This window comes from Nocardia pseudovaccinii, assembly GCF_050942345.1.
In the GTDB taxonomy this organism is placed as follows: domain Bacteria; phylum Actinomycetota; class Actinomycetes; order Mycobacteriales; family Mycobacteriaceae; genus Nocardia; species Nocardia pseudovaccinii.
Genome location: NZ_CP192074.1, coordinates 1,208,168 through 1,263,332, shown reverse-complemented (window position 1 = coordinate 1,263,332; position 55,165 = coordinate 1,208,168). Strand labels below are relative to the sequence as shown.

The window sequence follows — 55,165 nt, the reverse complement described above, 5'->3', positions numbered from 1 at the left end:
AGACTGTAAATCTGTCGGTGAAAGCCTACGTAGGTTCGAATCCTACACCTGCCACCGAAAACCCCCGCCGATCATCATGATCGGCGGGGGTTTCTCATTTCCGCGGGCATTTACCGCTGTCGAAGTGCGGCCGGGTCGGTCGCATTCAGGGTTGCCACGAGTTCGTCCTCTTCGTATCTGAAATGGGTTTCCAATTCATTGGCGAGACGGTCGAAATTCGGTGCGCACCTGGGCCGCGTCGGCACTGTTCGGCAACTGTTGCAATTCGGCGAGTGCCGCGGCGACCACACCGTGCTCTCGCCGCAACCGCTCGACCACCGGAGCCAATTCGGGATGCTGGCGGACCAGCGCCGGAAAGACACCGTCTCCTCATTGATGTGATGCTCATGTAGAGCACCACAGAGTGGTTGCGCAGATCCTTTGGCAGGCTTGGGATTTCACTCGAGTCGTCGAGCTCTCCGAGTTGTCCGCCGAAGTCGGCTGTGTATCTGTCATGTCCCGCGTCCTTCCGGATCGCCGGGCGGACCGGCGACCGCCGGTATTAGCCTTGCCAGCGAGATTAGATTTTGCTTTGCAAGCGAAATTACTTTGTAGATAAAGGTTATTTGGAGGTGTGCGGGTTGCCGACGGGTGCGCGTGGCATCGAGGTGGACGAGGGCATTCGGAGTCTGCTGCTGCTCATGCCGCGGGTGGTGGGGCGGGCCAAGAAGATGCGCGTTCCCGAAGAGCTGCAATCGTTTTCGCTTGCTCCGCGGCATCTGTCACTGCTGGCGAATCTGGTGTTCGAGGGGCCGATGACAGTGAACGAGCTGGCCGCACGGCTGGAAGTCGCACCGACGACCGTCAGTCTGATGGTGGGCGATCTGAGCCGTCAGGGGGTGCTGGAACGCCGCTCGGATGCGGCGGATCGCCGTCGGACCATCGTCGCCATCGCGGCGGCGCACGAGAAGTCGGTCAATGCCTGGCTCGGTGGCAGTGCGCGGGCCTGGCGGAAGGTGCTCGAGCCGTTGGATGCCGAGCAGCGGCGGATGTTCGTCGACACGCTACGGGCGTACGAACAGGAACTCGCGACCGAACACGATTGAACGCGTCGGGTCCGCCGATCAGTAGTTGCGGGGCCCGCCCGCCATTTCCTCGAGCCGGGCGATGCGCTCGGCCATCGGGGGGTGGGTGGAGAACAGGCGTGCCGCACGCTCACCGGCCCGGAACGGGTTGGCGATCATCAAGTGCGACTGGGCAGTCAGCTGCGGCTCAGGGGGCAGCGGGGCGGCCTGTACGCCACGCTCCAGCTTGCGCAGCGCCGAGGCCAGGGCGAGCGGGTCGCCGGTCAGCTCGGCGCCGGATTGGTCGGCCTGATATTCGCGGGAGCGGGAGACCGCCAATTTGACCAGGGTCGCGGCGATCGGGCCGAGCAGTGCCACCAGGATCACGCCGAGGATATTGGGGCCCTCGCCATTGCGGTTACCGCCGAACATCGAGGCGAAGAAGGCCAGGTTGGCCAGGCCGGAGATGACCGCGGCAAGTGCGCCCGCGATCGAGGAGATCAGGATGTCGCGGTTGTAGACGTGCGATAGCTCGTGGCCCAGTACCGCGCGTAGTTCGCGCTCGTCGAGGATCTGCAGGATGCCGCTGGTACAGCAGACGGCGGCGTGGCGCGGATTGCGTCCGGTCGCGAAGGCGTTGGGGGCGTTGGTCGGGCTGATATAGAGCCGCGGCATCGGCTGACGCGCCGTGGTCGCGAGCTCGCGCACGATGCGATAGATGACCGGGGCCTCCAGCTCACTGACCGGCTGCGCGTGCATCGCCTTGAGCGCGATCTTGTCGCTGTAGAAATAGGCATAGGCATTCATGCCTACGGCGAGCAGGACCGCCAGGAACAGAATCATCGGGCTGCGGAACATCGCCCCGGCGAACACGATCAAGGCCGAGAGGCCGACCATGAGCCCGAACGTCTTCAGCCCATTCGCATACCCGTGCCCGTGCATACGTCTCCTTGCCCACTCCCCCGTCCGTCGAGTGTCTTACGGCAGATCAACGATAGAGATCGGGTGCAAAGTTCCGGATGTGATCCAGTCCGGCGCGCCGGTGCGAACCATCAGCCGACGCGTTCGATGGTGTAGCGGACCAGGCGCTCGAGTGCGTCGTTGGCCGGGCCCGACGGCAGCGCGGAGAGTTCGGCGTGCGCGATATCGGCATAGCTTTGCAGCTTCTCCTTGGCCAGCACCATGCCGCGGGAGTGGGCGAGCAGGGACAGCGCCTCCTCGACCTCGTCGTCGGTCTGCAGCGGGTGGGCCAGCAGTTTGCGCAGGCGGTCGCCATCGGCGCCCTCGTCGCGCAGCGCGTACAGCACCGGCAGGGTGTGCACGCCCTCGCGCAGGTCGGTGCCCGGCGTTTTACCGGATTGTTCGGCAGCCGAGGAGATGTCGATGATGTCGTCGGAGATCTGAAAGGCGGTGCCGACCGCATCGCCGAGCCGGGCCAGCCGCTCGACGTGTTCGGCATCGGCGCCGGAGAAGGTGCCGCCGAAGCGTCCGGCGGCGGCGATCAGCGAGCCGGTCTTCTCCCAGACCACGCGCAGGTAATGCTCGACCGGATCCTGGGATTCGCGGGCGCCCATGGTTTCCCGCATCTGGCCGGTGACCAGTTCGGCGAAGGTTTCGGCGATGATCCGCACGGCATCGGGGCCCAAAGTCGAGGTGAGCCGTGACGCGTGCGCGAAGAGATAGTCGCCGGCCAGGATGGCGATGCTGTTGCCCCAGCGCGAATTCACGCTCGGTGCGCCGCGGCGCATCGGGGCCTCGTCCATCACGTCGTCGTGGTAGAGGGTCGCCAGGTGCACCAGTTCGACCACGGTGCCCGCCGTGATCAGCGCCGGATCGGTGGGACGCGGACCGAGCTGGCCGGTGAGAATGGTGAACAGCGGGCGGAATCGCTTGCCCCCGGCCTTGGCCAGATGCAGCGCCGCCTCCTGTAGGAACAGTTCGCCGTCGGACAGTTCATCGATCAGGAGTTTTTCGACATCGATGAGGCCATTGCGCACGGTCTCCGCGAGCTCGGTATCACCGAGATCGACTCCGGCCACCACCGTGCTCTCATCACTCACAGCCGATGTGCTCATCTCTTCTCCCAGCGATGCGTCCGACCCCACGGTAGAGAACCTAGCGTGTCCCCGCCGCGCGGCCCATGAACACCGTCACTATGCGGTGTATCAGACACTTTTCCATATCGTTTACCGACCTCATCGATCGCATGGTCTGCGCCACGGGCAGGCTCCATCGACACGAACCGAATGCTCCTGCGAGTATTGAGCGCATGGGTTCACCGGATGTCACCCCCGCGGGCGGGGACGGGGAGACGCAGAGCGCGATTCCCACACAGACCGAAGTGCTCGTGGTCGGTGCCGGGCCGGCCGGATCGGCCGCCGCCGCCTGGGCCGCGCGGGCCGGTCGCGATGTCCTGCTCATCGATTCCGCAGTCTTCCCACGTGACAAGACCTGCGGCGATGGACTCACCCCGCGTGCGACCGCCGAATTGGAGCACCTCGGACTCGGCGACTGGCTGCGCGCGCACACCGTGAATCACGGCCTGCGGCTGACGGGTTTCGGTCGCGCGGCGCTGCTGCCGTGGCCAGGCGGTTCCTTCCCAACGTATGGAAGTGCCATTCCCCGAACCGAACTCGACGACAAGCTGCGTGAGACAGCTGTGAAGTCCGGGGCCAGGACGCTTGATGGCACGAAAGTGATCGATGTCATCCGCGAGGGTGTCCGCGTCACCGGTGTGACGGTGAAGACGGCGGAGGGCACCCGTTCGATCGGATGCAGGACGCTCGTCGTAGCCGACGGTGTCCGCTCCCCGATCGGCAAACTGCTCGGCCGAACCTGGCATCGGCAGTACGCCTATGGCACCGCGGCCCGCGCCTACATCAAATCCGCGCGCAGCGACGACCAGTGGATCACTTCGCATCTGGAGCTGCGCAATGCCGACGGCGACTTGGTGCCCGGCTACGGCTGGGTGTTCCCGCTGGGCAATGGCGAGGTGAACATCGGCGTCGGCTCGCTGGCCACCGAGCAGCGGCCCTCGCATATCGCGCTGAAACCGCTGCTGGAGCACTACACCTCGTTGCGCCGCGAGGAGTGGCAGTTCGAGGGCTCGCTGCGGGCGGTCGCGTCCGCACTGCTTCCGATGGGCGGGGCGGTGTCGAATGTCGCGGGGCGCAATTGGGTGCTGATCGGCGATGCCGCGGGCTGTGTGAATCCGCTCAACGGCGAGGGCATCGATTACGGACTGGAGGGCGGGCACATGCTCGCCGAGCTGCTGGACGAACCGGATCTCACGAAGGTGTGGCCGGAGCTCTTGCGTACCCGCTACGGTCGGACGTTCTCGGTGGCGCGGCGGATCGCCGGTCTGGCGACCCACCCCAGGATGGTGCCGATAGGCGGGCCGCCGGTGATGCGGTCGAAGTATCTGCAGCGCACCGCGGTTCGGGTGATGGGCAATCTGGTCACCGACGAGGATCTGGATCTGACGGCCAGGGCCTGGCGGGCCGCGGGCCGGGCGTCCTACCGCTTCGACGAACTCGCACCCTTCACCTGAGATGACCGGATTACCCGCGCTCTACCTCCTTCCGCATCTGCGGCGGGCGCGGGATCTCGCGGACCGCAACTATGCCGAGCCGTTGAATCTGGACGAATTGGCCGCCGCCGCAGGGGTTTCGAAATATCACTTCCTGCGCGCGTTCGCGGCCGTATACGGCGTGACGCCCGCGGCGTATCTGGCGGAGCGGCGGATCGAGCGGGCACAGGACTATCTGCGGGCCACCAACCTCACCGTGACCGAGGTCTGCATGCTGGTCGGGTACAGCAGTCTCGGGTCGTTCAGCAGTAAGTTCCGGCAGTTGGTCGGGGTGACACCGTCGGAGTATCAGGCCAAATTCGCGGATGGCGCGCCGCGGATTCCCGGCTGTTACGTGTTCATGCACGGGCTGTCGGATCGCAAGCCGCGGGACTGAGTGCTCAGCGGTTCGCACAACTCAGCAATTTCGGAGAAGCGTCCGGGTCGACGCGCTTCCTAGCCTCTGTGCATGACTATTACCAATGTCTCGCTGGTCACCGTGTACGTCACCGACCAGGACGCGGCCAAGCAGTGGTACACCGAAAAGCTGGGGTTCGTCGAGACCAGCGATGTGACCATGGGCGATAACGGATTCCGCTGGGTCAGCGTGGCACATCCCGATCATCCCGAACTCGAAATCACCCTGATGATTCCCGGACCGCCGCTGGACGACAATCTCGCCGACGCCATCCGCCGGGCCCTGGCCAATGGCACCAACGGCGCGCTCGGCCTGAAGACCGACGACTGCCAGAAGACCTTCGAGGAATTGACCGCCAAGGGCGTGGAGTTCATCCAGCCGCCCGCCGAGCGGCCCTATGGCACCGAGGCGATCATCCGGGACAACTCCGGCAACTGGCTGGTGCTGGTGGAACCCAAGGAATTCAGCCCGGAGGATTTCGCCTAGCCGAAGAGCCGGGCACGCCCCGGCTTTCGCCGGGGCGTTCGGAACAGGTCAGGCGCTCGCCTGCGCGGCGACCCACTTCTCGATATGTTTGCGCTCGCTCACGAGCACCCGATGATGCAGCTGCTCGGCCAGCGGTTCGATGGCACCGCCGACCAGCGGCACCTTGACCCGCACGGTGCCGACGACCTCGATCTCGGACCCCTCGACGGTCGGGCGCAGTTCATAGGTGCCCGACATTTCACTGCTGATGCCGCCGGTGGCGCCCTCGAAGGTGCCCTTGGCGATTTCGCCGTCCAAAGCCTGCCAGTTGTCGGTGCGCGAGAGCACCAGTTCGCTCTTGAGTACCTTGCTCACGATGCCGGGAACCTTGTCATCGCTTGCCTTTTCGGTCATATGTATGCGGATGGTGTCCGTGCCCTGCGGATGCGAGAGATCGAGTGTGGCGGTCTGCGCATCGGCGAACCGGGACTGCCAGACGTCATCGGTGGTGAGTGCCCGGTGAAGATCTTCGACCGGGACGGCGTAGGGCACGGTGAAGCTGAATTTTCGGGGCATGGCCGCAAACGGTATCGGAGGCGGCAAGTAGCCTGTTGTGGTGTCGGAAACCAGCCAGTCTGAAAGGCGTTCGAACCGCCTGCGGCGGGCCAGGATCGGGGTACTGACGGCGGCCGTCTTCCTCAGCGCCCTCGTCGTGCTGCTGGTGCTGGCCGCCTGGCGCAACGACTATCTGATCAGCTCCGACAAGGGTGTGACCTCCGCCGAGGTGCTCTCGGCCGGGCGGCTGCGTTCGGCGGTCATCTATGTCACACCGGACGGAAAGACGCACAATCCCAAGGTCGGGGTGCTGTACCCGACCAACCTGACCGCCGGTGAGCGGATCAACGTGGAGTACAGCCGCAAGGACCCGGATCTGGTCCGGGTGGCCGGACGTGACGTGCGGGTCGCGATTCAGCCCGCGCTGTCGGTGATCCTGGTGGTGTGGGCGGTCGCGCTACCCACGATGTGGCTGCTGCTGCGGGCGCAGCGCCGTACGCCTGGCCCGGTGAACGGATCTCGCGCGGCGGCCGGCGCCGCCTGAGGCGAGCGGCCCCGACAGTTCGCCGGATCTTTGCGTATCGGTCATTTCGACGTGACGGCGTGGCGCGTTGCGCGGGTCAACCTGGGATGGTGCGAGTAGCCATCGTTTCGGAGTCGTTCCTGCCGAATATGAACGGCGTCGTCAATTCCGTGCTCCGGGTGCTGGACCACCTGGACCAGCACGGGCACGAGGCGCTGGTGATCGCGCCGGATACGCCACACGGGCTGCCCGCCGCGCCACGGGTGTACAAAAGATTCCCGGTGCATCTGGTACCAGCGGTGATGGTGCCGAAGGTCAGCTCGCTGCCGGTGGGCCTGCCGCAGCCCGGGATCACCGCCGCGATCGACGAATTCGATGCCGATGTGGTGCATCTGGCCTCGCCCTTCCTGCTCGGCGCGGGTGGTCTCGGTGCGGCGATGCGGTTGGACCTGCCGACGGTCGCGATCTACCAGACCGATGTGGCCGGATTCGCGAAGAGTTATGGGCTCGGACTGGCCAGTCGAGCTGCCTGGGCCTGGACGCGACGGATTCACGAGGGCGCGACACGGACGCTGGCACCGTCTCGCGCGGCGGCCGAGGATCTGGGGCGGCACGGTATTCCGCGGGTGCACCGCTGGGGCCGCGGTGTCGATATCGGCCGGTTCACGCCGTCGGCGAAGCTGCCGGAGCTGCGAGCCTCCTGGCTGCGCGGGCAGGACAAGCTGCTGGTGGGGTTTGTCGGGCGGCTGGCTCCGGAGAAGCATGTGGAACGGCTGGCGGTGCTGGCGGGCGATCCGGCGATCCAGCTGGTGATCGTCGGGGACGGGCCGGAGCGGGCCCGGTTGGCGCGGATGATGCCTACCGCGATCTTCACCGGGGAACTCGGTGGTGCCGAGCTGGCGCAGGCCTACGCGAGCCTGGATGTGATGGTGCACGCGGGTGAACACGAGACGTTCTGTCAGGGCGTGCAAGAAGCCCTGGCCGCCGGGGTTCCGGTGATCGGGCCGGACGCGGGTGGACCGCGCGATCTGATCGCGCACTGCCGCAACGGCTACCTGCTGCCGGTGGATCGCTTCGCCGAGCTGTTACCCAGTGCGGTTGCGGCGCTTCGTGATCCGCTACTGCGGGCGCGATTCGCCGCGGCCGCTCGCAAGTCGGTGCTGCACCGGACCTGGCCCGCCATCTGCACCGAACTGATGGGCCACTACGCCGACGTCACGGGGATCCGGACCCAGTTGCCGCACACCGCGTAAATCGTTTGTGAGTTTCACGACCTCCGAAAGCCGATTACGGGGTGTGACCATGGAAAAGACCGGCGCATCCGATGGTGATGCGGATTGTCTGGGCCAGCTCGGCGCGGGAGTCTCGCCCGGCATGTGTTACGCGCGGTAGGTTCGGGGGCGTGGCGAAAACAGAGCAGCGGGAACCGGTTCGGGCTTCGCTGGATAAGCAGCCGCACGAGGTCGCGTCGATGTTCGACGGGGTCGCGAAGCGGTACGACCTGACCAACACCGTCATCTCCTTGGGACAGGACCGATATTGGCGCTGGGCGGTGCGCAAGGCAGTGGCGCCACGGCCGGGTGAGCGCGTGCTCGACCTCGCCGCGGGCACCGGTATTTCGACGCTGGACCTGGCGAAATCCGGTGCCTGGTGCCTGGCGGCCGACTTCTCCCAGGGCATGCTCGCCGCCGGCAAATTCCGCAATGTGCCGATGGTGGCCGCCGATGCGACCGCACTGCCCTTCGCCGACGATTCGTTCGACGCGGTGACCATCTCCTACGGTCTGCGCAATATCTCCGAGACCGATACAGCGCTGCGCGAGATGCTGCGGGTCACCAAACCGGGCGGGCGGATGGTGATCTGCGAGTTCTCCACGCCGATCGTGCCGATCTTCAGCACCATCTATCTCGAGTACCTGATGAAGGCGCTGCCGAAGGTCGCGGTGGCGGTGAGCAGTAATCCGGATGCCTACGTCTACCTCGCCGAATCCATCCGGGCCTGGCCGAATCAGCGGCAGTTGGCGCTGCGGATCGCCGATGCGGGCTGGTCGTCGGTGAAATGGCGCAATCTGACCGGCGGGATCGTCGCACTGCACCGCGCTTACAAATTGGGCTGACCGCCGAATTGAACTGAGCTCCTGGTCGCGGCATATTTTCGTGGCGTACGCCACACCTCACGGGGGAAATTTGCCGTGGTGAGGTTAATTGTCATCTGTCGATAACGTTGGGTAAATCGGCCGCAATCGGCGGTGCGCATGATCGGTGGCATGACCGATGCAGGCACCGATCGCGCGAGCACCGCCAGAACGGTGTGCTCGTACTGCGGCGTCGGCTGCGGCATCGTCGTCGAGACCCGCGCGGGTGCGAACGGTGCGCCGGTCATCGCCAAGGTCCGCGGTGACAAACTGCATCCGACGAATGCGGGCCGGCTGTGCACCAAGGGCGCGACCCACCAGGAGTTGATGGCGGCGCCGGGGCGGATGGAGACCGCATACCGTCGGCCCGAGCGCGGTCAGGTGCCCGTACCGGTGCCTGTCGACGAGGCAGTGCACGAGGTGGCCACCCAGCTGCGGGCGATCCTGGACGAATACGGACCGGACGCCATCGCGCTGTACGTCTCCGGGCAGATGTCGCTCGAGGCGCAGTACCTGGCGACCAAGTTGGCCAAGGGGTATCTGCGGACCAAGCACATCGAGGCCAATTCCCGGCTGTGCATGGCCAGCGCCGGAACCGGCTACAAGCAGTCGCTCGGCGCGGACGGGCCGCCCGGCTCCTACGACGACTTCGAACACGCCGATCTGTTCTTCGTGACCGGCGCGAATATGGCCGACTGCCATCCGATCCTCTATCTGCGCATGATCGACCGGGTCAAGGCGGGGGCCAAGCTGATCGTGGTGGATCCGCGGCGCACCGATACCGCGGCGCGGGCCGATCTGTTCCTGCAGATCGCACCGGGTACCGATCTCGCCCTGCTGAACGGGCTACTGCACCTGCTCGTCGAAAACGGTGATATCGACTCGGACTTCATCGCCGAGCACACCGAGGGCTGGGCGGCGATGCCCGAATTCCTCGCCGACTACCCGCCGAACCAGGTCGCCGCGATCACCGGGCTCGCCGAGGACGATATCCGGACAGCAGCGCGCTGGATCGGCGAAGCCAGTGCATGGATGTCGCTGTGGACCATGGGACTCAACCAATCCACCCACGGCACCTGGAATACCAACGCGCTCTGCAACCTGCACCTGGCCACCGGGGCTATTTGTCGTCCCGGCAGCGGGCCGTTCTCGCTGACCGGTCAGCCGAATGCCATGGGCGGGCGCGAAATGGGCTATATGGGTCCGGGTTTGCCCGGGCAGCGCAGCCTGCTCTCCCCCACCGACCGCAGCTTCGTGGAGACCGCGTGGGGCGTCGAGCCGGGCACGCTGCGCACCGAGTCCGGACCGGGAACGATCGAGATGTTCCGCGAGCTGTCCGAGGGGCAGATCAAGGCGGCCTGGATCATCTGCACCAATCCCGTTGCCACCGTCGCCAATCGGAAGACCGTGATCGGCGGGCTGGAGGCGGCCGAGCTGGTCATCGTGCAGGACGCCTACACCGATACGGCCACCAACTCCTACGCCGACATACTGCTGCCCGCGACGCTCTGGGCCGAAGCCGATGCGGTGATGGTGAATTCGGAGCGCAATGTCACGTTGCTGCAGCGCTCGGTGGATCCGATCGGCGATGCCCGTCCGGACTGGCTGCTGATCGCGCAGGTCGCCACCGCGATGGGCTTCGCGGGCTTCGAATACTCCTCCAGTGCCGAGGTTTTCGACGAGATCAAGCAGTTCGCCAATCCGGCCACCGGATACGACCTGCGTGGCATGAGCTATGAGCGGTTGCGCGAGGGGCCGATGCAGTGGCCGTGCGCCGCGCCCGACAGCGCGCGCAACCCGATCCGCTACCGCAATGACGGTGTCAGCCAGGAACTTTTCGTCGACGATGCCGGGCGCCAGCCCCGGTTGGCCTTCGCGACGCCGAGTCGTCGCGCGGTGTTCTGGCCGCGCCCGCATCTGGCGCCGGCGGAGATGCCCGACGACGACTACCCGTTCATGCTCAATACCGGCCGGCTGCAGCATCAGTGGCACACCATGACCAAGACCGGCAAGATCGACAAGCTGACCAAACTGACCGGCCAGCCGTTCGTCGAGGTGCATCCCGAGGATGCCGAGCGGCTCGGGGTCGAGGCGGGTGACCAGCTCGAAATCGCCTCCCGACGCGGTCGAGCGGTGCTGCCGGTGCAGATCAGCGACCGGGTGCGGCCCGGTGATTGCTTCGCGCCGTTCCATTGGAATGACGAGCAGGGCGAATATCTGACGATCAATGCCGTGACCAATGACGCGGTGGACCCGGACTCGTTGCAGCCCGAATTCAAGGCGTGCGCGGTGTCGTTGCGGCGCGTCGCGGTGATGCCGAAAGCGGCCGAAAGCCCTTCGGTGGGAGTGCCGGAAACCGCCGCGAACCGTGGTTCGCACCCGCTGGCGGTGATGCTGGGGCTCGACGCGGGCACAGCGCCGACGCTCAGCGAGACCGAACGTATCTATCTCGCCGGATATCTCTCGGCACTGCAATCCCTTCCGGTGACCGGTCAGCCGGTGCTGCCCGAATCCGCGCCGCTGGCCAAGAACAGTCGGCTGTGGATCGACGGACTGTTGGCCGGTATGTATTCGCGAAGCGCGGCAACAGAATCCGCGGCCACCGACGATATTCCCGACGAACCGACCCGGCCGATCACCGTGCTGTGGGCCTCACAGACCGGAACCGCGGAAGAGTTCGCGGCGACGACGGCCGCTCGCTTGGCCGAATCCGGTTTCGCGCCGCGGCTGCTCGATATGGACTCGTGCGAACTCCACGAACTCACCGGGGATGTACTGGTGATCAGCAGCACCTTCGGCGACGGCGGACCGCCGGATAACGGCACCGACTTCTGGGAACGCCTGGACGACAGTGTGATCCGATTGACCGGCATGCGGTTCGCGGTGTTCGCACTCGGCGACTCCTCCTATGACGACTTCTGCGGCCACGGTCGCAAACTGGACGCGAAACTGACCGAACGCGGGGCCACCCGTCTGCTCGCACGTGTCGACAGCGAACCCGATTACGAGGAAGCGGCGGCGCGCTGGCTCGACGAGGTGCTCGCCGTACTGGACGGTGGTACTGGCGAGACGAGTCCTTCCGGTCCCGGCGGAACTCGGATGCCCGAGCGGTCCTCCGGGGCCACGATGGTGCTGCCGCGCACCGCACCGCCGCTCGGCCGAAACCAGAGCCCGGGCCCCGCACCGTTCACCCGCAACGCGCCGGTGACCGCACCGCTGGTGCGCAATGAACCACTGTCGCATGCCGGATCGCCGAAAGAAGTGCGCCAGTTCGGCTTCGATCTACGCGGGCTGAAAGCGAACTACGAGGTCGGCGATTCGCTCGGGGTCTGTCCGACGAACGCCGATTCGATGGTGGCGGAATGGCTCCTTGCGACCGGGCTGGACGGCCGTCGGATCATCGAATTCGACGACCAGGAGTTGTCGCTGGCCCAGGCGCTGCGGACCCGTTACGACATCACGAAGGTCAGCCACGATCTGCTCACCTTCATCGCCGAACGCAATCCCAACAACCGCCTGGCGAAACTGCTGCGCCGCGACAATCGCAATGAACTCGACAACTACCTGTGGGACCGGCAGGCGGTCGATGTGCTGCGCGAGTTCCCGGTGCGCGCCGATCTCGTCGAATGGCTCGGCACGCTGAAAAAGCTGCAGCCGCGCCAGTATTCGATTTCGTCGAGTCCGCTGGTCAGTCCCGACGAGGTGCAGCTCACCGTGGGTGTTGTCCGGTACGGCGACCCCGCCGCCATCGGATCCGCCGCACGGCGCGGTGGGGTGTGCTCGACCTTCCTCGCCGACCGCGCCGACGCCGCCGAATCCGCGGTGCCGATCTTTCTGCAGCGCGCCCCGCACTTCCGGCCGCCGCTCGATCCGACCGCACCGATGATCATGGTCGGCCCCGGCACCGGCATCGCGCCCTTCCGCGGCTTCCTGCAGGAACGCCGTGCCCTCGGCTGCAGCGGCCGCAACTGGTTGTTCTTCGGCGATCAGCATGCCGCCCAGAACTTCTACTACCGAGCGGAATTGGAGGATATGTTCCGCTCGGGCTTCCTCACCCGACTCGATCTGGCCTTCTCCCGCGACCAGCGCGAGCGGATCTACGTGCAGCACCGGATGATCGAGCACGGCGCCGAGCTGTGGTCCTGGCTGCGCGACGGCGCGCACTTCTATGTGTGCGGTGATGCGGCACGCATGGCCAAGGATGTCGACGACACCCTGCTGACCATTGCCAGGATCCACGGCAAGCTCGACGAGGACGGGGCGCTGGCGTTCCGGAAGCAGTTGGTTGCCGAGAAGCGCTACGTTCGCGACGTGTACTGAGCCGATCCCCTCACACCGCAGGAGCACTCAGGCGCGCAAAGTCCGGCAGCCGGTAGTACGGGTAGTAGGGGTACGCCGGGGTAGTCGCGCCGGCCTTGTCGAGGCGCGCGATCTGCTCGGCATCGAGCTCCCAGCCGACTGCGCCGAGGTTCTGGCGCAGCTGCTCGGCATTGCGCGCGCCGACGATGACGGTCGACACCGTCGGACGGCGCAGCAGCCAGTTGAGGGCGATCTGTGGGACGGTCTTACCGGTCTCCGCGGCGAGTTCGTCGAGGACGTCGACCACGTCGTAGAGCTTGTCGTCATCGACCGGCGGACCTGCCTCGGCGGTCTGATGCAGACGGCTGCCCTCCGGAAGTGGTTGGCCGCGGCGGATTCTCCCGGTCAGCCGACCCCAGCCGAGCGGGCTCCACACCACCGCGCCGACACCCTGGTCCAGGCCGAGCGGCATGAGCTCCCATTCGTAGTCGCGACCGACGAGTGAGTAGTAGACCTGATGGGCGACATACCGGGTCAGGCCGTGCCGGTCCGCCGCGGCAAGGGATTTCATCAGCTGCCAGCCCGCGAAGTTGGAGGCGCCGAGGTAGCGGATCTTGCCCGCGCGCACCAGATCGTCCAGTGCCGCAAGGACTTCCTCGACCGGAGTGTGCGCGTCGAAGGCGTGCAGTTGGAACAGGTCGATGTGGTCCGTGCCGAGCCTGCGCAGCGCCCCCTCGACCGCCTTGATCAGGCGCGAACGGCCGGAACCCGCGTCGTGCGGACCGGGACCGGTCGGCAGGCTCGCCTTGGTCGACAGCAGCAGCTGGTCACGCCTGCCCTCGATAGCCGCACCGAGTACCTCCTCGGAGGCGCCATCGGAATAGACATCGGCGGTATCGAACATCGTGACGCCCGCATCCAGGCTGATATCGACCAGTCGGCGCGCCTGCTCCGCATCGGTATCGCCCCACGCGCTGAACAGTTCGCCCCGCCCACCGAAGGTGCCCGCGCCGAAACTCAGCGCCGGGACGAGCAGACCTGATGCGCCGAGCCGCCGGTACTCCATGATGACTCCTAAAGGGTCTATAGTTCCGTTAATGCTCTGAACATACACCTGTCGGGTTACAAATGAAACTGGAGTTCCTTTATGGAGGCTGACACTGCGACCCCCGGCTCGGTTCGCCCTGGTGGACGCACCGCGCGCGTTCGCGAGGCCGTGCTGCAGGCGGCGGGTGATCTACTCGCCGAGCGCGGTTTCGCGCACCTGGATCTGACCGAGGTCGCTGCGCGCGCCGAGGTCGGCAAGACCACGGCCTACCGCCGCTGGCGCAACTCCACCGGACTCGTCGCCGACCTGCTCGTGGATATGGCCGAACAATCGCTGCCGCGCGCGGATACCGGGTCCCTACTCGGCGATCTCACCGCCAACGCCCAGCTGGTCGCCGAAACCCTCACGGACCCTCGACAAGGCAAGCTCTTCCAGGCCGTCATCGCCGCTGCCACCTGCGACGAAACCGCCGCAGCCGCCCTACGCCGCTTCTACGACATCCGCCTGACCGAATGGACCCCCTGCATCGACGACGCCATCGCCCGCGGCGAAATCCCCGAAAACACCGACGCCCGCGCCGTCCTGACCGCCGTCTCGGCCCCCCTCTACTACCGCCTCCTCGCCAGCGGCGACCCGATCGACGACGCAGCCGCCCGCACCGCCGCCGCGGCCGCCACCCGAGCCGCCTCAGCAGGCATCTTCACGAAGCCATGAACAAGATCAGGTGGAACTGGTGGCGGGCCCTTCGGGCGATACCGCCACAGATTCCACCTGATCTTGATCGAGGCAAGGTGTTGCGAGTTATTCGGTGGAGGGGCGGGGTGGTTGTGGCCCGGGGGGGGCGAGGTGATCAGCGGGGCCAGGAGGGGGCGCGGCCGGTGAGTCCGACGATGCGGTCCAGGGGCGGGGCGGTGTCGGGGAGTTGGACGACAGGGCCGAACATGCCCGGAGTGCCTTCGGGTGGTGTGTCCCTGAGGAATTCGAGCAGGACGGTCAGGTGCACCGGGTCGACTGTCAGTTGCTGATCGGTAGCGCGGGCGAGATCCCAACTGTGGACAACGATTTCGTCCAGCGCGATCGTGGCCATGACGACCGCCGGGGCGGATACCCCGCCCGCTTCGGTTTCGCCGTCCCAGGCCGCCGGATCACGCCAGGCCTCGACGAGTGCCTTCAGTTGGGCCGGAATGCGAGAACGCCAGTCGGCGGGCAGGGCGCCGTCCGGGCCGATGGCGGGCGCGACCGAACGGCCGACCGCTTCCTTGGTCGCGGCCTGGCGGAAGGCCTCGGTGAGTCCGATGACGTGGACGAACAGGTCGCGCACGCTGGTATCGGTGCAGGGTGTCGGCGCGCTCAGCTGATCGTCGGTGATGGCGCCGACCACCGCCTCCAGGGCGGCAGCGGCCGGTTCGAGATCGAAATTCGGGTGCATCGGGTCCTCCTCGGCAACGGACATCACCGATTGAGACGGCACGCGCCAACAGAATTCATCGGTGCCACGATCCGAGCCGCCGCCGACCGCGTCGGGATCGATCCGATGCCGTGCGAGGCCTGCCCGCCGCCGTTCATCGCAACCAAGTCGTAGCGGCGAAAAGTGCTGGAAAAGCGGAGAATTGGTAGATGAAGGGCGATCGGGTGGAGATCGTCGTCGACTTCGGCGACGGGTCTCGCAGTTATGAAGTGGTCGCGACGCGGGCCGGACGCAAGGTCGAGGTGCGCATCGCGCGTGGCGTGGTCGAGGTCAGCGAAGTAACGCGAACGGGCGTCGCGGTGCGGACGGCGCGGTTCATGGCGGGGCGCACACTGGCGCTCGTCGAATTCCCGGCGAATGGTTCGGATCCGGTCGACGGCGAGTAGCAGGTGGGTTGCCGCGCGGCCGGACTAGGAGCATTCTCAACAGTGTTGGACTGGTTGTCCGCCTGCGCTGTGATTCCCGCAGCACCTGGAGTTCGCTCGGCAGAGCATCGGGTACCCAGCCGAAAAGCACGCGCGGAGAGGAACGAACGATGACCGATCCAAGCACGTCCCGCACCGTCGACGCGGTTTCGGAAGCCGACTACGTCGAGCAGAACGTCCCCGCCTACCCCGAGATCGTCGATGACACCGACGACAGCTCCGACCGCGAGCTCGCGGCAGCGGTCGATCGAGATGCCTTCGACGCCAATCCGGCCGATGTCGTGGAACAGTCGATCCCGGTGCCGCTCGACGACGATCGCGATTCCGAGCCGGAGTACTGATCGGCCCGTCGGCTTACGGCGCGATCTTGGCCCGCACCGTCGCGTGCAACTCCCGCAGACTGGAACGCTCGGTCGCGACTTCGAGCACCCGCAACCCGTGCGCGTGCCCGGCCAACTCGACCGCCAACTGCTCGGTATCGACCTGCTTGTGCGGAATCCGGTAGGCGGCACACAGCGCGGCCAAATCCATTCCGTGCGGCGTACCGAAAACGCGCTCGAAAACACCGGCGTACTGCGGATCACCCTGTTCCAGGAGTTCGAAGATGCCGCCGCCGTCGTCGTTGGCGACCACGATGGTCAGATCGGCGGGGCGGGGTTCGCCGCGGCCGATGAGCAGGCCGGAGGCGTCGTGCAGGAAGGTGAGGTCACCGATCAGCGCGATGGTGCGCCCGGTGTGGTGCAGCGCCGCGCCGACGGCCGTGGAAACGGTGCCGTCGATACCGGCCACGCCACGATTGGACAGCACTCGGACACCCGGCCGCGGCGGCGAGACCAGGGCCGCGTCACGCACCGGATTGGATGCCCCGAGCAGCAGCTGATCGCCCTCGCGCAACGCGTCCATGACCACTGCGGCGACGTGCAGCCCGGTCGGTTTCGGGTGGCTGGCCAGTTCGGCGCGAACGACTTGAACGGCCTTAGCATCGAGTTCGCGGCAGTACGCGAGCCAGTCCGCACTCGGCGCACCCGTGGTAACCGCCCGGGTTCCGGTGCCGACCACATTGCCGGACACATCGGGCCAGCGCGGGCCGGTGGTGAGCGCGTAGACGGTCACGGCCGGATCCGCGAGCACTTTCGCGACCTGGCGATGCAGCGTCGGCCGCCCGGTGATGATCGCCTGCCGCGGCTTCAGCAGCGGCAGGGCCAGCGGATGCAGGGCCGGACCGTGCATCGGGGCAGTGGGTTCGGCCACTGTCGGCAGCTCGGCCAGTTCCGGCCGCAAGCCCGCGCCGTGGCCGGAGATGACGACCGTATCGGGCGTCAGGTCGAGATCGAGCGGCACATCGAGCGTCGCATAGCGGGTGCACGTCCACGCCTCGCCGCCAGGGCGGCCCTGAGGTGCCCACTCGTCCGGCATGTGATCCGGCACCAGCGGCTCGCGCAGCGGAATATCGAAATGCACCGGCCCGGCATTGCCGGAACGGGTGCCACGGGCCGCCGCGAGTACCCGGCAGACGGCCGAACGCCACTGGCTGTTCTGCTGGCCGTAGGGCACGCCGCCATCGGCGTCCGACTCCTCCTCGGCGAGTCCGAGGCTGATCGAGGCACGGACCTGGCTACCGAACAGCCCGAACTGTTCGACGGTCTGATTGGCGCCGGAACCGAGCATCTCGTAGGGCCGGTTGGCGCTCAGCACCACCAGCGGTACACGGGCGTAGTTCGCCTCCAGCACGGCGGGGCCGAGATTGGCGACGGCGGTCCCCGAGGTCATCACCACCGGCACCGGCAGTCGACTGGCGATGGCGAGTCCGATGGCCAGGAAGCCCGCGGTTCGCTCGTCGATGCGCATGTGCAGGCGGAGCCGGCCTGCCGCATCGGCCGCCTGCAGCGCGAATGCCAGGGGCGCGTTTCTCGACCCCGGGCACAGAACGACGTCTCGCACACCCCCGCGCGCGAGCTCGTCAACGACCACTTGCGCCTGTGCTGTAGACGGATTCACATCTCCAGCCTCTCAGACAGTTGCTTCGACGTCTTCGTCACCCTGCTCACAATGGCACCTCGCCAGCGCTCGGCACCATTGTGCCCCGAGGGCGCTGTGCCGTTGGTTCGCTCGCTGCGCTCCCTCACGCTGTCGGGGGTTGGCGGAAAATTCGCCCCGCGTCCACCACCGGACGCGGGGCGCTCAGCGCCCGTGGTCGGCCGAATCGCCGTGCGCGACAATGAGCGTCGCCGACGCACCCACCACGGAGCGAGTTCCATGCGCGAACGCAGTGAGCCACAAAAAACACAGCCGCCCACGCGGTCATGCCGGAGCCGAGCGCTAGCGAGGCGCAGGCACCAGCGAACGCAGTGAGCGACAAAAAACACAGCCGCCCACGCGGTCATGCCGGAGCCGAGCGCTAGCGAGGCGCAGGCATGAGCGCGATACGCGGCGCCGTAGCGCCGCAATCCAACTCAGGCGTGCCGCTGCACGAGGTCGCCCAGCCGCGGCAGGGCCTCGATGACGTTCTTCTTGGCCGAGGAACGCATCGACGAGTAGACCTTCTTCAGCGCCGGACGCGTCGAGGCGTCGGCACGCGCGTCGGTCACCGCGAGCAATGCCTCGGCGACCTCGTCCGACTTGGCGACCAGCAGGTCGGCGAACTGGCCGGACCCCGTCGCCGAGTATTCCTGCCAGAACGGCTCCAGCTGCGAGACGAGCTTGGGCGCCAAGGACTCCAGCGCGTCCGGGACGATGGACGGGCTGATCTTCTTGACCGCCGCGTAGCCACCCTTGACGGCCAGGCCCGACGCACCACCCTTGTCCGACACCTCGGCGTCCAGAACCTCCTTGGCATCGGCAAGGAAGGCCGTGCGCTTTGCGTCGTCGAGCAGGGATTCAGACAGTGCTGCAACCACTTTCAGGTTCCTCCGGGATCGATGTCGATGAACGAGCGCACGTCACTATACGCACTGGTGCGCAGAGTCACACGGCACTCATCGGGCTACGGCTGCCACGGCAGCAATTGGACCATCAATCCTTCACAATCCGCGAGGACATTGCCCTGCTCATCGACCAGTTCCGCGGTTATGTACGTTTTGCGCCCTTCGATGCGATCGACGCGCCCCCGCACGGTCAGCGGTGTCTGCAACGGAGTGATTTTGCGGTAGTTCACATGGAGATACGCGGTGCGGCTGATCGGCCGTCCGGCGTAATGCACGATCATGCCGAGCAGATCGTCGAAGAGCAGTGGGAGCACGCCGCCGTGTGCCGCGCCGTTGCCGCCGAGATGGAAGCGACGGAATTCACCGGTCATCACGATGCCGTCGGGTCCGGCCTCGATCACCTGCCACGGCAGCAGCAAAAGGCTGCCGCGCCCGGGCAATTCGACCGCCCGGCCCGCCGGGCCCTGGAGCTCGGGTGCGCGATACGGCTCGAGCAGATCGATGAGTTCGCGGGTCCGGTCGAGTGCCTCGCCGTAGATCTCGTCGGGGGCGTCCACGGAGACCACCAGATCCTGCAGCGTGCGCATGGCCTCGACGAACGGGCCGAAGTCGGCGCCGACTCGCGCGCGGGAGACCTTGGGGAAGCCGCCGTGCTTCTCGTACCGGGATTCGTCCACCGCGCTGTTGTCGATGCGCGGACCGGACCGCCCGGCAACGCGCTCTGGAACCCGTTTCACTGCCTCGCTCATACCTGCACGGTATCGCGTTGTTATACACCGTCAAGTCGTACCGTCCAGTAATGGAATCGGCACCATAGAAGTTCGCATGGAAGTCGCTGGCATCCGAAACATCGGTGGGGGCAATAATCACTGGGGTGACGTTCAATCCGAAGCTGTGGCGGCCCGTTCCTGGGTTCGAGAACCTGACCGACATCACCTATCACCGGCATATCGAGCAGGGCACCGTCCGGGTGGCCTTCGATCGGCCGGAGGTGCGCAATGCGTTCCGCCCGCATACGGTCGACGAGCTCTATCGCGCGCTCGATCACGCCAGGATGACCCCGGACGTCGGCGCGGTGCTGCTCACCGGCAACGGTCCCAGCCCCAAGGACGGCGGCTGGGCCTTCTGCTCGGGCGGCGACCAGCGCATTCGCGGCCGCAGCGGCTACCAGTACGCGGACGGCGATACGGCGGACACCGTCGACCAGGCGCGCGCGGGCCGCCTGCACATCCTCGAGGTACAGCGGCTGATCCGGTTCATGCCGAAGGTGGTCATCGCGCTGGTCAACGGCTGGGCCGCGGGCGGCGGGCACAGTCTGCACGTGGTCTGCGATCTGACCCTGGCCAGCCGCGAGCACGCCAGGTTCAAGCAGACCGACGCCGACGTCGGCAGCTTCGACGGCGGTTACGGCAGCGCCTATCTCGCGAAAATGGTCGGCCAGAAATTCGCGCGGGAAATCTTCTTCCTCGGCCGCCCCTACACCGCCGAGGAAATGCATCAGATGGGTGCGGTGAACAAGGTCGTCGATCACGCCGAACTGGAAAATGTCGCACTGGAGTGGACCGCCGATATCAACGGCAAATCCCCACAGGCCCAGCGCATGTTGAAGTACGCGTTCAATCTGCTCGACGACGGTCTGGTCGGTCAGCAGCTCTTCGCGGGCGAGGCCACCCGGATGGCGTACATGACCGATGAGGCGGTCGAAGGCCGCGACGCCTTCCTGGAAAAGCGCAAGCCGGACTGGACCCCCTACCCCTGGTACTTCTGACATGGACATCCTCAGCAGCCGGGTCATCCTGCGGCCCGCCGACTACCAGGCAACCCTCGCGTTCTACCGCGACGGACTCGGCTTGGCCATCGCGCGCGAGTATCCGGGCGGCACGGTTTTCTTCGCTGGACAGTCGCTGGTCGAGGTGGCCGCGCACGGCGGATCGGGCAAATCGACCACCTTCGAAGGCGCGCTCTGGCTGCAGGTTCGCGACATTTCGGACGCGGCGGCGGAGCTTGCGCTGAAGGGGATCCGCATCGAGCGCAAGCCGGTGCGCGAGCCGTGGGGACTGATCGAAATGTGGGTGCGCGATCCGGACGGCGTGCCGATCGTTCTGGTCGAAGTTCCCGCCGAGCATCCGATCCGGCGGGATTCGCGCTGGTCACCGGACTGATCACACCGGCAGCGGCGGCGCGGCCGGTCCGGCTCGAGTTGCCAATGCCGACCCCGGCGAGGACGATAACCACGGATGACCGCCCGACCGCCGACGTCCGGGTGAGCACCGACTGAGTACCGTCCTCCGAGTGAATCGCAGTCTCGATGTCCGGCGTACCCGACTTCTTCTCCCCTGACGCGGCCGAACCCCCAGCGCGCCGCCCCAGCAAACCGACCCCTGCCGCGTGCGGTCGTGTCGACATGACACGATCAGACTCGTGAGGGAGCGCAGCGAGCGAACCATGAACACAGCGCGCCTGCGCATGACGGCGCCGAGCACCAGCGAGGTGCGGTCGCGCACGACGGGGGCGAAATCATGAGCCGCACCCTGCGGACGCTGCCGATGCCGACCGGATCCGGGCTCGGCGATGTCATGCCGCATCTACGAGAAGTGTTGGAGGGCAACGGCCCGGCGTGGTTGCCGATACCGACCAGCGACCGCCGGGAGGCCCGGCGGCTGAGCGATGCACTCTCGCCCGGCGAACTGATCGATGACGAGGCGGCACTGGTCGTGACCACCTCCGGCACCACCGGTGTGCCGAAGGGCGCCATGCTCAGCTCCGCCGCGCTGCGGGCCAGCGGGACCGCGACACACGATCGACTCGGTGGTCCCGGCACCTGGCTGCTTGCGCTGCCGACCCATCACATCGCGGGCATTCAGGTGCTGCTGCGCAGCATTCTGGCCGGTACCGAACCCAGCGTGCTCGACGTTTCCGGCGGCTTCCTCCCCGAGGCGCTGGCCGGCGCGATTTCCGGTATGCGCGGTGAGCGCCGCTACACCGCGCTGGTGCCGACCCAGCTCATCAAGGCGCTGGAGGCGCCCACCGCGGCGGCAGCACTTGCCAAGTTGGACGGCGTGCTCGTCGGCGGGGCGGCCACTCCTGCGCCGGTCTACGAACGCGCGAAAGCGGCCGGTATCAACGTCGTTCGCACCTACGGCATGAGCGAAACCTGCGGCGGCTGTGTGTACGACGGAGTTCCGCTCGACGGCACCGAGATTCGCATCGAGGACGGTCGCGTGCTGCTCGGCGGCGCGATGATCGCCATCGGCTATCGCGGCCACCCCGACCATCCCGCGTTCGCCGAACCCGGCTGGTTCCGCACCGAAGACGCGGGCACCTACGAGAACGGCGCGCTCAGGATCAGCGGACGGCTCGACGAGGCCATCATGACCGGCGGACTGCTCGTCATCCCGCAGGTCGTCGAGGCCGTGCTGATCACCCATCCGGGCATCAGCGAGTGCGTGGTGCTCGGTCTGCCCGACGATCGGCTCGGCCAGCGGGTCGCGGTCGCGGTGGTCCCCGCTCCCGGCGCCACCCCGACCCTCGAGGAGCTGCGTGATCACGTCGTGCGCGAACTCGATTCCATCGCCGCACCGCGCGAGCTGGCGCTGCTGGACGAGCTTCCGCTGCGTGGCCCCGGCAAACCCGACCGCGTAAAACTTCGCGAACGCTTGTCCGCCTCCCCGCGTATTTAGGCGCCAGACCCAGGTGCCACCACAGCTGCGTCGGCGACCGGCGATGACGTCGTTACCGAGTTAGCCCATACCCGACGAGTTACCCATGTTCTCCCGAAATCAGTTGTTACGTTTGCCGCGTTGACCTAGCGGTGCATGAGCACGCGATCGTGGTGCAAGGTCGCGCGACATCGTGATGCAAGGGCCGTGCAAGACGGCGGCCCCAAAGTCTTGTGCATGACTTCTTACACACCCACTTCAGCGCTCGCCGTCGAGGCGGACAGCCTGGTCAAGGTGTTCGGGGAACAGCGCGCCGTCGACGGTGTGAGCCTGGCGGTTCCGCAGGGCTCGGTCTACGGCGTGCTCGGCCCGAACGGCGCGGGCAAAACCACGACCATCCGCATGTTGGCCACCCTGTTGCGCCCCGACGGCGGCAGCGCCCGCATCTTCGGCCATGACGTCGTCGCGGAGCCGACGGCGGTTCGGTCCCTGGTCGGCGTCACGGGGCAGTACGCCTCGGTCGACGAGGACCTGACGGCCACCGAAAATCTGATCATCTTCTCCCGCCTGCTCGGCCTCAGCAAGATCGATGCCAGGCGCAAGTCGGTCGAACTACTGGAGGAGTTCGACCTCACCGAGGCGGCGAACAAGCCGCTGAAGAACTTCTCCGGCGGTATGCGACGCCGTCTCGATCTGGCCGCCAGCCTGATCGCGACACCGCCGCTGCTGTTCCTGGACGAGCCGACGACCGGCCTCGATCCGCGCACCCGCGCCCAGATGTGGGAGACCATCCGCCGCCTGGTCCGCGAGGGCGCGACCGTCCTGCTCACCACGCAGTACCTGGACGAGGCCGATCAGCTCGCGGACCGGATCGCCGTCATCGACCACGGCAAGGTGATCGCCGACGGCACCGCCGACGAACTCAAGGCCTCGGTCGGTGGCTCCTCACTGCATCTGACCCTGGTCGACCGGGCCCAGCTCGAGGAGGCACGCCGGGTTGTCGGTGACTTCCTCGGCGTCGACGCCCAGATCACGCCGGAGGCCGGTCGGCTCACCGCGCCGCTTGCGGACGCGGGCATGACCGCCGATCTGCTGATTCGCCTGCGCGAGTGGGATATCGCGATCGACGAGATCACCGTCACCAAGCCCAGCCTCGACGAGGTCTTTCTCACCATCACCGGCCACCCGGCCGACGACAACGATTCCGAACGGAGCGCGGCATGACGACCATCACCGCCGAGAGCACCGCCGCGCGGCATGCGGCACCGACCTCGATTCCCGAGGTCAGCAATAAGATCAGCCTGCAACAGACCGTGTCGACCTCGCTCACCATGGCCTACCGGGGCATCCTGAAAATCAAGCACAATCCCGAGCAGCTGTTCGATGTGACGATTCAGCCGATCCTGTTCACCGCGCTGTTCGCCTACATCTTCGGCGGGGCGATCGGCGGGAGCGTGTCGAACTATCTGCCGGTCCTGATTCCCGGCATTCTGGTGCAGACCGTGATCCTGACCTCGGTCGTCACCGGCACCCAGTTGCGCGAGGATATGGACAAGGGCGTCTTCGACCGGTTCAAATCCCTGCCCATCGCCCGCATTTCGGTGCTGGCGGGTGCGTTGATCGCCGATATGGTGCGCTACGCACTGGCGACGACGCTGACCATCGTGGTCGGTCTGGCCATCGGCTACCGGCCCGAGGGTGGTGTGGCCGGTGTCGTGGTGGCCGGTCTGGTCATCGTGGTCTGCTCGTTCGCGGTGAGCTGGATCTGGGCGCTGGTCGGCGTCACCGGTAAGAGTGCCGCAGGCGTGCAGGGCATTTCGATGATGGTGATGTTCCCGCTGACCTTCATGTCCGGCGCGTTCGCTCAGGTGAGCACCATGCCGGGCTGGATGCAGGGGCTCAATCACGTGAATCCCGTGTACTACATGGTGAATGCGGCCCGAGCACTGATGAACGGCAATGTCTACGGCAGCGATCTGGCCTGGTCGCTGATCGGCTCGGTGATCGTGATCGCGATCTTCGCGCCGCTGAGCATCAAGGCGTACATGCGCCGGGCGTGATGCACAGAAATCGCGGTGGGTGCTTCACCCACCGCGATTTTCGTTGTCGCAGGACAGTTCCTGCAGGAGTTCGAGGATTCTGTCCGCCGCTTGCCGCCGACGCATGCCTGCGGCGCGGGTCAGTGCTTCGTCGAAGCGCCCGTCCCCCACCGTTGTTCGGTGCAGTGCCGCGTGCCGCCGCAATTCGGCCGACGGACTATCCTGTCGCCCCAGCACTTTGGTAGACAGCGAGAGCAACTCCAAGCCGACCTCCGAATCGCGTCCGACCGCGAGACAGAATGTTCCGACGGCATTGCCGACCGCGCCGATCTGTGGCAGGTCGGGGAACTGCCCGAGTCGGCCGGCCGCGAGGCGCAGCAGTGTCCACGCGATATCGGCGGCCTCCGCCGCCCGTCCGTGCAGCACGTACGCGTCAACGGCCCCGCTCGCGGTCACCAGAATGCCCGGGCCGACCATCGGGGCGTCATCGGGCCAGCCGTGCAGGTCCAGCGCCCGCCGGTAATAGTGCAGCCCGGCGTCGATATCGCCCTCGGCCAGTTCGAGTTCCGCCATCCCGACGACTACCGGCGCCAGGCGGTGGTTACGTCGGATGTGTGGGTCATCGATCGGCGTACCGTGTGCCGGATCGCCATCCGCGGCGCCGAGCGCGAAGCCCAGCTCCCGCCGCGCCTCGTCGAGCCGGCCCGCGCCGATCAACGACACTGCGAGATAACTGGACATTTCGACGGCTTCTTCGTGGGCGCGCAACTCCCGCAACAGTTCCGCCGCCCGACGGTAGTACTCCACCGCATCGGCATAGTGCGCGGTCTGTCCGGCGAGCTGCCCGAGGTGCTGGGTGACCATCGCCGTGCCCCAGACATCGCGGCCCTCGATCAGCTGCAAGGCAGCCTGCGCATCCCGGGCGGAGCCGTAGACATCGCCAGCGTTCTCCCGGATATTCGCGCGCATGAACACCGCCGCGCCGCGCACCACGGGGTCCGGCGACCGGGCGCCGTCCGCGAACTGCCTCGGCGTGTCCGAGCCCGAGGCATTCCCGCAGGCCATCGCGCCGAGAAAGCGCGCTCCACCATTGAGATCGATTGCGGTGCTGAGCAGTCGACGGATCCTCGCCCGCGTGGTCGCCACCTCACGCAGGTCCGCGCCGAGGAACACGACATGCATGCCGATCTGCAGGTGCGCGAGCATCTGCAGATCGGCGACCGGACCGCGCACCGGACCGGGTTCGGGCGGCAGGGTCAGAATCCGGCGCGCCCAACCGCTCAGCTCCATATGCGCGCCACGCATCACCCATAGTGTGCCGGCGACCGGGAAGACCCGGTACACCGTGCGGGCGTCCCTGCGCTCCAACGCATATCGCAGCACCGCGACCAGGTTGTCGAGTTCCGCGCCGACCGAGAGCACGGTGGCCACCTGCTCGTCGGACAGATAACGGTGCACCGTGGCGATCGAATAGTCACGGGCCCAGCGCGACATGCGATCCATCACCACGGGACGCTCGTCGACCGCTCCCGAAATGCCCGCCGCCGCATCGGATCCGGTCAGCGCGAGCTGTTCTTCCCCGAATTCGCGAACGGTTTCCAGCATCCGGTAGCGGGTGCCGATCAGGCCCTCATCGTCGTCCAGGACGGTCAGCAGCGACTGGCCGACCAGCCCGTCCACGGCCGTGGCCACATCGTCGACATCGGGGCCGCCCGCCACCACTTCGGCCGCATCGAGGGTGAACCCGGCCGGGAAGCGGCACAACCTGCGCAAGGCGATCTGTTGCGGCTCTTCGAGCAGATTCCAGCTCCATGCGATCACCGCGTGCAAGGTGCGATGGCGTTCCGGCGAGGAGCGATCTCCGCTGCGCAGCAACGCGAATCGGTGTTCCAGGCGGGTTTCGATTTCCTCGACGCTCATGGTCCGCACCCGGGCGGCCGCGAGTTCGATGGCCAGCGGCAGCCCGTCGAGTGTGGTGCACAGCCGGGCCACCACCTCGGGATCCAGACGGACGGTCGGCCGCACCGCTCGCGCTCTGGCCATGAACAGCTCGGTGGCGGGCGATCCGGCCGCGTCGATCGCCAAGGGCGCCAGCGGATAAACCGTTTCCGCGGTGATCGCCAGCGGCGCTCTGCTGGTGGTGAGGACACTGAGCTGGTCGCAGCTGCCGACCAGGTCGGCGACCACTTCGGCGACCGCGTCGATCAGGTGCTCGCAGTTGTCCAAGATCAAGAGCGTCGGGCGGGCGGCGAGCGCATCGCGCAGTCGGCGACCGGCATCGCTGTAGCCGGTGGAGCGCCGCCACGCCGTCTCCCGGACGATCTCGCCGAGACCGAGCGTGGTGCTGATCGCGGCCTCGATATCGGCGCGCGGATCGGCATCGGCGGCCGTATCGGCCCGCACCGAGGCCAACTCGACCAGCACCACGGATTCGCTGCGCGCGACCCGTGCGCCCAATTCGTTGGCCACCCTGGTCTTTCCGGTGCCGCCGGGGCCGAGGACGGTGGTCACCCGGGAGCGGTGCAGCAGTTGCTCGAGTGCGTCCAGATCGGCGGCGCGTCCGAGCAGGGCATTGGGAGCCGCGCGCAGGCCGATCGCGGAGCGGGCACTCGGCGGCACGGCAGCGGCCGAATCCGAAACTCGTCCCATCGAATCCAGTGCCGTCGCATCCCGCCCTGCGGAATCCCGTGCGGCCGAATCCGCTACCGCGGCCGATACCGCCGGATCAGCCGGTGTGACCGAATTCACGGCGGGGGTCGGCTTCGATACGACCCCACCATGATCGGTCCGCGAGGCGAATCCGGGCACCGGATCACCCCGCAGGATCGCGGTATTCAGCTCGACCAGCGCCGGACCCGGATCCGCGCCGAGTTCTTCGACAAGTCGCCCACGGATCGATGCGAAGACATCGAGGGCTTCGTTGGGCCGACCGGCTGCGGCGAGCAATCGCATCAAGGTGGCGTGCGCGGCCTCGTCGAGCGGTTTGGCGGCCGCGGTGCGGCGGGTGATCGCCACCGCACCGTCGAGATCACCCCCGGCGACCCGGGCGGCGACCTCGATCTCTGCTAGTTCGGACCAGCGGTGTGCGGCCGCGGCGCGCAGCTCGTCAGCGAGGTCGCCCGCGGGTAGGTCGGCACCGGGCTCGCCGCGCCAGAGCGATCTGGCCTGCGTCAGCACCTCTAGACATCCGGCGTGGTCGCCGTCGGCCTGTTTGGCGCGGGCCGCGCGCACCAGGTCGTCCGCGAGGGTCAAATCGACCTGATCGGCGGTCAGCGTGAGACGGTAGCCCGCCGGACCGATCTCCAGCGCCGCATCCGGCAGCGCCGCGCGCAGTCGCGACACCTGGGTGTGCAGCGCGTTCATCGGCGCGCGCGGCGGCTGCTCACCCCACACCTCATCGATCAGCGCCTGGGCACTGCGGCTACGGCCGGGACGCAGGGCCAGCGCGGCGAGCAGCAGTCGCGACCGTGCCCCGGGCAGCGCGGCGAGCGTGCCGTCTCGGCGTAGCGCGATTTCGCCCAGCAGGGCCACTACGACCGATTCGCCTGCGGGCGTCGTCAGGGTTTGACTTCGGCCGTTCGGGCCGCTCTGATCGGGAAACATTCCGTGGTTATCGTATGCGAGCCCCGGCGCGAGCGACGGGCCCGGAGGCGGTAGCGCAGCGTGACCACGGAGGGACCCGGGAGTGCCGCAATCGAATACCGCCTGCCAGGCTGACATGGTTTTTCGCCCCTGTTCGGACCGGTAGGTCGCCTACGCTGTGCGCATGGCTGAGTTCGAAATCGTTCGGCAGGCTGTGATCACGGCCGAGCCCGCGCGCATTCATGCGCTGATCGACAACTTCCACGAGTGGACCAAGTGGTCGCCATGGGAGGACGTCGATCCGCAGCTGCAGCGGAAGTACTCCGGGCCGGACGCCGGAGTCGGCGCCCAGTACGCCTGGGACGGCAACCGCAAGGCCGGTCGCGGCAGCATGGAGATCACCTCCAGCGACGACCGGGAAATCGGTATCCGGCTGGCCTTCGAGAAGCCGTTCAAGGCCACCAATAAGACGACCTTCGAGCTGAACCCGGTCTCGGCCCTCGAAGGAGAAGAACCCCGCACCGAGGTGGTCTGGCGGATGAGAGGCGAGCACAAGGGCCTGATGGGCGTGCTCGGGAAGGTGTTCCCGATCGACAATATGATCGGCAAGGACTTCGAAAAGGGCCTGGACCGACTGAAGACCGCCGCCGAAGCCGACTGAACCGCCCGAGCGGACCGAATCGCGGCCGCGCATTAGGCTGCGAACATGGCTACTGCAGCGCAATGGATCGAGGGCGCACGGCCCCGTACCCTGCCGAACGCGATCGCCCCTGTCCTCGCCGGAACCGGCGCCGCCGCCTCCATCGATGGCGCGGTGTGGTGGAAAGCGGTTCTCGCGCTGCTGGTTTCGCTGGCCCTGATCATCGGGGTGAATTACGCCAACGACTACTCCGACGGCATCCGCGGCACCGATGACGTGCGGGTCGGTCCGCTGCGACTGGTCGGGCAGAAGCTCGCCTCGACCGCCGCGGTCAAGAATGCCGCGATCATCAGCCTGGCCATCGGCGCGGTCTTCGGGCTGGTGCTCGTCATCGCGACGGCGTGGTGGTTGCTGCTGGTCGGCCTGGCCTGCCTGGCCGGTGCCTGGTTCTACACCGGCGGCAGCAAGCCCTACGGCTACAGCGGGTTCGGTGAACTCGCGGTTTTCGTCTTCTTCGGTCTGATCGGGGTGCTCGGCACCGAATTCGTGCAGGCCGAGCGGATCGAATGGGCGGGCCTGGTGCTGGCGATCGGGGTCGGGGCGTTCTCCAGCGCGGTGCTGGTCGCCAATAACCTGCGCGATATCCCGACCGATACCGAATCCGGAAAGGTCACGCTCGCGGTCAAACTCGGTGATCCGCGGACCCGGACGCTGCACTTGGCGCTGCTCGCCGTGCCGTTCATCGCGACGCTGCTGCTGGTCGTCCGCACGCCGTGGGCGCTGGTCGGACTGGCCGCCGTGCCATTGGCGGTGCGCGCCAATGCACCGGTGCGCTCCGGTAAGGGTGGGCTGGAATTGATTCCGGCGCTCCGCGATTCGGGATTGGCGCTGTTGGCGTGGTCGGCGGTTACCGCGTTGGCGCTGGGTATCGCCGGTTAGTAGCGCGCGGGCGACCAGGATGGTCGCCCGCGCCGCAGCTTTTAGTCGTCGCCGTCCGGGACCAGGATGCCGAGGACCCAGTTGACCACCGCGACGATGATGCCGCCCCATACCGCGGCCCAGAAGCCGTCGACGCGCAGGCCGTAGTCGGTGGTTTCGCTGATCTTCGCCGTGATCCAGAGCATCAGCGCGTTGATCACCAGCAGGAACAGGCCGAGGGTCACAATGACCAGCGGTAGCGATAGAAGTTTCACAATCGGTTTGATCACCGCGTTCACCACGGTGAAGACCACTGCGACGACCAGGATGACAATGACCTTGCCGCCATTGCCCTTGTCCGCGGGACTGAGAATTTCGATCTTGTCGACCCAAGCGGCGGCCAGCCAGATGGCCACCGCGTTGATGATCAACCGAATCAGAAGCTGCATGCGCCAATGCTAGGCCCGACCGGCGGGCATGTGCTGCCACAAAACGCGAATCGAGCGGCGCGCACATGCCCGCCCCCTCACGCGGCACGGTCGAGCAGCGCGTGCACCTTCGGCCGGAGCGCATCGATCGCTTCCGAACCGCCGAGGATGCGAGTAGTGGTCGCATTGGGCGCGCGCAGAATGCCGAGCAGCAGATGCCCGGATTCGATGGACCTGTCCTTGCGGGCCAGTGCTTCCCGCAGTCCCAGCTCCAACACCTTCTTGGCATCCCTGGTAAACGGGATGTGGTGACCCCAGTTCCGATCACGACCGTGGCCGAATCGGGACCGCTGCTCGGGCACAGCCCGTTCCAGCGCATCCTCGCCGAAGCTGGCCTCCAGGCTCTCGCGCACCGCATCCAGATCGATGCCGATCGAGCGCAGCGCCTCGGCGTCCTCCGCACCGAGCGGCTGGCCTTCGGCCTCTCGACCGAGGGATTCGAGCACCTCTCGGTGGGTGACCCCCGCCTCCTCTAGCAGTGTCTTCAGTTCCTGCTCGCCCTGCGCCAACAGACCGAGCAGGACATGCTCCACCTCGATCTTGGATGCGCGCAGTTCGCGCGCGTCTTCCTGAGCGATGACGATCGCCGTCCGCGCCGACCTGCTGAACCGTTCGAACATCAGCGGTTCCCGCCTCTCCGGTTGTATTTCTGGTGGACCGCCTGCTTGCTGACCTCGAGCGCCTCCGCGATCGCCTGCCAGGACCAGCCCTGTTCGCGGGCATTGGTCACCTGGATCGCCTCCAGCCGTTCGAGCAGCCGACGCAGTGCGAGCACCGCGCGCAGCCCGACCTTGGGGTCCGGACTGCCCGCGGCGGCCGCCAGTGTGGTTGCTTCAGTCATGTCGTCAATTTTTATTGACGAACTCCGGAGTTGTCAATGAAAATTGACGAGGTTCGCCACAAAAAGAAACCCCGGTGCCGCGGCCCGGGGTTGCGATATCGCGTACTAGCCGGACCAGATCCCGGTCGCGGCGAACTTCTCCAGGATCGCGGCGGGTTCGGTGAGGTTCATGCCCTGCGCCTCGACCCACGCATCGTCGAAATACGTTCCGGCGTAACGATCTCCGCCGTCACAGAGCAGCGTCACCACACTGCCCGCACGACCAGCGGAGATCATTTCGGCGATGAGCGCGAACGCACCCCACAGATTCGTTCCGGTGGAACCGCCCACTCGGCGGCCGATTGCCCGGCTCGCGAGCCGGGCGGTGGCGATCGATGCGACATCGGGCACCTCGATCATCCGATCCACCACCTGACCGATGAACGACGGCTCGACCCGCGGTCGGCCGATTCCCTCTATGCGCGAAGGCATTCCGGTCTGATATCCGGCATCGGCGGTTTCGTAGCCGCCGTAGAACGCGGAGTTCTCCGGGTCGACCACGGCCAGTTTCGACGGGTAGCGGTGATAGCGGATATAGCGGCCGATGGTGGCACTGGTGCCGCCGGTGCCAGCACCGACCACGATCCAGTCCGGCACCGGATGCGCCTCCAATTCCATTTGCTGGAAGATGGATTCGGCGATGTTGTTATTGCCGCGCCAGTCGGTGGCCCGCTCGGCATGGGTGAACTGATCCATGAAGTGGCCGCCGCATTCGGCGGCCAGCCGCGCCGCCTCGGTGTACATATCCGGTGCCCGCTGCACGAAATGACAACGGCCGCCCTGGGCTTCGATCAACTCGATCTTCTGCGGCGAGGTGCTCGCCGGCATCACCGCGACGAAATCCAGGCCGAGCAATTTGGCGAAATACGCCTCGCTGACCGCGGTCGAACCGGACGACGCCTCGACCACCGTGGTGCCCTCGGTGACCCAGCCGTTGCAGATCGCGTACAGGAACAGCGACCGCGCCAGCCGGTGCTTGAGGCTGCCGGTGATGTGGGTCGACTCGTCCTTCAGATACAGCTGGACCTGCCAGGCGGCGGGCAGCGGGTACCGGATCAGATGGGTGTCGGCGCTGCGCTGGGTGTCGGCCTCGATGAGCCGCACGGCATTGTCGACCCAGGCTCGTGGCGTACTGCGATCGCAGTACTTCACGAGGCCGCACCGGTCGGGTCGTCGTCACCACGCAGCCGGGCGCGCAGCTGCGCCTTGTCCTGGCGACGCTTGGCATCGACGACCGCGATGTCCTCGTTGACCCGAGCGCGCAATTTCTTGAACAGCGTCAGCGACAGCGGCATCGCGATGATCAACGCGAACAGCGCGGCAACCAACCATGGGACATCCACCGAGACCAGCCGGGCGACGCCGATGATCGCGGCGGCGATGACAACGACCAGCGCCAGCCTGGCGAGCGTGTACAGCGCCAGATTGCGGGCCAGCCGCGCGCCGACGCCAGCGGTTTGCTGTGCGGGTTCACCCTTCGGTGGCGTTGCGTCACTCACGTCGTCCAGCCTATGCGAAGCTATGGCCTGCCCTCGGCGATACCTCCGGTCGAGCAAAGCGGTAGCCTCGCCTGCGCTCGGCCAACCGCAAGAAAGCAGCGGCGGACTCCGTCCGACCGCACCTGACCAGGGCTCATATCCGTTTTGTCTATTACTTCCCCTTTACCAACTGTAGGTGGTTCGAGTACCTAGGGGTTGCAGTGCAACGATGACGCCATCTGATGAGGGAACTGTCGAGAACGGAGAGGTTTGCTATGACTGCGATCACCGTCGGCGGCCAGGACACCCTGCTGACACCGGGCCAAGTCGCCGCCATGTTCCACGTCGATCCGAAGACCGTTACCCGCTGGGCCCACGCCGGGCGCCTGGGATCACTGCGCACACCGGGCGGGCATCGCCGGTTCCGCGAATCCGAGGTACTTCAGCTGCTCCAGTCCCTCACCACCGAGGCCACCGCACGCTGAGCCTGGTCCGCGGGCCTGTAGCTGTGAGTTCGATCTTCCTGTCTAGGGGCCCGCACCCACCAATTTCGTGTCTGCGGTGTTCGAAGGCTACGCACGCGACTACCCTCGTTAGCAGGAGGTGAGCGACGTGACGTACCTGTTGGCACTCATCGCAGTTGTGGCAGTCGCGGTGTTGTGCTGGAAGGCGTTCGGCCCCGAGAAGACAGCCGGACCGCCCACGCGTTCGCCGCAGCGCAAGCGCATCATGGGGCCCGACGACGACCCCGAATTCCTCTGGCGCCTTTCGCGCCAGCATCGCGATGGTGACGGGTCTACCGAGCGCTGATCGTTCGCTCGCACCAGCAGGTTTCCGGGAGCCCGCTATCGCGCGACCTTATTGACCGCGGATTATTTGCTGCACCGATGATCAGTTGCGCCTAGACGCGCAATCAACCGGCACGCATGCCATGAGTAGGCCTGGGCCCGGCCGATCGCCGAGCTATGCCTTCCGGCCGCGCCGAATCAGGAAGTCGCCGTATCGGATGCCAGGCGGGCATAGACAACGGATATCGAACCTCGTCGGCTACCGGTCGGCGCAACGGCGTTGCCTCAGCCTGCGAACCGAGTTCGGCGATCACATGCGACAACGATTCGCTCACGGGCACCGGAGGTCGCGCCTCAGCACTTCCCAGGATGCCGAAGCGACGTCGGCCTCGGCCTTCGCGTCGATCCACGATCGCCCGACCGCGGGTGGCAACCGAGCGCAGCCCTGCACTCGAGTCCGGTCGGCCGAATCCCCACTCGCGCCAAGCAGTGGCTTTCACGCATCCCTGGCAACTGCTTCGCACAAGGTAGAGCCGGTGCGAAGTAGTCGCCAGGGATGCGAAGAGAGCTCAAACGATCACGGCTCGCCGTTGATGACGGCCATGAGGGCGTCCATGAACGACTGGCCGCCCATGATGTAGCCGCCGGCGATCGCGCCGATTACCGCGCCGATCGGGCCGGTGATGATGCTGAAGAAAAAGACGCCGACGATGGCGCCGATGATGAGGCCGAGGACGCCGCCGAGGACCACGCCGACGATGTTCTTGTTGATTTCGTCGGTCAGGCGGGCCATGGAATTGACCGGCTGCATCTCGCCGATGTTCTTGGCGCTCAATTTCGGTGTGAGAGCGAGGGTTCGGCCGTTGTCGGAGATCGTCTGGTCGACCGCGACCTTCGTGCCGGAGAGCTCGTAGGTCAAGGGGACTTCCGTCACCACGGCGCCGGCATCGGACTTCAACAAGACCTTGGTGCCGTTGTCGGCGAGTTCGAACTTGCCGCTGTCGACCTCGGTGGTGAGAACGCGATCCCGGTGCCCGTCCGAGATTTCGGAAGCCACTGTGTGGTAACCGATTCCCTGCTCGACGCCGGAGGCCGACACCTCTTTGGCAACTTCCGCTGGCTTCGCATTCGCGGTTCCCGCCGCGATTCCCACGGCGGCGATGGACACGAGAGTGACGGCGAACGTGCCGAACTTCATCAAGGTTTCCTTCTGACAAGCACCGGCCCCGGTAGCCGGTTGACGCGTCTAGCGCCACGTAGCTTGTTGCCCCGCACGGCATTTGGGAAACCCTAAACGGCCATCGTTATTCGATTGTTACCCCAACATCCGACCTGTGATCATTTCACACAAGTATCCTTTTTATCCTCGAAAATAGGTGACTCGACGCGCACACACCGGATGGTGTAGGCATGACGTGATCTCTCACCATTGCAACTTTCAACTTCGTATCTCGGCGCGCGAGTTCGAACAGCCCTGGAGGACGTCACAGGTGTCGCGTCAACGTGTCCGTGCGGGTCTCACCTTGACGGTCTTCATAGCTGCAACCGCGCTGGCCGCAGCCGTAGTGGCGGTGGCGGCGATGTCGCTCAGCAACGACAAGTCCACCACCAGCAGCCCATCGCCCGCGGCCCAGAACGACGCCGCGCCGACCACCGCGTCGGAACCGTCGTTCCCCGAGCTACCGCTGACCACCCCCGAGGCCCCGCCGACCACCTCCGCCATCCGCAGCACCTTCGACAAGATCGCGGGCGGCCTGAAGGTCGAGGTCGGTGACTGCGTCGAAATCGGCGGCAGCGGCGACAATCCCACCCTCGGCAAGGCGACCTGCGGCAGCGCGACCTCCAACTACAAGGTCATCGACAAGGCGCCCGAGAACGCCGCCTGCCCGACCGACGCCGACCGCTCCCTCAACGACACCCTGCACGGCATCAACCGCGCCGCCCTCTGCATGGACATCGACTGGGTAATCGGCGGCTGCATGGACCCGAACAAAGACGGCCCCAAACGCCTCGACTGCAACACCAAGGGCGTCCCCAACGCCGTCCGCGTCGTGGACGTCAAACTGAACACCACAAACGTGAACGTCTGCTCCTCCAGCGACCGCGGAATCGTCTACCAGCAACGCCAATTCGTCGTCTGCGTCCACCGCTTGTAAGTCGCACTGTTCGGCCATCGAGGGGTCCCTGGTCGGATCAGAAGGTGAACTGGCTGCCGTAGGCGGAGGTCTGCACCGTCTCCAGCGCGGTGCTGACCGTGGCGGTGACGAAGGGTACGGCCGATACCGGTGAGGCGCACTGGCCGACGTTCAACGCGGCGTTGTTGAAAATGAAGTGGTACGGGAACACGGTCTTGTTGTCCAGGTTGGTCGTCACTGTCGTGACGGTCGTGATCTGGCCCGGCGCCAACGTGGCTTCCAGGACCTCTGTCAAGCCCAGGGTGCCGCCGACGGTCGGTCCGAGGCTCGCGCTGGGGGCACTCGGGGTCGTGGTCTCGACGCTCGGAGTCGTGGTCTCGACGCTCGGGGACGTAGTGGCGGCACTCTGAGAGGTGGGCGCGGCACTCTCGGAGGTAGTGGCGGCACTCTGAGAAGTCGTCGCGGCACTCTGAGAAGTGGGCGCGGCACTCTCGGAGGTAGTGGCGGCACTCTGAGAAGTCGTCGCGGCACTCTGAGAGGTAGGCGCAGCACTCTGAGAGGTAGGCACAGCAATGTGAGAGGTGGGCGCGGCACTCTGGGAGGTCGTCGCAGCAATGTGAGAGGTGGGCGCGGGACTCCGGGAGGTCGTCGCGGCGCTCCGGGAGGTGGTGCTGGCGGGCTGCGGCGTGGACACCGGCTTCACTGCCGTACTCGGCAGTCTGGCGGCAGCGTTCGACTGGCTGAATTCGGGGGAAATACTCGCCAACAACCCTTGATTCGGATCGATTCCGACGGTGAAGCCGTTGTCCAGCGTGAGCGCGCAGCCGAGGAGGAACCCCGCGACGGCCTGGCCGGACACTACTCCATCGCCCTCCACGTTCAGCGAGTAATTGCCGGATAGCTGCGCGGCATGCGCGAACGTCATGAGGAAGTTCGGCATCCGGTCGCCCGGTGGGTCCACTCTGACGTTCTCCACCGATGTCGTCACATGAATCCCGGCACCGGATACGTCAGCACCGGGCGGTTGGGCTCGGCTCGGCTCGGCGCCGGGCCACACGAACACAGCCACGACGGCCGCGACCACACCGGTCGCGATAACGACGAATCGAGGGCGCATATCTGATCCCGTTTCGAATCGGATGTACATCAGCGGCGGCGAAATCGCATGAACAGACCCACATAGCTAATATTTGGCAAGCATAAGTGGGATACCGGCCCGGCTCGTTCAGGCTGCGGGGCGTGTCGCGCACCGCCCCATTTCCGCTGGTAAACCCTCTAGTTCAGCCCGGCGTACGAGTGCAACCCGCTGATCACGATGTTGATGATGAAGAGGTTGAAGAGCATCGCTACGAACCCGGCGATATTGATGTACGCGGCCTTGGTGTCGCGCCAACCCGAGGTTGCGCGGGCGTGGAGGTAGGCGGCGTACAGGACCCAGGCGATAAAGGAGCAGGTTTCCTTCGGGTCCCAGCCCCAGAAGCGGCCCCAGGCGGCTTCGGCCCAGATGGCGCCGAGGATTACGCCGGCGCCGAAGAGGGGGAAGCCGATGATGGTGGTTTTGTAGGCCAGGCGGTCCAGGGTGCGGGCGTCGGGGAGGCGGCGGGCGATGGTGCCGAGGATGTTGTCGGATTCGGTGCCTTCGGGCTGACGCAGGCGGTAGAGGAACAGCAGGCTGGCAATGCCGGAGACCAGGAAGACACCGCTGCCGATGCTGACGATGGTGACGTGGATGGGCAGCCAGAACGACTTCAGTGCGGGTACAACGGGTGCCGCGTCGGCGTAGAGCAAGGTGCCGGCCAGGAACAGCAGGATCAGGATCGGGACGAGCAGGAAGACCCACATCGAGCGGTAGCGCTGCTCACGCAGGAACACCATGCCGACCACGGCGGCCGCGGCGGTCGCCATGGTGACGAATTCGTACATGTTGCCGAGCGGAAAGCGGTGGGTTGCGAAGCCGCGCAACACGATCGAGGTCACGTGCAGCGCGATGGCGACGAACAGCACGGAGAACGCCATATTGCCTGCGCGTTCGGCGAACGGCTTGGCCTGCGGCGTCTCGACCCGACCAGGTCCGGCGGGACGATCGGAACCACCGCCTGCGGTTACCAGTTCACGCGCGACGACCTTCTGCGTCCGCGCCGCCGCGTACTGCGCGATCAGCAGCACCAGCACCAGCGCGTACACGACGATCGCCGATTTGAAGGCGAGGTCGCTGTACTGGGCGATGGTCTCGTCGATCGGCATGGTCACTCTCCCGTGGCGGATCGGTCATCGAGCAGGCGCTTGCGCAGACGATCGAATTCGCTGCCCCAGCCCGCCTGATCGGTTCTGGCGAGCCCGCCCATCTCTACTACGGTGCGTCGTTTGTCAACGGTACCCGCTTCGTCATCGGCCGGGTACACGCGGATCCAGATGCGTCGCCGCTTGACCAGCAGCGACACCAGCAGTCCGGCCATCATGGCCAGCGCGCTCACCAGCACCCACTGCTGCGCCGGATCGTGGGATACCTGCAGATTCACGAATTCCTGCGCACCGTCGAAAGTGACCTTGGTGCCATTGGGCAGAGTCGACGACTCGCCGGGCCGCAGGTTGACCCTGGCCTCCTTGGTCAGTCGCCCCTGCTTTACCTGCTCGGGATCCAGCGCGAACAGCGACTGCGGCTTACCGGTATCGAGGCCGGTATCGCCGCGATAGATGTCCACCGCGACGGCCGGATCGTTCATGGTCGGGAACGAGGAGGTCAGCAGGCTGCCGTGCAGTAACGCGGTCGGCGCGAACAGACCCTCGATGGCGATCTGGTTCTTGCGGCGCTCCTCGTCGGTCGCGTACATGCCGCCGGGCGGATCGATCCGCAGCACACCGCTGGACAGGAAGGTCTGCGCATTGTCGGGCCGCCACTGGATGGTCTCGGTTCGGGTCTGGCCGTTCGGGAAGGTGACCGTGAACGTCGGCGCGTAACCGTGGCCCTGCAGATACAGCCGGTCCCCCGAGACGCGCAGCGGATGGTTCACCTGGATCTGCGCATCACGCCAGGTATCGCTCTGCAGATCGCCGCCTGCCTGATATTCGATATGCGAGGTGAACATCTCGGCCTGACCGTTCTGCAGGTAATCGGCCTTGAAGTCCTTGACCCGCACGCACAATGGCGCCATACCGGTGCCGTCGTTGATATTGCCCGCCTTGAACGAGTCGAAGACGGCGGGCGAGGTGGTGCAGAAGCCGGGCCCGTTGTTCGCGATGACGATCACGCTGCCCTCGTAACCGAACAGCTTGCCGACCGCGATCGCGACGAGCAGCCCGACCAGGGCCAGGTGGAACACGAGGTTGCCGAGTTCGCGGGTGTACCCCTTCTCCGCGGAGAGGGTGATCTCCCCTGCACGAGTACCGTCGCGCACTTCGGTCCGCCAGCCGCGCAACTCTTTTCGAGCGTGCTCGAGCGCGGCGTCCGGAGTGCCATCGATCGTTTCGGAGTAATGATGCGGCAGCCGCGACAGGTTGCGCGGCACCCGGACCGGTGGCGTACGCAGCGCGCGATAGTGATCCAGGCACCGCGGCAGAATGCAGCCGACGAGCGATATGAACAGCAGCGCATAGATTGCCGTGAACCAGAAGCTGGAGAACACGTCGAACAGCTGGAACCGGTCCATCCACGGTCCGAGCGTCGGGCGGTCGGCGATGTACTGGTCGACCTTGCCCTCGTTGAGATTTCGCTGCGGCAGCAGTGCACCCGGAATCGCGCCCAGGGCCAGCAGGAACAGCAATACCAGCGCGGTGCGCATACTGGTGAGCCCACGCCAAGCATTGCGCACGAGCGCCCAGGCACGCCCGACCGGGGACTGCTTCGGCTGCGTCACCGGCGCCTCGGGTCTGTCGATCACGGTCATATCGGCAGCGTCACCTCGGAAACGAACCCGTCGCGCACCCAGGCGACGAACTGGTCCCACGCCCCCGTGACCAGCGCGATCCCGACCGCGACGAGCAATATGCCCCCGATGATCTGAATGGTGCGCGAATTGCGCCGCAGCCAACCGACCCCGCGCAACGCACTCGCCGACCCGAAGGCCAGGATCACGAACGGCAGTCCGAGGCCGAGGCAATAGGCGACGATCAGCGCGACGCCGCGCACGGCCGTCGTGCCCTCGGTCCCCGCCGAAACGGCCATCACCCCGGACAGCGTCGGCCCGAGGCACGGCGTCCAACCCAGCGCGAAGACCGCACCGAGCAGCGGAGCGCCCAGAATACCGGTGAGCCTGCGCGGCTCCATCCGCGTATCGCGCTGCAACGCGGGGACCAGGCCGATGAACACCAGACCCATCAGGATGGTGACCACACCGCCGACCCGTTGCAGCAGTTCACGATTCACGTTCAGGGTCTGGATGACGCCGAAAACCGTTGCGGTGGCGAGCACGAACACCACGGTGAAGCCCCCGACGAACAAACCGGCCGCACCGGCCACTCGGATCCGGCCCGTACGTGCCGCAGCCCGATCGACCGAAACCGCTGTGCCGCCAAGGCTTTTGGCCTGCGTTGCGGTGGCGGGCGGCGCCTCGGCGCCGACCAGCCCGGCCAGATAGGACAGGTAACCCGGCACCAGCGGCACCACACACGGCGAGGCGAACGAGACCAGTCCGGCCAATACGCATGCGCCGAGCGCCAATAACAGCGGCCCCGTCGCCGCCGTCTGCTGGAACGAATCACCTACTGCGGCAAGCACCATCAGTCGGTCTCCACCGGGGGTCGATCCGCTCGCTCGGGCACCGGCGCGGCCTCCGGCGCGAAGTCCATCATGGAATCGGCTGCGGCGCTGCGTGGCACGGCGGCAACGCCGACCCACCGGTCATCGACCGTCCAGACACCGCGAACGAGACGGGCGGCCTGCCGCGGGCGACAGGCACGCGGGCTACGAGTACGGCGATCGCGATTCACGATTGCACCTTTCCTACCGCTCGCTATCGAGCGGGACGTAATTACGACATGGGCCGGACGGCTTGGGCGGGGTCACTGCGAACCTTCCGCGGCAATGCGTTCGACAACTGGTTGGAGGTCTTCCGCCAAGAGCGAGCGGAGGAAGACAGCGGCGACCCGATGTTGCCGATCCAGCACCAGTGTGGTGGGAATGACACTGGTCGGGAAGTTGCCGCCGAGCGCGAGCAGGGTGCGCATGGACGGGTCGTAGACGGACGGATAACCGACCTTGTTGTCGACGACGAAGTCCTGCGCCTTGTCCTGCTGAAAATCACGGACATTGATGCCGAGAAAGACGACGCCCCTGTCCTTGGTTGCCTCGTAGACCCTTTCGAGCGCGGGCGCCTCGGCGCGGCACGGCCCGCACCACTGCCCCCACAGATTGAGCACGACTACCTTGTCCGGGAAGTCGGCGACCGAGGTGGTCTTGCCCGAGGTCATCAGATCCGGCCCGGCGAGCTTGCCGATGGTGCCACGCGCGGCGGGCGGATCGTAGAAAATATCGGTTTTGCCACCGGGCGAGACGAATTCGAACGTACCGCCGGAGGCCACCGCATCCTTCCCGGTCGAACAACCCGCGAGCGCGGCCACCAGGGCCACGCACGCGAGCAGGACCGACGTGAAACGCCGGGCCGACGGCCGGGAAGAAGTTCTCATGCGCCGTGCACCGTGGGATCCGAACCGCCTGCGGGCTCGGAGTAGACGATGTCGACGAGGGTGTCGCCCTGGTAGACCAGCGAGGTCAGCGAGGCGAGCGAGCACTGCCGATGCCGCGGATCGTGCCAGAGCCGCTGGCCCTGCAGGAACCGCCGCAGCGTCCAGACCGGCAGCTGATGCGAGACCAGCACCGCCTCGTGTCCGGCCGCCTCGACCCTGGCCTTATTGACCGCGGCCAGCATGCGGTGCGCGATCTGCAGATACGGCTCGCCCCAGGACGGGGTGAACGGATCGCGCAGCTTCCACCAGTGCCTCGGCTTGCGCAGCGCACCGTCGCCGACCGAAACCCGCAGGCCCTCGAAGGTATTACCGGCCTCGATCAGGTTCTCGTCGGTGCGCACGAGCAGCCCGTGCTGACGCGCGATCGGCTCGGCGGTCTCCTGCGCACGCTGCAGCGGCGAGGCGATCACCACCGCGATGTCGTGGTCGGCCAGCGACCGCGCCACCGCACCGGCCTGCGCGCGACCGGTCACCGACAGGCTGAATCCGGGCAGGCGACCGTAGAGAATGCCCTTCGGGTTGTGTACCTCGCCGTGCCGCAGCACGTGCACGATGGTCTCGACGGTGTCGTCCTCGACCGCGTCGACCGGCGCAGCGGCATCGGACTCACCGGCGAGGGCGGCCGTTTCCGCGCTGTCGACAGGGATATCTGGTAGTTCGCGCATTTCTGAATCTGGCTGGTCGGAACTCACGCGCGGGATCCTTCGGGGGTGGCGGCCGCGGCCGCATGTGCGGCGGCGGGCAGGGCGGCGGCGATACGGTCGAATGCGTCCTCGTCGAGCGCCGCGGAGACGAACCATGCTTCGAACGCGCTCGGCGGCGCGTACACACCGCCGTCGAGCAGTGCGTGGAAGAAAGCGGGGAAACGCCAGGTCTGGCTGGCTTTAGCGGCGGCGTAGTCGGTGACCGGACGGTCGGCGAAGAACACGCTCACCATATTGCCCGCGAACTGGACCTGATGCTCGACCCCGGCGGCACCGAGCGCCTCGGTGAACAAGCCGCCCAGCCGCTCGGCATTGCGATCGAGTGCGGCGTACACCGCGTCATCGGCCGCGCGGAGCGAGGCGAGGCCGGCGGCGACGGCGACCGGGTTCCCGGAAAGGGTGCCCGCCTGATAGACCGGGCCAAGCGGCGCAAGGTGATTCATGATCTCGGCGCGACCGCCGAACGCGGCGGCAGGCAGCCCACCGCTCATCACCTTGCCGAAGGTATAGAGGTCACCGGCGACACCGTCGCGGCCGAACCAGCCGGACCGGCTCACCCGGAATCCGGTCATCACCTCGTCCATGATCAGCAGCGCGCCGTCGTCGGCGGTCAGCTTGCGCAGACCCTCGTTGAAACCGGGCAGCGGTGCGACCGCACCCATATTGCCCGCGGCCGCCTCGGTGATCACACACGCGATTTCACCCGGATGCGCGGCGAACGCGGCGGCAACGGCCTCGATGTCGTTGTACGGCAGCACGATGGTGTCGCCCGCCTGCGCGCCGGTGACACCGGGCGAGGTCGGCAGGCCGAGGGTCGCGACACCGGATCCGGCGTCGGCGAGGAGTGCGTCCACATGGCCGTGGTAGCAACCCGAAAACTTGATGATCTTGGTGCGACCGGTGTAGCCGCGGGCCAGCCGGACCGCGCTCATGGTGGCCTCGGTGCCGGAGTTGACCAGGCGGACCCGGTCCACCGGCGCCACCCGCTCGGCGATGAGCTCGGCGAGTTCGATCTCGGCTTCGGTCGGCGCGCCGAAGGACAGTCCGCCGACGGCCGCGCGCTGCACCGCCTCGACCACCTCGGGATGCGCGTGGCCGAGAATCATCGGACCCCAGGAACACACCAGGTCGACATACTCGTTGCCGTCGACATCGATGAGTGTGCAGCCCTTGGCCGATGCGATGAATCGCGGTGTGCCACCGACGGACTTGAAGGCCCGCACCGGCGAATTCACACCACCCGGAATCACCGAAGCGGCCCGGTCGAAGAGCTGAGCCGAGACCGGCACCGATGCCCTGGTCACGCGCGGAGAAGAACTCACGACGTCCAGTGTCTCAGCCCGATTGGAAGGAGTCGACGACAGGGTGTAGTCGAGTGACGCAGACCGCACGCACCGCAGTCGGTTCTGCGCAACACGCCGATCATGGTTGCGGCCGATATCGGTCGCCGACCGATTACCGATGCGTAATCTCGGTGGGTCGTCGCACCATCTACCCATCGGGAGGGTCCAATGCGGTTCGCCGTCATCAGCGCCACGATCTTCGCCGCGGTCGCCGCCGCCGTCACCGTCGGCACCGGGACCGCAGCCGCCGCGGATCCGGTCAGCCAGCCCGACCGGATCGGGCTGCATCTGGATCACGCGGAGACCACGGCCCTCGGCGACGGACCACTGCCCGCATTGGTCACCATGGTGGTGCCGCTCAACCGGATCGGCGCCGGACTGAAGAGTGACACCGAGATCTACCGCGACGAGAACGGCGGAGTGCATGCCTCATTGCGCCAGGTCATCATGGAGGCGGCCAGGCATCCGGACGGCACCGTCACCGTGTACCTCAACGCGCCGGGCACCAGGGACGGCCGCACGCTCGACATCTATCAGAGTTGGGACTAGAGGGTCGGCAGCCAGCGGGGGTGAGCGAACTCAGGTGTACATGCACGGCACCGAGGCCGAGATGGTGTGCAGCTGGCACATGAAGTTGTTGTACACACCGGCCGAACCCGAATCGGGCACGAAGATCGGCGCGGGCTGGGCTACCTCGGTCTGAGTGTCGGTCTGGGCAGTGGGCTCCAGCGGCAGTCCCGGCGCGGCCCATGCGGGCGCCGCACCGATCGCGGCCGCCACGACGACCGCCGCGCACACTTTCCCGGCAAAACGAATCACAAGCATTTCTCCCAGTCGACACAATTCGGATACCGGCCGAAAGCATAACGGCCTCAACAGTATTCACTGGATGCCGACCGTTGCACCTCGCGGCGCGGCACTTGCACGGTAGTGCAGTCGCGGCCGATGCGCCAGGGCACGTCTCGGATCGCCGGTGCGCCCAGGGTTCCGCGCTACGAAGTAACGCCCAAGCAGAGCCCGACGAAACCGGTTGTCAGCAGACAGGCCAACGGAACCGGCAGCAGATTCAGTAGCGAAAACGATGGGATTGTCGGCATCATGCCTGCGATGTTCCCGCGAAATTCGCGAACAAACTGGTGCGGCTATGCGGATCGCCGGTGATTGCCCTGGTTCAGCGCGAACGCACGGCACGCACCGTGCGCGCGACGGCATCGATCGCGAGCACGCCGGCCACCATGACCAGAAAAGCGGCGAGCACCAACCACGGAGCGCTGTAGCGGGTGGAATCGAAGCCGGGCACGTCACCCGACGGCGCGAAGGAGGTGGTGATCAGCCCGTTGCGCCAACTCACCACCGCGAGAACCGCGCACCCCAGCGCGAGCGTCAACTCGACCAATGCCGGAAGCATCCGGTCACCGAGCGCAATCAAGCGCGTCAACGATCCGCTCCGTTCTCGCTGTCTTCGGTTTCCTCGGTCCGCGTGGGCAGGTCGGCATCGGTGTTGCCGAGCGCTTCGGTGAGCGCGGCCCGCAGTCCGCGGTGATCCTTCGCCCACGCCTGCACCAGTTCACCACCGGCGAGCCGCAGCCCGATGCCCTTGCGCCTGCGTGGCACCCCGCTCAATTCGCCGAGCGAGCGCGCTGATTCCCAATCCTCATCGTCCCAGGAGTCTTCGTCCCGCTCGGGCAGCACCGCAGCGATGGACGCCAGCGACAGGGTCTCGGTGCCCTCGCGCAGCGTACCGGGGGTCAGCTCGACACTCACATGCCGCTGCCCCGCGATCACCTGCAGCACAACGAAACCCGCGATCAGCGCGGCACAGAAAATGAGAGCGAACCAGTGCACCTGATCAGCGGTCACCAATTCCAGAATCAGCACGATCAGACACAGCAACGGCCCGTATGCCACCGAACGCCAGCGCGCGCCCGGTTCGGCGAACAGGATGGTCGCGCCATCCGCGGAATCCGTCACACCATGCTCCCAGGCGCTGGCGACTGCTTGCCCGTCGCTCGAAAAGGCCAGCCGAGCACGGCGACCGGAATCGACATCCGGTCCCGGATCAGCCGACCGCGCCGGGCAGGATCAGCAGCGCGACGGTGACCAACGCGAACAGGACCAGCAGGCTCAGTACAAGCAGATCTCGTCGAATGCTCTGCGGCTGTTGGATCACCACTCGCATCGATGCCTCCGATCTCCCGGAGCCATCTGGTCGACGTACTTACAAAACGTAAGACAACGTGTAACAAATGACTTCCGGTTCCCATGTCCTCTGTGACAACCCTCACGATACATGCTGCCGATTTCTTGACAAACTCGCGGATGGCTCCAGCCTTCGTTCACCTGCGATTCATCTGGAAGTACGCGGTCGAGTCCGGACGGTGACTCAGATACACCGCACCCGCCGCCAGCACACCCTGCACGATCGCCGCCGCACCCGCTACCAGCGAGGCCGCTCCGGTCACCGCTTCCAGCGCGAACAGTGTGCCGACCGCGACCAGCACCAACCAGACGCCCACGGCAGTCAAAAGCGTCCGTGCCCACAGCTTTCCGCGCACGAACTGGTGCACGAAAAGCAAGGCGAACGCGGCCAGCGCCAACCCGATCACCACAGCGACCACGAAGGCCAACGAGACCATCAGCTCCGCATTGGCCATCGTGAAATTCGGATCGCCGACATGCACCTGGTCGAACATCTTCTGCGCGAAATCCTTGCGCTGCTGAAACGCCGCGACAACCGAGCCGAGCATCTGCAGAATGCCGAATCCGATTACGCCCCACCACAATTGCCGCGCCGTCCGAATATCCTCCGGCGGTTCCGGCCGCGGCGGCCCGACAACAGGCCCGCGCGGGTGCGGCATCGGTGGATACATCCCCGGTGGATACGGCATCGGTCGATACGGCATCGGCGGAATCGCACCCTGCGGATACCGTCCGGGTGGATGCGCTGCCGCCGGACTCGGGCCGTGCGCATGCACACCCGCCGGAGTTGCGCCGTGCGGATTCGAATCAGCCGTCTCGGGCGCCTCGGCTCCCTGCGACCACGCCCCGGTCGGCTCGGTACCCTGCGGTCCAGGCAGATCCGCCTCGGTTGGAGATGCGCCCTCCGGCAATGATGCTGGGTCCGGTCCCGGCGTATCCGACTCGTGCGGATTCGAACCAAGCGACTCCGTCCCACCCGACTCACGGTCCGGCGACTTCGACCCCGGCTCGGAGGATGACTGCGCTGTGGGCGATTCCAGGCTCACCGATTCCGACTCGACCGACCTCGGACCGCCGGACTCCGAACCCGGCGCCTCGGGTCTGGGCGGATTCGTCACGACAGCCAGTGCGCGGCCTCGGTCGCCCAGTAGGTGAGCACCATATCCGCGCCGGCCCGGCGGATGCCGATCAGCGATTCCAGGATGGCGGCGCGGCGGTCGATCCAGCCGCGCTGGGCGGCGGCGGTGATCATCGCGTATTCACCCGAGATCTGATATGCGGCCACCGGCACCGTCGATTGGTCGGCGACATCGCGCAGGATGTCCAGATACGACATGGCGGGCTTGACCATCACGATGTCCGCGCCCTCGGCCAGATCCAGTTGCAGTTCCCGGATCGCCTCGCGACGGTTTGCCGGATCCTGCTGGTAACTGCGCCGATCCCCTTCCAGCGAGGAGGCGACCGCCTCGCGGAACGGACCGTAGAACGCCGAGGCGTACTTCGCCGCGTAGGCGAGGATGCCGGTATCGGTGCGCCCCACCGCGTCCAGGCCGCGCCGGATCGCGCCGACCTGACCGTCCATCATGCCGCTGGTACCGAGCAGATCCGCACCGGCTTCGGCCTGCGCGAGCGCCATCTCCACGTAGCGGTGCAGGGTGGCGTCGTTATCGACGGCACCGTCCGCGGACAGCACGCCGCAGTGCCCGTGATCGGTGAATTCGTCGAGACAGGTATCTGCCATGACCACCGTCGAATCGCCGACCTCGTCGGCGAGCGCGCGCAGCCCACGGTTGAGAATGCCGTCGGGATCGCTGGCCTTGCTGCCCGTGGCGTCCTTGTCCTCGGGCCGCGGCACACCGAAGAGCATGAGCCCGCCCACACCCGCGGTGACCGCCTCGACCGCCGCCTTGCGCAGCGAATCCATCGAATGCTGCAGCACGCCCGGCATGGAGCCGATCTCGCGCGGCTCGTCCAGTCCGTCGGCGACGAACATCGGCAGTACCAATTGCCGTGGCTCGAGAGTTGTTTCGGCCACGAGACGACGCAGGGCGGGGGTACGGCGCAACCGCCGCGGGCGGTCCAATCCGGTCATAACCGCACGATACGCCCGGCCGGAATACGAGTCGCAAGCGGCGGGTACGCCAATGGATCAGGGGGCCCGTCGTCCCAGTTAAGGGTGTCTCGAGGATTCGATAAGCCCGCTGCGCGACACTGCGGGCCACCCGGCGGTCGCCGGGGATTTACCAGCGCTCGAAGGGTGCGGTGCGAGGGGCGGATGATGGTGGGGAGTGGCCGGTCGTGTTCCAGGAGTACGCGATGACAGAATTCGCGACGCCGCCGCCGCGACGCACCGATTGGGCCGGTCTGCGGCGACTGGCGCGCGGCGGGGATCCGGGCGTGATCGTGCAGTTGGCGCAGCGGTTATCCGAGGCTGGTGAGACGACGGAGGCCGAGCAATGGTTCCGCCGCGCCGCCGCTCTAGGCAGCGGACCGGCCATGGCAGGGCTCGGCGCATTGCTCGCGGCCGATGGTCGGATCTCGGATGCGATTCGGTGGCTGGAGTTCGCGATCGCGGCGGGTTGTCCGGGGGCTGATCAGCAGTTGGGCACGTTGTATCTGGAGCGCGGAAATCTCGACGCCGCCGAGCTGTGGTTCCTGCCCGCGGCCGAGGACGGGCTGCCGGAAGCGCTGTGCAATATGGGTGTTGTCGCGAGTCGGCGCGGTGTCGACAATGAGGCGCGGCATTGGTACGAGCGGGCGGTGCGCGCCGGAAGTCCAACGGCCATGCGCACTCTCGGCGTATATCTGGCGCGCGACGGTGCAACCGAAAGGGCGGTCACGCTGCTGACCGAAGCGGTCCGGCGCGGTCGCGACGATGCCATGGCCGTACTCGGCGCGATCTTCCTCGACCACGGCGACTGCGTCGAGGGCGAGCGGTGGTTGCGCCGCGGCGCCGAAGCAGGAGATGCCGATTCGATGTTCCAGCTCGCGCGATTCCTGCGCGAACAACCCGTGCACACGGACAACCCGGCTGCGGCCGCCGCGGCAAAAGCCAAGGCGCACAAAGACGCCCGCTACTGGCTCGAGCGCGCCGCCACCCTACGCCATCCCCAAGCGCTCGAACTCCTCCACGAACTCTGACCGCAGCGAGCCGGGCACCCGTTTCACGGTCCTGCCCCCTCTCGCACCCGGGCACCAGGGGCCCGGAGTGCCCCGTGCGAACACGGACTGCCCGGATCACCGCGAGGTTGCCCGCAGCGCACGAAAGGCCTTGTGGGCAGGCGTTTTTGTCGGTGGGCAGGAGTAAAATCGAAGGTGTGTTCGAGGGAATCGCGCCAGATTCCCGATTGCGACGGGAGGACGCCACCGTGCCCAGTACCGCACCGAAGTCGAAGATTATCGATCGACCCTATGTTCCGCTGCAGAAGCGACCGCTGCCCGCCGGGCGGCCGCGCAAGTGGTACATCTCGCACAATCGGCGACTCAAGGCGATGCGCCTGACCATCGCCCTGCTGGACTCCGGGATCTATCTGCCGAGCCAAGCCAGCAACGAAAGGATCCGGCGCACAGCCGAACTCATCGATATCCGCCCGCCGTCCGACACCACCTGCCGTTTGGTGCGGACCCTGATGCGCTACAGCCGCTGATCAACGGAGCTCGACGGTTGTGCGGCGAGGGAGCCGGCGCTGGCGACTGCTTGCAGGTCGCTCGAAACAGCCTGCACTCTCGCCGCCCAACCGGGTAGGCCAACGGATGTCTAGCGGCTGCGGCGGCTCTTCTTGCGCGGCGGGGGCAGCAGGCCCTCGGCGCGCAAGCGGGCCGCATGCTCGGCCAGCGCCTCCACCAGCGGACCGACCTGGGCGACCTCCGGCTGCACATCCACGCGCAGACCGAATTCGATGGCCGTCTCGGCGGTCTTCGGGCCGATGCACGCAACGATGGTGCGCGCGTGCGGCTTACCCGCGATACCGACCAGATTGCGGACCGTGGAGGACGAGGTGAACAGCACCGCGTCGAAGCCACCGGTCTTGATCATCTCGCGGGTCTCGGCGGGCGGCGGCGAGGCGCGCACCGTGCGGTAGGCCGTCACGTCATCGATTTCCCAGCCACGGTCGCGCAGACCCTCGGCCAGGGTTTCGGTGGCGATATCCGCGCGCGGCAACAGGACTCGGTTCACCGGGTCGAAAACGTCGTCGTAGGGCGGGAAGTCGGCGAGCAGACCCTCGGAGGACTGTTCGCCACTCGGGACCAGCTCCGGGTTGATGCCGAACGAGCGCACCTTGTCCGCGGTGGCCTCGCCCACGCAGGCGATCTTCACACCGGAGAAGGCCCGGGCGTCCAAACCGAATTCGGCGAACTTCTCCCACACCGCGCGCACCGCATTGGTGGAGGTGAATACCACCCACTGGTAGCGGCCGTCGACCAGCCCCTTGACCGCGCGCTCCATCTGCGCCGGGCTGCGCGGCGGCTCGACCGCGATGGTCGGCACCTCCATCGGGATGGCGCCGTGGGTGACCAGTCGCTCGCTCATCTCGGATGCCTGCTCCTTGGTGCGCGGCACCAGCACGGTCCAGCCGTACAGCGCTCGCGACTCCCACCACGACATCTTCGACCGCTGTGCGACCACCTTGCCGATGGTCACCACCAGCGGGCCGACCAATTCGGAGGCCGCACTGTTGAGCGTGGCCAGGGTGGCCTCGATGGTGCGCTGCTGCCGGGTGGTGCCGCGCACCGTCACCGCGACCGGGGTCTGCGGCGCCATACCGTGTTCGACCAGCGCACTCGCGGTTTCGGCCAGATGACCCGAGGTCGCCGAAAGCACCAGCGGGCCGGGCGCGGCGGCCAGTGCGGCCCAGTCGACCTCACCGCGTACATCGGCCTCGGTATGCCCGGAGCCGAGCGCGATACCGGCGAAACTCGGCACCGCGGAACCATTGGGCAGCCCCGGCAGCACCTCGAAGACCATATGCGAGCGCGTCACCGCATTGACCTCGGCGATCACCGAATCGGTCGTCAGCGGATCACCCGCGACCACCCGGACGACGTCGTGGCCACCGCGGGCCTCGGCGATCAGTGTCTTGGCCACCTCGGCGGGGTCGCCGAGCGCGGGCCGCACGTCGACCGGGCGTTCACCGTCCTCGCCCGGCTCGACCGCGATACCGATCAGGGCGAGCACGCCCTTGTCGACATCGGGATCGGTGAATGCCAATGTCGCCCGCCCCAGCACCTCGCGCGCACGCACTGTCAGCAGTGCGGCGTCGCCGGGCCCCGACCCGACAAACAGGATCCGTCCTGGATGCTTCTTGTGTGCTCGGCTCATTGGCTGTTCTCCATTGGGCTGGAATTGGAAAAGTCAGTGGGCGGACTAACCGCTGCTTCCGGCGTGCTGAGCAACTCACGGGCGCCCAGATCGAGCAGTTCCCGGGCCAACTCGCGGCCGAGCTCCGCAGCGCGCGCGGGAGCGCCGACCACGGAGGCTCGCAATACATCGGAGCCGTCGACGGCCGCCGCGCAACCGCGAAGCGAGAGTTCGTCGACAATTCTGCCGTCATCGTCGAGCGATTCGACGACCTCGGCGATCGCGCCGATCGGCACGGTGCAACCGGCCTCCAGTTCGGCCAGCAGCGACCGTTCGGCAATGACGGACGCACGGGTCGCGGCGTCGTCGAGTTCGGTCAGCGCCTTGATGAGTTCGCTGTCATCGCTGCGGCATTCGACAGCCAACGCACCCTGTGCGGGCGCGGGCAACATCTGCACCGGCTCCAGCGCCTCGGTGACCACGTCGAGCCGGCCGATTCTGGCCAGTCCGGCCCTGGCCACCACGACCGCGTCCAACTCGCCCTCGCTGACCTTGCGCAGCCGGGTGTCGAGATTGCCACGTAGCGGCACGATGTCCAGGCCGAGTCCGAGAGCACGCAACTGGGCCGCGCGGCGCGGTGCGGAGGTGCCGACCTTGGCACCGGCGGGAAGTTCACCGAGCACCAGACCGTCGCGCGCCACCAGTGCGTCGCGCGGATCCTCGCGGGGCGGGATGGCGGCGATGGTGAAACGCGGATCCTGTGCGGTCGGCAGGTCTTTGTACGAATGCACCGCGATATCGATATTCCCGGCGGCGAGTTCGTCGCGCAGTGCCGAGGTGAAGACGCCGACACCGATCTGCTGTACCGGATCCGAGGACAGATCGCCCGCGGTCTTGACAACCACCAGCTCCGCATCGTGTCCGGCCGCGATCAGGTTGTCGCGGATAGTGCCCGCCTGGGTGACGGCGAGCAAACTGCCTCTGGTGCCGATCCGCCACGGCACGCGAATGCTGCCTGCGGTCACGTTCTCCTCTTCCTGCACAACTGTCATGCCGTCTGCCCCTGTTCTTCGCCGCGGTGTCCGGCGGTGAAGTCGTCGGCCAGTGCGATCTCGCTGCCGCCGACGATCACTTCCGGATCGACCGAAACATCGCCGAGGAAGCGGATCGCCGTATGCTCGTCGCTGATCGAACTCAGTTCCATCGGAGCCGCAACTGCTTGCGCCGCACCCGGTTTGAGCTCGAACAGCTCTCGCAGCGCCTCGGCGTAGGTGTCGCCGCCCGGGGTGGAGGCCAACTGTTTGACGCGCACCGTCGGCGCGTGGAGCAACTTGTCCACCACGCGACGCACGGTGCGCGCCACCTCGTCACGTTCTGGATCAGCCAGTCTGGGCAGCCGGGAATCCAGCCGCAGCAATTCGGCCTCGACCACCTCGGCCGCGCGCTGCCGCAATGCGGCAACGGTCGGGGTGACTTCCGCCATGCGCTGACCTGCAAGGTATTTCGCGAGTTCGTCGGCGACGATCGAGCGGGCGGCGGCGGTATCGTCGGCGGCCGCACCGGCCGCCGGATCGCGCTGCAATGTCTCGATATCGATGACGGTGACGCCGGGCAGTCCGGCCACGGCGTGTTCGACATCGCGCGGCAGACCGAGATCGCAGAACACCAACGGCCGTTCCACCTGGCTGGCGCGCTCGCGTTCGGCGAGTGCGCGATGGGTATCGGCCAGCGTCACCACCGCGCCGACCGCGCCGGTACAGGTGATGACGACATCCGCGGCCGCCATCGCCTCGGTCAGGCGCGACAGTTCCATCGAATGAGCCTCGACACCGTGACTGCGCGCGGTCGCGGCGAGCCGCTTGGCCCGGGCCGACGTGCGATTCACGACGATGATGCGGCCGATGCCCGCCCGCGACAGGTGCGCGACCGCGAGCCCGCCCATCGCCCCGGCTCCCAGCACGACTGCAGTCTGCCCGGCGAGCGGGCCGAGCACATGCTGTGCCCGATCCAGCGCCACCGAAACCACCGACGCACCGGCCCGGTCGATACCGGTCTCCGAATGCACCCGCTTGCCGACGCGCAGTGCGTGCTGCGCGAGTTCGTGCAGGGTCCGCCCGACCGCCTGCTGAGCGTCGGCGGAAGCATAGGCGCCACGGATCTGGCTGAGCACTTGCTGCTCGCCGATCACCATCGAATCCAGGCCGCTGGCCACCGCGAACAGGTGTTCGGCGGCGGCCTCGCTGTAGCGGACGTAGGCGTGCTTGGTCAGATCCGGCAGCGGGAGGCCGGAATGTTTGGTCAGCAAATCGCCGACTTCGGCCAGGCCGCCGTGGAACGCGTCCACCACGGCGTAGACCTCGACGCGGTTGCAGGTGGAGACGATCATCGCCTCGGACACATGGCTGGAGGTGAGCATTCGATCGATCAGTTTCGGCCGGTCCGCGTCGGTGATCGCGACCTTCTCCAGAATCGAGACGGGCGCGCTGCGATGCGAAATCCCGACTAGAAGAATGCTCATGACTCCGCCTCGCCGGCGCTCGGCCGCGTCATGCGCATTGCGCGCTGGCACATGATTCGTTCGCTACGCTCACTCATGGTGTGACCACCGATCCCTTGCTGGATGGCTCCGTTGCCGAATGCGAGGATGTCGAGTGCTTGAGCGCCGGGTGCCCGGCAGCAGTGTGCGCGGGCGCGCGGTGGGCGATGCGGCCGGAAACGGCGTGCGCGACCTCGGGCAGCGGCGGCGCGTTGCGTGCGGTCTCGAAGGACAGCATCTGCAACTCGACCGCCAGATCGACCCGGCGCACCTCCACCGTCTCCGGTGCGGTCAGCTCACACGGAGCAAAGCTCAGAATCGACTGCAGCCCGGAGGCGACCAGCAGATCGCAAACGTCCTGTGCCGCGTCGTCGGGCACCGTGATCACCGCGATGGTCGGCTTCAAAGCCTCGATGGCCGGGGCCAGATCCGCGACATCGCGCACCACCAGACCGGCGACCGACCGGCCGATCACCTCGGGGTGGCTGTCGAACATGCCGACCACGGTGAAGCCGCGCCGCCGGAACCCGCCGTAGCCCACCAGGGCCCGGCCCAGATTTCCGGCGCCGACCAGTACCACCCGATGTCCCTGCGAGAGCCCGAGCACATCCTCGATCCTGGTGCGCAACTTGGCGACGTCATAGCCGACACCCCGAACACCGTTGGGGCCGAGGAAGGAAAGGTCCTTGCGCAACTTGGCCGAATTGACACCCGCCGCGACAGCCAGTTCCTCACTCGATACGATGGCAACACCGTCGTCGGCCAACATGGCCAGGACCCGGAGATAGGTGGCCAGCCGCGCCACGGTGGCTTGGGGGATGTCCTTCTGCAGAGCCCTGCCGGAGACGCCACTCGGCGCCTCATGCTGCTCTGTCACGTCGTCGGCTCCTCGTTCCGGCCTCCGGCGAGGTCCGGTTCGTCGTTCGACCTCGTGCCCGGGGCGGTCCGGTGCCATGGTCGAAGTATTCGGAATGCTGGGTTCATTACGCGGTGGATCCGCAGCCTCGGCGAGCGGGTCGCGTGCCACCACCGTAACCGCTTGTGCACCCCTTCACAAAGTCGGTGAATTTGGCCTCATTTTCCGCCGCGACCAGCAGCGCGGCGGAATCGCGCCGGATCAGCAATCGCTCAGCGAGTCAAGTCGGCCCGCAATCGGGGCTCGTCGACATCGAAATAGCTGTGCTCACGGCCGTCCAAAAGCACGACGGGAAGCCGGTCGCCGTACTCCGCGCGCAGGCCAGGGTCGGTTCCGGCGGCTTCGTCGACGTCGACGGTCGACGGCTCGATGTCGAAATCGGCGCAGATCGCCCGGAGTTGCTCGAACGCGGTAACGCAGAGCCCGCAGCCCGATCTCGTCAGCAGCGTCACCGAATGTGTGGGATTGGTCATGGCCGATATTAAATCCCCTCGCCACGCCCCGATCGGAGCGCGCGGTAGTGCCTTAACTGTCACCGCGGCCAGCTAATGTGGTTGTGGTTCGCGCGACGGGCGGAGGTACTGGTGCCGGAACGATCGAAGGTGGCAAGGGCAGGTTTCATCGCGGGACGATTCGGTGAGTTTCCGGTGCGGTGGAATCAGGGCCGGCTCGGCCAGGGTCTGCAGGACCAGCTCGCGCGCATCTCTCGCAGCCCCTTCGGCCCGAGCGAGGAAGAGCTGCGGGCCAATCTGGCCGGTGAGGCCAGCGCCGAGGCGGCGCTGTCGCTGCACGATGCCGAACTCGCCGAAGCCGATATCGAGGCCATCGGGCCCGAGGTGCCGCGGGACCTGACCGCGGCCGCATTCTTCGATGTCGACAACACCATGGTGCAGGGTGCGTCGATCGTGCATTTCGCCCGCGGCTTGGCCGCGCGCAAATACTTCAAGACCTCCGATCTGGTGGACGTCGCCTGGAAGCAGGTGAAGTTCCGGGTCACCGGCAAGGAGAA

At 66.7% G+C, this 55,165-nt stretch carries 59 protein-coding genes and 1 tRNA gene (2 of these 60 cut by a window edge); 26 read left to right on the top strand and 34 right to left on the bottom strand.

Annotation, left to right across the window (positions count from 1 at the left end):
* A tRNA-Tyr gene (locus ACQPZ2_RS05880) sits at positions 1-54 on the top strand; it begins 29 nt to the left of the window's first position.
* Positions 55-195: 141 nt separating this feature from the next.
* Here the strand turns inward: ACQPZ2_RS05880 and ACQPZ2_RS05875 are convergent.
* Complete coding sequence (locus ACQPZ2_RS05875; RefSeq protein WP_433527333.1) at positions 196-348, bottom strand: hypothetical protein; 153 nt, start codon at positions 346-348, stop codon at positions 196-198.
* A gap of 272 nt (positions 349-620) precedes the next feature.
* Between ACQPZ2_RS05875 and ACQPZ2_RS05870 the strand changes: the two genes are divergently transcribed.
* Positions 621-1,085, top strand: a complete 465-nt coding sequence (locus ACQPZ2_RS05870) for a MarR family transcriptional regulator (protein ID WP_433524640.1) — start codon at positions 621-623, stop codon at positions 1,083-1,085.
* 18 nt (positions 1,086-1,103) lie between these two features.
* Here ACQPZ2_RS05870 and htpX read toward each other — a convergent pair whose 3' ends face one another.
* Entirely contained in the window at positions 1,104-1,985 is an 882-nt protein-coding gene (gene htpX, locus ACQPZ2_RS05865; RefSeq protein ID WP_063045447.1) for a zinc metalloprotease HtpX, read from the bottom strand.
* A gap of 110 nt (positions 1,986-2,095) precedes the next feature.
* Positions 2,096-3,118, bottom strand: coding sequence for a polyprenyl synthetase family protein (locus ACQPZ2_RS05860; protein ID WP_040696101.1), 1,023 nt, complete (start codon positions 3,116-3,118; stop codon positions 2,096-2,098).
* 194 nt (positions 3,119-3,312) lie between these two features.
* Between ACQPZ2_RS05860 and ACQPZ2_RS05855 the strand changes: the two genes are divergently transcribed.
* The 3 genes from ACQPZ2_RS05855 to ACQPZ2_RS05845 all read left to right on the top strand — a co-directional run bounded on the left by ACQPZ2_RS05855 (position 3,313) and on the right by ACQPZ2_RS05845 (position 5,515).
* Positions 3,313-4,593: a geranylgeranyl reductase family protein gene (locus ACQPZ2_RS05855; protein WP_433524639.1), complete on the top strand. Its 1,281-nt coding sequence runs from the start codon at positions 3,313-3,315 to the stop codon at positions 4,591-4,593.
* 1 nt (position 4,594) lies between these two features.
* A complete protein-coding gene (locus ACQPZ2_RS05850) occupies positions 4,595-5,008 on the top strand; it encodes a helix-turn-helix transcriptional regulator (protein WP_040696108.1) in 414 nt (137 codons plus the stop codon).
* A 72-nt stretch (positions 5,009-5,080) separates the two neighbouring features.
* On the top strand, positions 5,081-5,515 hold the full coding sequence (locus tag ACQPZ2_RS05845) for a VOC family protein (protein ID WP_063045424.1): 435 nt from the start codon (positions 5,081-5,083) through the stop codon (positions 5,513-5,515).
* A 48-nt stretch (positions 5,516-5,563) separates the two neighbouring features.
* Here the strand turns inward: ACQPZ2_RS05845 and ACQPZ2_RS05840 are convergent, their stop codons facing one another.
* Complete coding sequence (locus tag ACQPZ2_RS05840; RefSeq protein WP_433524638.1) at positions 5,564-6,070, bottom strand: DUF2505 domain-containing protein; 507 nt, start codon at positions 6,068-6,070, stop codon at positions 5,564-5,566.
* 40 nt (positions 6,071-6,110) lie between these two features.
* On the opposite strand from ACQPZ2_RS05840, the gene ACQPZ2_RS05835 reads away from it, so the two are divergent.
* From ACQPZ2_RS05835 to ACQPZ2_RS05820, 4 genes are all read left to right on the top strand, one after another.
* Entirely contained in the window at positions 6,111-6,593 is a 483-nt protein-coding gene (locus tag ACQPZ2_RS05835; protein ID WP_063045442.1) for a DUF3592 domain-containing protein, read from the top strand.
* Between the two features lie 89 nt (positions 6,594-6,682).
* Positions 6,683-7,825 carry a glycosyltransferase family 4 protein gene (locus tag ACQPZ2_RS05830; protein ID WP_433524637.1) on the top strand — a complete coding sequence of 381 codons (1,143 nt, stop codon included), beginning with the start codon at positions 6,683-6,685 and terminating at the stop codon, positions 7,823-7,825.
* Positions 7,826-7,974: 149 nt separating this feature from the next.
* A complete protein-coding gene (locus ACQPZ2_RS05825; protein ID WP_433524636.1) occupies positions 7,975-8,688 on the top strand; it encodes a demethylmenaquinone methyltransferase in 714 nt (237 codons plus the stop codon).
* Positions 8,689-8,838: 150 nt separating this feature from the next.
* Positions 8,839-13,026 (top strand): molybdopterin-dependent oxidoreductase, encoded by a 4,188-nt coding sequence (locus ACQPZ2_RS05820; RefSeq protein ID WP_433524635.1) that lies wholly within the window; start codon positions 8,839-8,841, stop codon positions 13,024-13,026.
* Positions 13,027-13,036: 10 nt separating this feature from the next.
* Here the strand turns inward: ACQPZ2_RS05820 and ACQPZ2_RS05815 are convergent, their stop codons facing one another.
* Positions 13,037-14,071 (bottom strand): aldo/keto reductase, encoded by a 1,035-nt coding sequence (locus ACQPZ2_RS05815; RefSeq protein ID WP_433524634.1) that lies wholly within the window; start codon positions 14,069-14,071, stop codon positions 13,037-13,039.
* Between the two features lie 81 nt (positions 14,072-14,152).
* Here ACQPZ2_RS05815 and ACQPZ2_RS05810 point away from each other — a divergent pair, with 81 nt between their 5' ends.
* The gene (locus tag ACQPZ2_RS05810; RefSeq protein WP_433524633.1) at positions 14,153-14,767 is read left to right on the top strand and encodes a TetR/AcrR family transcriptional regulator C-terminal ligand-binding domain-containing protein; all 615 of its coding nucleotides are present in this window, start codon (positions 14,153-14,155) and stop codon (positions 14,765-14,767) included.
* 136 nt (positions 14,768-14,903) lie between these two features.
* On the opposite strand, the gene ACQPZ2_RS05805 is transcribed toward ACQPZ2_RS05810, so the two are convergent.
* The gene (locus ACQPZ2_RS05805; protein ID WP_433524632.1) at positions 14,904-15,482 is read right to left on the bottom strand and encodes a TIGR03086 family metal-binding protein; all 579 of its coding nucleotides are present in this window, start codon (positions 15,480-15,482) and stop codon (positions 14,904-14,906) included.
* 188 nt (positions 15,483-15,670) lie between these two features.
* Between ACQPZ2_RS05805 and ACQPZ2_RS05800 the strand changes: the two genes are divergently transcribed.
* Entirely contained in the window at positions 15,671-15,907 is a 237-nt protein-coding gene (locus ACQPZ2_RS05800; RefSeq protein ID WP_433524631.1) for a hypothetical protein, read from the top strand.
* 149 nt (positions 15,908-16,056) lie between these two features.
* Positions 16,057-16,287, top strand: a complete 231-nt coding sequence (locus ACQPZ2_RS05795; RefSeq protein ID WP_063045412.1) for a hypothetical protein — start codon at positions 16,057-16,059, stop codon at positions 16,285-16,287.
* Positions 16,288-16,300: 13 nt separating this feature from the next.
* On the opposite strand, the gene menD is transcribed toward ACQPZ2_RS05795, so the two are convergent.
* The 3 genes from menD to ACQPZ2_RS05780 all read right to left on the bottom strand — a co-directional run bounded on the left by menD (position 16,301) and on the right by ACQPZ2_RS05780 (position 19,619).
* Positions 16,301-17,944 (bottom strand): 2-succinyl-5-enolpyruvyl-6-hydroxy-3-cyclohexene-1-carboxylic-acid synthase, encoded by a 1,644-nt coding sequence (menD, locus tag ACQPZ2_RS05790; RefSeq protein ID WP_433524630.1) that lies wholly within the window; start codon positions 17,942-17,944, stop codon positions 16,301-16,303.
* Between the two features lie 455 nt (positions 17,945-18,399).
* Positions 18,400-18,843, bottom strand: coding sequence for a DUF6918 family protein (locus ACQPZ2_RS05785; RefSeq protein ID WP_063045408.1), 444 nt, complete (start codon positions 18,841-18,843; stop codon positions 18,400-18,402).
* A gap of 86 nt (positions 18,844-18,929) precedes the next feature.
* Entirely contained in the window at positions 18,930-19,619 is a 690-nt protein-coding gene (locus ACQPZ2_RS05780; RefSeq protein ID WP_433524629.1) for a PaaI family thioesterase, read from the bottom strand.
* A gap of 125 nt (positions 19,620-19,744) precedes the next feature.
* Here ACQPZ2_RS05780 and ACQPZ2_RS05775 point away from each other — a divergent pair, with 125 nt between their 5' ends.
* The 5 genes from ACQPZ2_RS05775 (at position 19,745) to ACQPZ2_RS05755 (ending at position 24,589) form a co-directional block, all read left to right on the top strand.
* Positions 19,745-20,638, top strand: a complete 894-nt coding sequence (locus ACQPZ2_RS05775; RefSeq protein ID WP_063045406.1) for a 1,4-dihydroxy-2-naphthoyl-CoA synthase — start codon at positions 19,745-19,747, stop codon at positions 20,636-20,638.
* A gap of 1 nt (position 20,639) precedes the next feature.
* Positions 20,640-21,032, top strand: a complete 393-nt coding sequence (locus tag ACQPZ2_RS05770; RefSeq protein WP_433524628.1) for a VOC family protein — start codon at positions 20,640-20,642, stop codon at positions 21,030-21,032.
* A gap of 357 nt (positions 21,033-21,389) precedes the next feature.
* On the top strand, positions 21,390-22,550 hold the full coding sequence (menE, locus tag ACQPZ2_RS05765; protein ID WP_433524627.1) for an o-succinylbenzoate--CoA ligase: 1,161 nt from the start codon (positions 21,390-21,392) through the stop codon (positions 22,548-22,550).
* A 216-nt stretch (positions 22,551-22,766) separates the two neighbouring features.
* Positions 22,767-23,753 carry an ATP-binding cassette domain-containing protein gene (locus ACQPZ2_RS05760; protein ID WP_433524626.1) on the top strand — a complete coding sequence of 329 codons (987 nt, stop codon included), beginning with the start codon at positions 22,767-22,769 and terminating at the stop codon, positions 23,751-23,753.
* Positions 23,750-24,589, top strand: coding sequence for an ABC transporter permease (locus tag ACQPZ2_RS05755; protein ID WP_084509259.1), 840 nt, complete (start codon positions 23,750-23,752; stop codon positions 24,587-24,589). The genes ACQPZ2_RS05760 and ACQPZ2_RS05755 overlap by 4 nt, the downstream gene beginning before the upstream one ends.
* Before the next feature lie 24 nt (positions 24,590-24,613).
* Here the strand turns inward: ACQPZ2_RS05755 and ACQPZ2_RS05750 are convergent, their stop codons facing one another.
* A complete protein-coding gene (locus tag ACQPZ2_RS05750; RefSeq protein ID WP_433524625.1) occupies positions 24,614-28,171 on the bottom strand; it encodes an AfsR/SARP family transcriptional regulator in 3,558 nt (1,185 codons plus the stop codon).
* Between the two features lie 163 nt (positions 28,172-28,334).
* Here ACQPZ2_RS05750 and ACQPZ2_RS05745 point away from each other — a divergent pair, with 163 nt between their 5' ends.
* Positions 28,335-28,811: an SRPBCC family protein gene (locus ACQPZ2_RS05745; protein WP_433524624.1), complete on the top strand. Its 477-nt coding sequence runs from the start codon at positions 28,335-28,337 to the stop codon at positions 28,809-28,811.
* A 45-nt stretch (positions 28,812-28,856) separates the two neighbouring features.
* The gene (locus tag ACQPZ2_RS05740) at positions 28,857-29,729 is read left to right on the top strand and encodes a 1,4-dihydroxy-2-naphthoate polyprenyltransferase (protein WP_433524623.1); all 873 of its coding nucleotides are present in this window, start codon (positions 28,857-28,859) and stop codon (positions 29,727-29,729) included.
* Positions 29,730-29,770: 41 nt separating this feature from the next.
* On the opposite strand, the gene ACQPZ2_RS05735 is transcribed toward ACQPZ2_RS05740, so the two are convergent.
* The 5 genes from ACQPZ2_RS05735 to ACQPZ2_RS05715 form a co-directional block, all read right to left on the bottom strand.
* A complete protein-coding gene (locus ACQPZ2_RS05735) occupies positions 29,771-30,157 on the bottom strand; it encodes a phage holin family protein (protein WP_063045392.1) in 387 nt (128 codons plus the stop codon).
* Positions 30,158-30,234: 77 nt separating this feature from the next.
* Positions 30,235-30,816 (bottom strand): Clp protease N-terminal domain-containing protein, encoded by a 582-nt coding sequence (locus ACQPZ2_RS05730; RefSeq protein WP_433524622.1) that lies wholly within the window; start codon positions 30,814-30,816, stop codon positions 30,235-30,237.
* Positions 30,816-31,037 carry a hypothetical protein gene (locus ACQPZ2_RS05725; RefSeq protein WP_040696163.1) on the bottom strand — a complete coding sequence of 74 codons (222 nt, stop codon included), beginning with the start codon at positions 31,035-31,037 and terminating at the stop codon, positions 30,816-30,818. The genes ACQPZ2_RS05730 and ACQPZ2_RS05725 overlap by 1 nt, the downstream gene beginning before the upstream one ends.
* 105 nt (positions 31,038-31,142) lie before the next feature.
* Positions 31,143-32,228 (bottom strand): PLP-dependent cysteine synthase family protein, encoded by a 1,086-nt coding sequence (locus ACQPZ2_RS05720; protein WP_433524621.1) that lies wholly within the window; start codon positions 32,226-32,228, stop codon positions 31,143-31,145.
* Positions 32,225-32,575 (bottom strand): DUF4229 domain-containing protein, encoded by a 351-nt coding sequence (locus ACQPZ2_RS05715; RefSeq protein WP_063045384.1) that lies wholly within the window; start codon positions 32,573-32,575, stop codon positions 32,225-32,227. Before ACQPZ2_RS05715 ends, ACQPZ2_RS05720 begins: the two co-directional genes overlap by 4 nt.
* Positions 32,576-32,829: 254 nt before the next feature.
* Between ACQPZ2_RS05715 and ACQPZ2_RS05710 the strand changes: the two genes are divergently transcribed.
* On the top strand, positions 32,830-33,039 hold the full coding sequence (locus ACQPZ2_RS05710) for a BldC family transcriptional regulator (protein WP_040696172.1): 210 nt from the start codon (positions 32,830-32,832) through the stop codon (positions 33,037-33,039).
* A 127-nt stretch (positions 33,040-33,166) separates the two neighbouring features.
* Complete coding sequence (locus tag ACQPZ2_RS05705) at positions 33,167-33,364, top strand: hypothetical protein (RefSeq protein ID WP_063045430.1); 198 nt, start codon at positions 33,167-33,169, stop codon at positions 33,362-33,364.
* A gap of 555 nt (positions 33,365-33,919) precedes the next feature.
* Here the strand turns inward: ACQPZ2_RS05705 and ACQPZ2_RS05700 are convergent.
* Complete coding sequence (locus ACQPZ2_RS05700; RefSeq protein WP_063045382.1) at positions 33,920-34,540, bottom strand: hypothetical protein; 621 nt, start codon at positions 34,538-34,540, stop codon at positions 33,920-33,922.
* A 292-nt stretch (positions 34,541-34,832) separates the two neighbouring features.
* Here ACQPZ2_RS05700 and lppU point away from each other — a divergent pair, with 292 nt between their 5' ends.
* Complete coding sequence (gene lppU / locus ACQPZ2_RS05695; protein ID WP_433524620.1) at positions 34,833-35,498, top strand: LppU family putative lipoprotein; 666 nt, start codon at positions 34,833-34,835, stop codon at positions 35,496-35,498.
* Positions 35,499-35,535: 37 nt separating this feature from the next.
* Here lppU and ACQPZ2_RS05690 read toward each other — a convergent pair whose 3' ends face one another.
* The 8 genes from ACQPZ2_RS05690 to hemL form a co-directional block, all read right to left on the bottom strand.
* Positions 35,536-36,594: an MspA family porin gene (locus ACQPZ2_RS05690; RefSeq protein WP_433524619.1), complete on the bottom strand. Its 1,059-nt coding sequence runs from the start codon at positions 36,592-36,594 to the stop codon at positions 35,536-35,538.
* A gap of 158 nt (positions 36,595-36,752) precedes the next feature.
* Positions 36,753-37,721: a c-type cytochrome biogenesis protein CcsB gene (gene ccsB, locus ACQPZ2_RS05685; RefSeq protein ID WP_433524618.1), complete on the bottom strand. Its 969-nt coding sequence runs from the start codon at positions 37,719-37,721 to the stop codon at positions 36,753-36,755.
* 2 nt (positions 37,722-37,723) lie between these two features.
* Positions 37,724-39,361, bottom strand: coding sequence for a cytochrome c biogenesis protein ResB (resB, locus tag ACQPZ2_RS05680; protein WP_433524617.1), 1,638 nt, complete (start codon positions 39,359-39,361; stop codon positions 37,724-37,726).
* Positions 39,358-40,194: a cytochrome c biogenesis CcdA family protein gene (locus tag ACQPZ2_RS05675; RefSeq protein ID WP_433524616.1), complete on the bottom strand. Its 837-nt coding sequence runs from the start codon at positions 40,192-40,194 to the stop codon at positions 39,358-39,360. Before ACQPZ2_RS05675 ends, resB begins: the two co-directional genes overlap by 4 nt.
* A complete protein-coding gene (locus ACQPZ2_RS05670; RefSeq protein WP_157124692.1) occupies positions 40,194-40,403 on the bottom strand; it encodes a hypothetical protein in 210 nt (69 codons plus the stop codon). Before ACQPZ2_RS05670 ends, ACQPZ2_RS05675 begins: the two co-directional genes overlap by 1 nt.
* A gap of 72 nt (positions 40,404-40,475) precedes the next feature.
* Positions 40,476-41,099, bottom strand: a complete 624-nt coding sequence (locus tag ACQPZ2_RS05665; protein WP_433524615.1) for a TlpA disulfide reductase family protein — start codon at positions 41,097-41,099, stop codon at positions 40,476-40,478.
* Complete coding sequence (locus tag ACQPZ2_RS05660; RefSeq protein ID WP_433524614.1) at positions 41,096-41,851, bottom strand: histidine phosphatase family protein; 756 nt, start codon at positions 41,849-41,851, stop codon at positions 41,096-41,098. Before ACQPZ2_RS05660 ends, ACQPZ2_RS05665 begins: the two co-directional genes overlap by 4 nt.
* Entirely contained in the window at positions 41,848-43,185 is a 1,338-nt protein-coding gene (gene hemL, locus ACQPZ2_RS05655) for a glutamate-1-semialdehyde 2,1-aminomutase (RefSeq protein WP_433524613.1), read from the bottom strand. The genes ACQPZ2_RS05660 and hemL overlap by 4 nt, the downstream gene beginning before the upstream one ends.
* Before the next feature lie 189 nt (positions 43,186-43,374).
* Here hemL and ACQPZ2_RS05650 point away from each other — a divergent pair, with 189 nt between their 5' ends.
* On the top strand, positions 43,375-43,755 hold the full coding sequence (locus ACQPZ2_RS05650) for a hypothetical protein (protein WP_433524612.1): 381 nt from the start codon (positions 43,375-43,377) through the stop codon (positions 43,753-43,755).
* Positions 43,756-43,785: 30 nt separating this feature from the next.
* Here the strand turns inward: ACQPZ2_RS05650 and ACQPZ2_RS05645 are convergent, their stop codons facing one another.
* The 5 genes from ACQPZ2_RS05645 to hemB form a co-directional block, all read right to left on the bottom strand.
* Entirely contained in the window at positions 43,786-44,031 is a 246-nt protein-coding gene (locus tag ACQPZ2_RS05645) for a hypothetical protein (RefSeq protein WP_433524611.1), read from the bottom strand.
* 346 nt (positions 44,032-44,377) lie between these two features.
* Positions 44,378-44,644 carry a hypothetical protein gene (locus ACQPZ2_RS05640; RefSeq protein WP_433524610.1) on the bottom strand — a complete coding sequence of 89 codons (267 nt, stop codon included), beginning with the start codon at positions 44,642-44,644 and terminating at the stop codon, positions 44,378-44,380.
* Complete coding sequence (locus ACQPZ2_RS05635) at positions 44,641-45,177, bottom strand: hypothetical protein (protein WP_433524609.1); 537 nt, start codon at positions 45,175-45,177, stop codon at positions 44,641-44,643. Before ACQPZ2_RS05635 ends, ACQPZ2_RS05640 begins: the two co-directional genes overlap by 4 nt.
* 365 nt (positions 45,178-45,542) lie before the next feature.
* Positions 45,543-46,064, bottom strand: a complete 522-nt coding sequence (locus ACQPZ2_RS05630) for a hypothetical protein (protein ID WP_433524608.1) — start codon at positions 46,062-46,064, stop codon at positions 45,543-45,545.
* A 455-nt stretch (positions 46,065-46,519) separates the two neighbouring features.
* Complete coding sequence (gene hemB / locus ACQPZ2_RS05625) at positions 46,520-47,497, bottom strand: porphobilinogen synthase (RefSeq protein ID WP_063045350.1); 978 nt, start codon at positions 47,495-47,497, stop codon at positions 46,520-46,522.
* Between the two features lie 224 nt (positions 47,498-47,721).
* On the opposite strand from hemB, the gene ACQPZ2_RS05620 reads away from it, so the two are divergent.
* Together ACQPZ2_RS05620 and ACQPZ2_RS05615 are read left to right on the top strand one after the other, a co-directional pair.
* Complete coding sequence (locus ACQPZ2_RS05620) at positions 47,722-48,546, top strand: tetratricopeptide repeat protein (RefSeq protein WP_433524607.1); 825 nt, start codon at positions 47,722-47,724, stop codon at positions 48,544-48,546.
* Between the two features lie 176 nt (positions 48,547-48,722).
* Positions 48,723-49,052 carry a hypothetical protein gene (locus tag ACQPZ2_RS05615; protein WP_433524606.1) on the top strand — a complete coding sequence of 110 codons (330 nt, stop codon included), beginning with the start codon at positions 48,723-48,725 and terminating at the stop codon, positions 49,050-49,052.
* A 110-nt stretch (positions 49,053-49,162) separates the two neighbouring features.
* Here ACQPZ2_RS05615 and ACQPZ2_RS05610 read toward each other — a convergent pair whose 3' ends face one another.
* From ACQPZ2_RS05610 to ACQPZ2_RS05590, 5 genes are all read right to left on the bottom strand, one after another.
* The gene (locus ACQPZ2_RS05610) at positions 49,163-50,725 is read right to left on the bottom strand and encodes a uroporphyrinogen-III synthase (protein ID WP_387294343.1); all 1,563 of its coding nucleotides are present in this window, start codon (positions 50,723-50,725) and stop codon (positions 49,163-49,165) included.
* Entirely contained in the window at positions 50,722-51,756 is a 1,035-nt protein-coding gene (gene hemC, locus ACQPZ2_RS05605) for a hydroxymethylbilane synthase (RefSeq protein ID WP_433524605.1), read from the bottom strand. Before hemC ends, ACQPZ2_RS05610 begins: the two co-directional genes overlap by 4 nt.
* On the bottom strand, positions 51,753-53,222 hold the full coding sequence (locus ACQPZ2_RS05600) for a glutamyl-tRNA reductase (protein ID WP_433524604.1): 1,470 nt from the start codon (positions 53,220-53,222) through the stop codon (positions 51,753-51,755). The genes hemC and ACQPZ2_RS05600 overlap by 4 nt, the downstream gene beginning before the upstream one ends.
* Before the next feature lie 73 nt (positions 53,223-53,295).
* Entirely contained in the window at positions 53,296-54,117 is an 822-nt protein-coding gene (locus ACQPZ2_RS05595; protein WP_433524603.1) for a redox-sensing transcriptional repressor Rex, read from the bottom strand.
* A 251-nt stretch (positions 54,118-54,368) separates the two neighbouring features.
* Positions 54,369-54,629 carry a glutaredoxin family protein gene (locus ACQPZ2_RS05590; RefSeq protein ID WP_063045342.1) on the bottom strand — a complete coding sequence of 87 codons (261 nt, stop codon included), beginning with the start codon at positions 54,627-54,629 and terminating at the stop codon, positions 54,369-54,371.
* A gap of 129 nt (positions 54,630-54,758) precedes the next feature.
* On the opposite strand from ACQPZ2_RS05590, the gene ACQPZ2_RS05585 reads away from it, so the two are divergent.
* Positions 54,759-55,165: the 5' portion of an HAD family hydrolase gene (locus ACQPZ2_RS05585; RefSeq protein ID WP_157124690.1), read on the top strand. The gene runs 604 nt beyond the window's last position; 407 of the gene's 1,011 nt are visible here — the first part of the coding sequence; the start codon lies at positions 54,759-54,761; its stop codon lies beyond the right edge, outside the window.

What these genes read in the sequence shown, in the direction of transcription:
- htpX (WP_063045447.1), bottom strand. Translation starts at nt 1,985, where the DNA reads ATGCACGGGCACGGGTATGCGAATGGGCTGAAGACGTTCGGGCTCATG.
- ACQPZ2_RS05860 (WP_040696101.1), bottom strand. Translation starts at nt 3,118, where the DNA reads ATGAGCACATCGGCTGTGAGTGATGAGAGCACGGTGGTGGCCGGAGTC.
- ACQPZ2_RS05855 (WP_433524639.1), top strand. Translation starts at nt 3,313, where the DNA reads ATGGGTTCACCGGATGTCACCCCCGCGGGCGGGGACGGGGAGACGCAG.
- ACQPZ2_RS05850 (WP_040696108.1), top strand. Translation starts at nt 4,595, where the DNA reads ATGACCGGATTACCCGCGCTCTACCTCCTTCCGCATCTGCGGCGGGCG.
- ACQPZ2_RS05845 (WP_063045424.1), top strand. Translation starts at nt 5,081, where the DNA reads ATGACTATTACCAATGTCTCGCTGGTCACCGTGTACGTCACCGACCAG.
- ACQPZ2_RS05840 (WP_433524638.1), bottom strand. Translation starts at nt 6,070, where the DNA reads ATGCCCCGAAAATTCAGCTTCACCGTGCCCTACGCCGTCCCGGTCGAA.
- ACQPZ2_RS05820 (WP_433524635.1), top strand. Translation starts at nt 8,839, where the DNA reads ATGACCGATGCAGGCACCGATCGCGCGAGCACCGCCAGAACGGTGTGC.
- ACQPZ2_RS05815 (WP_433524634.1), bottom strand. Translation starts at nt 14,071, where the DNA reads ATGGAGTACCGGCGGCTCGGCGCATCAGGTCTGCTCGTCCCGGCGCTG.
- ACQPZ2_RS05810 (WP_433524633.1), top strand. Translation starts at nt 14,153, where the DNA reads ATGGAGGCTGACACTGCGACCCCCGGCTCGGTTCGCCCTGGTGGACGC.
- ACQPZ2_RS05805 (WP_433524632.1), bottom strand. Translation starts at nt 15,482, where the DNA reads ATGCACCCGAATTTCGATCTCGAACCGGCCGCTGCCGCCCTGGAGGCG.
- ACQPZ2_RS05800 (WP_433524631.1), top strand. Translation starts at nt 15,671, where the DNA reads ATGAAGGGCGATCGGGTGGAGATCGTCGTCGACTTCGGCGACGGGTCT.
- ACQPZ2_RS05795 (WP_063045412.1), top strand. Translation starts at nt 16,057, where the DNA reads ATGACCGATCCAAGCACGTCCCGCACCGTCGACGCGGTTTCGGAAGCC.
- ACQPZ2_RS05780 (WP_433524629.1), bottom strand. Translation starts at nt 19,619, where the DNA reads ATGAGCGAGGCAGTGAAACGGGTTCCAGAGCGCGTTGCCGGGCGGTCC.
- ACQPZ2_RS05770 (WP_433524628.1), top strand. Translation starts at nt 20,640, where the DNA reads ATGGACATCCTCAGCAGCCGGGTCATCCTGCGGCCCGCCGACTACCAG.
- menE (WP_433524627.1), top strand. Translation starts at nt 21,390, where the DNA reads ATGAGCCGCACCCTGCGGACGCTGCCGATGCCGACCGGATCCGGGCTC.
- ACQPZ2_RS05760 (WP_433524626.1), top strand. Translation starts at nt 22,767, where the DNA reads ATGACTTCTTACACACCCACTTCAGCGCTCGCCGTCGAGGCGGACAGC.
- ACQPZ2_RS05755 (WP_084509259.1), top strand. Translation starts at nt 23,750, where the DNA reads ATGACGACCATCACCGCCGAGAGCACCGCCGCGCGGCATGCGGCACCG.
- ACQPZ2_RS05750 (WP_433524625.1), bottom strand. Translation starts at nt 28,171, where the DNA reads ATGTTTCCCGATCAGAGCGGCCCGAACGGCCGAAGTCAAACCCTGACG.
- ACQPZ2_RS05745 (WP_433524624.1), top strand. Translation starts at nt 28,335, where the DNA reads ATGGCTGAGTTCGAAATCGTTCGGCAGGCTGTGATCACGGCCGAGCCC.
- ACQPZ2_RS05740 (WP_433524623.1), top strand. Translation starts at nt 28,857, where the DNA reads ATGGCTACTGCAGCGCAATGGATCGAGGGCGCACGGCCCCGTACCCTG.
- ACQPZ2_RS05735 (WP_063045392.1), bottom strand. Translation starts at nt 30,157, where the DNA reads ATGCAGCTTCTGATTCGGTTGATCATCAACGCGGTGGCCATCTGGCTG.
- ACQPZ2_RS05730 (WP_433524622.1), bottom strand. Translation starts at nt 30,816, where the DNA reads ATGTTCGAACGGTTCAGCAGGTCGGCGCGGACGGCGATCGTCATCGCT.
- ACQPZ2_RS05725 (WP_040696163.1), bottom strand. Translation starts at nt 31,037, where the DNA reads ATGACTGAAGCAACCACACTGGCGGCCGCCGCGGGCAGTCCGGACCCC.
- ACQPZ2_RS05710 (WP_040696172.1), top strand. Translation starts at nt 32,830, where the DNA reads ATGACTGCGATCACCGTCGGCGGCCAGGACACCCTGCTGACACCGGGC.
- ACQPZ2_RS05700 (WP_063045382.1), bottom strand. Translation starts at nt 34,540, where the DNA reads ATGAAGTTCGGCACGTTCGCCGTCACTCTCGTGTCCATCGCCGCCGTG.
- ACQPZ2_RS05690 (WP_433524619.1), bottom strand. Translation starts at nt 36,594, where the DNA reads ATGCGCCCTCGATTCGTCGTTATCGCGACCGGTGTGGTCGCGGCCGTC.
- ccsB (WP_433524618.1), bottom strand. Translation starts at nt 37,721, where the DNA reads ATGCCGATCGACGAGACCATCGCCCAGTACAGCGACCTCGCCTTCAAA.
- resB (WP_433524617.1), bottom strand. Translation starts at nt 39,361, where the DNA reads ATGACCGTGATCGACAGACCCGAGGCGCCGGTGACGCAGCCGAAGCAG.
- ACQPZ2_RS05675 (WP_433524616.1), bottom strand. Translation starts at nt 40,194, where the DNA reads ATGGTGCTTGCCGCAGTAGGTGATTCGTTCCAGCAGACGGCGGCGACG.
- ACQPZ2_RS05665 (WP_433524615.1), bottom strand. Translation starts at nt 41,099, where the DNA reads ATGAGAACTTCTTCCCGGCCGTCGGCCCGGCGTTTCACGTCGGTCCTG.
- ACQPZ2_RS05650 (WP_433524612.1), top strand. Translation starts at nt 43,375, where the DNA reads ATGCGGTTCGCCGTCATCAGCGCCACGATCTTCGCCGCGGTCGCCGCC.
- ACQPZ2_RS05645 (WP_433524611.1), bottom strand. Translation starts at nt 44,031, where the DNA reads ATGCTTGTGATTCGTTTTGCCGGGAAAGTGTGCGCGGCGGTCGTCGTG.
- ACQPZ2_RS05630 (WP_433524608.1), bottom strand. Translation starts at nt 46,064, where the DNA reads ATGCCGCACCCGCGCGGGCCTGTTGTCGGGCCGCCGCGGCCGGAACCG.
- hemB (WP_063045350.1), bottom strand. Translation starts at nt 47,497, where the DNA reads ATGACCGGATTGGACCGCCCGCGGCGGTTGCGCCGTACCCCCGCCCTG.
- ACQPZ2_RS05620 (WP_433524607.1), top strand. Translation starts at nt 47,722, where the DNA reads ATGACAGAATTCGCGACGCCGCCGCCGCGACGCACCGATTGGGCCGGT.
- ACQPZ2_RS05610 (WP_387294343.1), bottom strand. Translation starts at nt 50,725, where the DNA reads ATGAGCCGAGCACACAAGAAGCATCCAGGACGGATCCTGTTTGTCGGG.
- hemC (WP_433524605.1), bottom strand. Translation starts at nt 51,756, where the DNA reads ATGACAGTTGTGCAGGAAGAGGAGAACGTGACCGCAGGCAGCATTCGC.
- ACQPZ2_RS05600 (WP_433524604.1), bottom strand. Translation starts at nt 53,222, where the DNA reads ATGAGCATTCTTCTAGTCGGGATTTCGCATCGCAGCGCGCCCGTCTCG.
- ACQPZ2_RS05590 (WP_063045342.1), bottom strand. Translation starts at nt 54,629, where the DNA reads ATGACCAATCCCACACATTCGGTGACGCTGCTGACGAGATCGGGCTGC.